Source organism: Aeromicrobium sp. Leaf291, assembly GCF_001423365.1.
Lineage (GTDB): Bacteria > Actinomycetota > Actinomycetes > Propionibacteriales > Nocardioidaceae > Aeromicrobium.
The window spans coordinates 567,443-624,573 of the sequence record NZ_LMNM01000002.1 but is presented as its reverse complement, the minus strand read 5'-3'; the positions used below and the strand labels follow the sequence as shown (position 1 = coordinate 624,573).

Genomic DNA, 57,131 nt, shown 5'->3' with positions numbered 1-57,131 from the left:
GATGCCCTGGGCGCGACGGTAGACGCCGGCCGAGCACGAGCGCATGGGGAAGACCCGCAGCAGCGTGTCGACCGTGTCGCGGATGGCCCACGCGTGGCCGTAGGGACCGAAGTAGCGCACGCCCTTGCGCTGTGCACCGCGCATCACCTGGACTCGCGGCACCTCCTCGCCGACCGTGACCGCGAGCCAGGGGTAGCTCTTGTCGTCCCGGTACTTGACGTTGAAGCGTGGGTCGAACTCCTTGATCCACGTGTACTCGAGCTGGAGCGCCTCGACCTCGGTGGTGACCACCGTCCAGTCGACCGACGCGGCCGTGGTGACCATGCGCGCCGTGCGCTCGTGCAGCCCCGCGACGTCCTGGAAGTAGCTGTTGAGCCGCGCCCGCAACGACTTGGCCTTGCCGACGTAGATGACCCGACCCTGCGCGTCGCGGAAGCGGTAGACCCCCGGCTCGACCGGTATCTCCCCCGGCGCCGGCCGGTAGGTCGCTGGATCCGCCACGCCCCCACCCTACGAGCCCCCACCGACACACCCGTCCCGGAGATTCCCAGGTCGACCTGGGAATCTGCCGGACTGCACGGTTTCCCTGCGTCTGCACGGGTTGCAACCCGTGCAGACGTAGGGAAGCCGTGCATCTGTCGGCGTCGTCCACATGCCTCCGGAGGCCGCGTCGCGTCGTCCACAGAATGTGTCGCACCCCTCCCGCCCCTGTCTCGAGCGCATCACCGTGGAGGGATGGACGATCTGGAGCTGGCAATCGCGGCCCGCGGCGGCTTCGTGTTCAGAAGCGACCTGCTGGCCCTGGGGTGGACGGATCGCGCCATCGGTCAGGCTCGTCGGGCGAAGATGCTCGTCCGACTCCGCGTGGGCACCTACACGACCCCGGCCGTCCTGGCCTCGTCGAGTCCCGAGGACAGGCACCTCCTGCTCGCACGGTCGGTCCTGGCCAAGTTCCCCGAAGGAAGCGTCGCTCTGTCGCACCACAGCGCAGCGATCGCCCACGGACTTGCGACCTGGGCGGTCGATCTGACGACGGTGCACGTCGTTCGTCTCGATCCAGGGTCGGGGCGCGCAGAGTCGGCTGTTCACCACCACCGGAACATCGCCGGGCTCGGTTTCGTCGAGACGCCCTCAGGCCTGTTGGCGGTCGAACCGGCTCACGCGACGTTCCAGGTGGCGTGTGCCGGTGATGTCCGAGGCGCCCTCGTGGTGCTGGACTCGGCGCTGAACCGGGAGCTCGCCGTGCGCGAGGAGCTGGCGGACATCTCAGGCAGGTTCAGAGGTTGGACCGGGTCGCGGCAGGCGCGGTTCGTGCTGCGTCGTGCCGACCCCGGCGCACAGACTGCGGCAGAGTCGTTGCTGCGCCAGGCGTGCTTCGAGGCATCCATGCCGGTCCCGGTCACGCAGTTCCCGATCGTCGAGGACGGCGAGGTGTTCGCGTGGACCGACGTGGCCTGGCCCGAGCATCGGCACATCGGAGAAGTGGACGGTCAGAGGAAGTACTGGCGCGACCTGCGACCGGGTGAGGACGCCAGCGACGTCGTGGTGCGTGAGAAGCACCGCGAGGACCGGATCCGCGGACTGAGCTTCGGAGTGTCCAGGGCGACAGCCCACGAGGTGCGACCAGGCCAGTCGCACGACACCGGTCTCCGGTGGTCGTACGAGCTCGCTCGGTCGCGTCAGCTCCATGAGCGGGCACGGCGGCACCTGGTGTGAGCAATGCCCGTTTTCCCTGCAGGAGCACGGGAAGCAACCCGTGCTCCTGCGCGGTTCTCGTGCAAACCGGAAGAATCCCAGGTCGACCTGGGAATCGGTGTTACTGCAGGAGGGGGGCGAGGAACTGGCCGGTGTGGCTGGCCTTCACCGTAGCGACGTGCTCGGGGGTGCCCTCGGCGATGAGGGTGCCGCCGCCGGAGCCGCCCTCGGGACCCATGTCGACGAGCCAGTCGGCCGTCTTGATGACGTCGAGGTTGTGCTCGATGACGACGACGGAGTTGCCGGCGTCGACGAGGCGGCCGAGGACCAGGAGCAGCTTGCGGATGTCCTCGAAGTGCAGGCCGGTGGTGGGCTCGTCGAGGACGTACATGGTGCGGCCGGTGGACCGCTTCTGCAGCTCCGAGGCCAGCTTGACGCGCTGGGCCTCGCCGCCCGACAGGGTCGGGGCGCTCTGACCGAGTCGCACGTAGCCCAGTCCGACGTCGACGAGCGTCCGCAGGTGGCGGGCGATCGCAGGGATGGCCTCGAAGAACTCGACGGCCACCTCGATCGGCATGTCGAGGACCTCGGCGATGGTGCTGCCCTTGTAGCGGACCTCGAGCGTCTCGCGGTTGTACCGCGCTCCGTGGCAGACCTCGCACGGGACGTAGACGTCGGGCAGGAAGTTCATCTCGATCTTGATCGTGCCGTCGCCGGAGCACGCCTCGCAGCGACCACCCTTGATGTTGAACGAGAAGCGACCCTGCTGGTAGCCGCGCATCTTGGCCTCGGGCGTCTGCGCGAACAGCTTGCGCACGTGGTCGAACACGCCGGTGTACGTGGCGGGGTTCGATCGCGGTGTGCGACCGATGGGCGACTGGTCGACGTGGATGATCTTGTCGATCTGCTCGGCGCCGCTGATGGAGCGGTGACGGCCCGGGATGGTGCGCGCGCCGTAGATCTGGCGAGCAAGCGAGGTGTAGAGGATGTCGTTGACGAGCGTCGACTTGCCCGAGCCCGAGACGCCCGTGACCGCGACGAGCTGGCCGAGCGGGAACGTGACGTCGATGTCCTTGAGGTTGTGCTCGCGAGCACCGTGGATCGTGATCTCGCGATCCTTCTGACGCGGCCGACGGACCTCGGGGAGCGGGATCTTCTCCCGTCCGGAGAGGTACTTGCCGGTGATCGAGTCCTTGCTCTTGTAGAGGTCCTTGACGGGCCCGGACACGATGACCTGACCGCCGTGCTCGCCCGCGCCCGGTCCGATGTCGACGGCCCAGTCGGCGGCCCGGATGGTGTCCTCGTCGTGCTCGACGACGATGAGCGTGTTGCCCATGTCGCGCAGGCGCACGAGCGTCTCGATGAGCCGGTGGTTGTCGCGCTGGTGCAGGCCGATGGACGGCTCGTCGAGGACGTACAGGACGCCGACCAGGCCCGCACCGATCTGCGTGGCGAGGCGGATGCGCTGGGCCTCGCCGCCGGACAGCGATCCGGCGGCGCGGTCGAGGCTGAGGTAGTCGAGGCCGACGTCGAGCAGGAAGCGAAGGCGCTCGTGGATCTCCTTGAGCACCCGTTCGCCGATCTGCCGCTCGCGGTCGGTCATCTCGAGGCCGGAGAGGTACTCGGCGGCCTCGGCGATGGACAGGTTGCTGACCTCGGCGATGTTCTTGGGCCCGAGCTCGGGGTGGTTGACCAGCACGGCCCGGATGACGGGCTTGAGCCGGCTGCCGCCGCACTCGCCGCACGCCACCTCGCGCATGAAGCCCTCGAGCCGCTCGCGGTTGGTCTCGGACTCGGTCTCGGCGTAGCGACGCTCGATGAACGCGATCGCGCCCTCGAAGGCCGTGTAGTAGGACCGCTGACGTCCGTAGCGGTTCTTGTAGGTGACGTGCACCTTGTCGGGGTGGCCGTGCATCAGCACGTCCTGGACCTTCTGCGGCAGGTCACCGTAGGGGGTGGAGGTGGAGAACCCCATCTCCTCGGCCAGCGCCTGGGTGATCCGCAGGAAGTACTCGGAGACCTGGTTGTAGCTCCACGGTGCGATGGCGCCGTCGGCCACGGACGCCGACGGGTCGGGGACGACGAGCTCGGGGTCGACCTCCATGCGGGTGCCCAGGCCGTGGCACTCGGGGCACGCGCCGAACGGGGCGTTGAACGAGAACGACCGCGGCTCGAGCTCGTCGACCGCGAGAGGGTGGTCGTTGGGGCACGCCAGCTTCTCGGAGAAACGGCGGATGCGGTGCGGATCGTCCTCGGGCAGGTCCACGAAGTCGGCCAGGACCAGCCCGTCGGCGATGCCGAGGGCGGTCTCGACGGACTCGGTGAGCCGCTGCTTCATCGAGTCCTTGACCTGCAGGCGGTCGACGACGACGTCGATCGTGTGCTTCTTCTGCTTGGCAAGCTTGGGCGGCTCGTCGGCGAGGTTGTGCACCTCGCCGTCGACGAGCGCGCGGCTGAAGCCCTGCTGCTGCAGCTGCTTGAACAGCTCGAGGTACTCGCCCTTCCGGCCCCGGATGACGGGGGCCAGCACCTGGAACCGGCTGCCTTCCTCGAGGGCGAGGATGCGGTCGACGATCTGCTGCGGCGTCTGGCGCGAGATGGGCTCGCCGCAGTCGGGGCAGTGCGCGCGCCCGGCGCGGGCGTAGAGCAGGCGCAGGTAGTCGTAGACCTCGGTGATGGTGCCGACCGTGGACCGCGGGTTCTTCGACGTGGACTTCTGGTCGATCGAGACGGCCGGGCTCAGGCCCTCGATGAAGTCGACGTCGGGCTTGTCCATCTGGCCGAGGAACTGGCGCGCGTAGGCCGACAGCGACTCCACGTACCGTCGCTGGCCCTCGGCGAAGATCGTGTCGAAGGCGAGCGACGACTTGCCCGACCCCGACAGGCCGGTGAAGACGATGAGCGAGTCACGTGGAAGGTCGAGCGAGACGTCCTTGAGGTTGTTCTCGCGCGCGCCGCGCACGACGATGCGGTCCGACGTCACGGACATCCCTCCGAGGTTCCGGCAGCAGGTGTAGGCATACGTGTCGAGCCTAGTGGCGACCGCCGACAGAAACACCTCGAGCGACGGTGACCTCACCCACGGGGGTCAGACCTGGTTCACCTGACCGGCCTGCGCGAGCACTCCCAGCACCACGAGCACCAGCAGGACGACGCCCGCGACGAGCAGCTTGCCGCCCTTCTGCCCGGCCGAGGCCGTCTTGCGACGTCGCGCGACGACGATCATCGCGATCGGGATGGTCAGGACGAGCACGAGCCCGATCAGTCGCCCTGCCAGCTCTGCGCCGTCCACGTGTCCCCCTCGTGCCGCGGGCGGGCGAGCCCCGTCCGCCTAGGATCACAGCATGACGTACACGGGTGAGGTCGAGGTCGGCGGTCCGGCCGACGTCCAGCACGCAGGTGACCTGCGGATCACGAAGCTCGCGGTGGGCGAGATGAGCAACAACGCCTACCTCCTGCGGTGCGAGCTGACCGGCGAGCAGGTGCTCGTCGACGCCGCCGCCGAGCCGGATCGGCTCCTCGAGCTGGTCGGTGAGGACGGCCTGGCCCGCATCGTGACGACCCACCGCCACGGCGACCACTGGCAGGCGCTCGCCGCCGTCGTCGAGGCCACCGGAGCCGAGACCGTGGCGGGCGAGAACGACGCCGAGGGCATCGACGTGCCCACCGACCGGCTGGTCTCGACCGGCGCGCGCGTCCGCGTCGGCTCGTGCGAGCTGGAGGTCACCGAGGTCAAGGGCCACACGCCCGGGTCGATCGTGCTGGCCTACGACGACCCCGACGGGGTCGTGCACCTCTTCGTCGGCGACGACCTCTTCCCCGGTGGTGTGGGCAAGACCTGGTCGCCCGAGGACTTCACCACGCTGATCGACGAGGTGGAGACCAAGATCTTCGGCCGCCACCCCGACGACACGCACGTCTACCCCGGCCACGGGAACGACACGACCCTCGGCGTGGAGCGCCCCCACCTGCCGGAGTGGCGCGAGCGCGGCTGGTAGCCGTCCGACGACACGACGCGGGCCACCGACTCGCTCGACGCCACGAGGCGCACGACCGACCCGGTCGCCCCGGCTCCCCTGCGGGAACGCGCCCGGCTGCCTACGCTCGTCCGATGAGGTCGATCGCCGCCGCGTCCATGGTCCTGGTGCTCGCGAGCGCGTGCTCGATCGGTGGTGGGTCCGACGAGCCCGACGCCTCCCAGCAGGCCTTCGACCGGACGTGCTCGCTCGTGCGCTCGGGCGTGGCGGCGTTCAACGAGAACGACTACGCCGAGACGGTCGAACGGTTCGAGGCGGCGCTGGAGCCCGCCCGGGACCTCGCAGAGGTCAGTGACGACGAACGTGCCGACGAGCTGCTCGAGGCCGTCGAGTACTACGCGACACTGCCGGCGAAGGACTACCGCAAGGCGTTCGAGAGCTCCCCGGAGTTCAAGCGCCACCAGGCGACGACGCTCGGCCAGTGCGGCGACGCGCAGCCGGAGGACTCCCCCGGACAGGAGTCCGAGGCCTGACGTCGGACCGGAGGTCGCTCAGAAGGTGACCGGCAGCTCGTCGACGCCGTAGACGAACGACAGCTGCCGGAACGACAGGTCCGACTCCGGCACCGCGAGGGCGAGGTCGGGGAAGCGACGCAGCAGACGAGGGAACACCGTCCGCAGCTCGATGCGCGCCAGCTCGGCGCCGATGCAGCGGTGGATGCCGTGCCCGAAGGCGAGATGAGCGCTGCGCGGCACGCGGAAGGGGTCGAACTCCTCCGGTTCGTCACCGGCGCCGGCCGGGTCGCGGTTCGCCGCACTGAGCGACGCGAGCAGCACGTCGCCCTTGCGGATCCGCCGACCGAAGAGCGTCATGTCCTCCTTGGCGAAGCGCGGGAACGCGACCTGCACGACGGCGAGGTAGCGCAGCAGCTCCTCCACCACCTTCTCGACGTCCTGCGACGTGCCGTTGCGCACCAGAGCCGCGTGCTTCTCGTCGCGCATCAGCACGATGGTGCCGAGCGCGATCATGCCGGCGGTGGTCTCGAAGCCACCGGTGAACACGCCGTCGGCGAGCCCGGCGAGATCGACGTCGCTGATCGCGTCGCCCTCGGAGCGGATGATCTGGCCGATCAGGCCGGGGCCGGGCTCCAGCCGCTGTCGGGCGACGGCCTCGAAGAGGAACTCCCGCTGCGCCGACACCGCGCCGAAGGCGGCAGCCGCTCCGTTCGTCGCGTCGAAGCGCGCGCTGCCCAGCGCGGCGAAGGCCTCGCGGTCCTCGTAGTCGAGACCGAGCAGGGCACAGATCGTCTGGAAGGGCACCGGGAAGGCGAGGTGCTTCGCCAGGTCGCCGGGTGAGCCGGAGGCCTCGAAGGAGTCGAGCGCGTCGTCGACGATGTTCTCGATGACCGGACCCAGCCGGGAGAGCCGACGCATCGTGAACTCGGGCGTGACGATCTTGCGCAACCGGGTGTGCAGCGGCGGATCGGTGAAGCCCAGCCCGCCGATGTCGTCGGACGTGGCCGGGCCGTCGCCGTGGAACAGGTGCCGGATGTCGTTGGAGTAGGCCCCGCGGTCGGTGAGCACGGTGCGCGTCTCGTCGTACCCCGACACGAGGTAGGCGTTGAAGGAGAACGGCAGGGCCAGCTTGTGCAGGCGCTCCTGGCCGCGGATCTCGGCCAGCCGCGGCAGCGGGTCCGTGCCGTCGCGCTGGAGGGGGACCTTGGTCTCCTCGGGGATGAAGGACATGCGTGAGAGGTCGATGCCCTTGCGCCGGATGCGGCGGACGACGACGCTCCCCAACCACGAGCTGAGCCGTGCGCGTACGTCCATCACCCCACAGAACCTACTACTGGTGTTGCGCTGGAGGCGGAGCCGGAGGAAGGTGTCCTCCAAACTCTGCTTCGGGGCGCAGTGCTCCGGGGGTGACGACGCGAGGAGCCACATGAGCACCGACACCGCTGGGGTCCAGGAACCGACCGAGCTCCGCCGGGTCATGGGACCCAAGCTGCTGCTGCTCTTCATCGTCGGCGACATCCTGGGTGCGGGCATCTACGCGGTGACCGGACAGATGGCCGGCAAGGTCGGCGGCCTCGTCTGGCTGCCGTTCCTCCTGGCCTTCGTCGTGGCCTCCATGACGGCCCTCTCCTACCTCGAGCTGGTCACGAAGTACCCACAGGCCGCGGGCGCCGCGCTGTACGCGCACAAGGCCTTCGGGATCCACTTCGTGACGTTCCTCATCGCCTTCGCGGTCGTCTGCTCGGGCATCACCAGCGCCTCGACGTCGGCGAAGACACTGGCCGACAACTTCACCGGCGGCCTCGAGGTCAACGGCTGGATCGACGGCACGCCCAGCAGCGGGGTCATCGTCGCGATCGCCATGGGCTTCATGATCCTCCTGGCGATCATCAACCTGCGTGGCGTGGGCGAGAGCGTGAAGTTCAACGTCGTCCTCACCATCGTCGAGCTCGCCGCGCTCTCGATCGTCATCGGCGTGGGCTTCTACGCCATGACCCGCAACGGCGCCGACCTGAGCGAGATCGTGACCTTCCGCGACTACGAGGATCGTGGGCTCTTCCTCGCGGTGACCGCCGCCACCTCCATCGCGTTCTTCGCCATGGTCGGCTTCGAGGACGCGGTCAACATGGTCGAGGAGGTCAAGGAGCCGAACAAGATCTTCCCCCGCACCATGCTCACCGGTCTGGGCATCGCCGTCATCCTCTACATGCTGGTCGCCGTCTCGGTCGTGGCGGTGCTCACCGCCCCCGAGCTGAAGAACATCGCCGACTCCGAGGGGCGCGCACTGCTCGAGGTGGTGTCGAAGGGTGCACCCGACTTCCCGATCGACCGGGTGTTCCCGTTCCTGGCCGTGTTCGCCGTGGCCAACACCGCGCTCATCAACATGCTCATGGCGAGCCGGCTCCTCTACGGCATGGCCAAGCAAGGGGTGCTCCCCCGCCAGCTCGGAGCGGTGCTGCCCGGACGACGCACCCCGTGGGTCGCCGTCGGGTTCTCCACGGTCCTGGCGCTGGGCCTGATCTTCTACGTCACCCGCGACGCCGACAGCAACGTGGTCGCCAACCTCTCGAACGTGACCGCGTTCCTGCTCCTGTGCGTGTTCGCGATCGTCAACGTCGCGTGCCTCATCCTGCGACGCGACACCACCGGCGCCGAGCGGAACCACTTCATGTCGCCAGGGGTCCTGCCCGCCGTGGCCGCCTTCCTGTGCCTCTTCCTCGCCGGACCGTGGGTCGATCGCGACCCCGAGGTCTACAAGATCGCCGGGGCGCTCATGCTCATCGGCGTCGCCCTGTGGGTCGTCACGTACTTCATCAACAAGGCCACCGGCACGGCCGACAGCTCGTTCGAGGACGTCGAGGGCCTGGGTGGCTGACGGCTCCACCACCCTCGTCGTCGCCGGCTGGCTCCGTGTCGACGCCGCCCACCGCGACGCGTACGTGGACGCGTGCCGTCACGCCGTCGAGCTCGCCCGGCGTGCACCCGGGTGCGTGGCCTTCGCCGTCGCGGCCGACAGCGTCGACCCCGGTCTCGTCGTGGTGCTCGAGCAGTGGACCGACGAGTCCTCGCTGATGGCGTTCCGCGCGCTCCCCGACGACCGCGGGACCGCCCTCCCCGACGTGCTGGACGCCCACGTGCGGCGCTACCACGTGAGCGGGGAGGGCCCGGCCTAGCCGGACCCTCCCCGCGACGTGCTGCGTGCCGCTACTGGTCGCCGCGCCGGGCGTCCTTCTCCGGCGTCTCGTCGACGTCGGGCGTGGCCTGCTCGTGCGCCTCGTGGCCGTCGGCCTTGGGAGCCGCGTGGTCCTTGACGCGCTCCGGGTACTTGTTGGCGTACCAGAGGCTGGCCACCGCGGTGGTGCCGAGGATGACGATGATCGCACCGAGGCTCGCGAGCGTCGGGATCTCCGGGACGGGGACGTGCTCGCCGCCGTTGATGAAGGGCAGCTCGTTCTCGTGCAGGGCGTGCAGCAGCAGCTTCACGCCGATGAAGGCCAGCAGCACCGACAGGCCCTGCGACAGGAACACGAGACGCTTGAGCAGGTCGCCCAGCAGGAAGTAGAGCTGGCGCAGGCCCATCAGGGCGAAGACGTTGGCCGTGAACACGAGGTACGGCTCACGGGTCAGGCCGTAGATCGCCGGGATCGAGTCCAGGGCGAACAGCAGGTCCGTGGTGCCGAGGGCGATGATCACGAGGGCCATCGGCGTGAGGGCGCGCCGGCCGTTCTCCTTCACGACCAGCTTGAGGCCGTCCCAGCGGTCCGTCAGGTTGAAGCGGCGGCGGGCCAGCCGGACGACGGCGTTCTCGGCGTCGTCGTCGTGGTCGGTGTCGCGGATCAGCTGGATGGCCGTGTAGATGAGGAACGCGCCGAACAGGTAGAAGACCCACGAGAAGTTGTTGATCGCCACGGCACCGACGGCGATGAAGATCGCCCGGAAGACCAGGGCGATGATGATGCCCACCATCAGCGCTTCCTGCTGGTACTTCCGCGGCACGTTGAAGCTCGCCATGATGATGATGAAGATGAACAGGTTGTCGATCGACAGGCTGTACTCGGTCAACCAGCCCGCGAAGAACTCCACGCCGTACTGGGACCCGTGGTACGTGAACGTCCAGATGCCGAAGGCGACCGCCAGGCCGACGTAGATGCTCAGGTAGGTGGCGCACTCCTTCATCGACGGCTCGTGCGGCTTGCGCGCCACGACGAACACGTCGAAGAGGATGATGGCGATGGTCACACCGACGGTGATGGACCACTCCATGGTCGAGACGTTCACTCAGGTTCCTCCGGTCGACAGACGTGTACCGGAGGTCTCTTCCACCCCGGGATCGGTCCCCCGGAGCCCACAGCACCGGACGGTCGGAAGACCACCGTGATGACGACACTGCAGCGAAGGAATACTCCCCTCCGCCGGACATTCTTGCAGGAGCGCGCGACGGGGCGCACGTCGAGGCGGTGTGACGTGGTGCGGTCCTGTCAGCTCACGCTCGTGCAGGTCGCGTCGCCGAACCCGGAGTAGTCCGACCGGCTCCCCCGTTGCACGGCGGCCCCCCACTGGCTCAGCGCGGTCGGGACACCGGCTGTGGCGTCATCGATGGCCCCGGTGAACGCCACGTAGGTCGCCCACGGGTCCTCACCGTCCGCGGACGTCGCTCGCAGCACCTCGCCGGCTGCGTGGTCGGGCGTGCCACCACCGCCGGCGGCCATGGTGCCCGCGATGCGGTCGACCAGGGCGGGCTGGGCCTGATCCATCCATGCCTTCACGTCGTCGGCCTCCGCGAGACCCTTCAGCCGCAGGACGTCACGCGCGAAGCGTCGGCCGTCGCCGTCGGTGTTGAACCAGTCGGCAGCGACGACGAGGGCGTCGGACCGGATGGTCGCGAGGTCCTCGGCGTCGAGGCCGAGCACGAGGTTGACCGAGCCCGAGACCTCGGCCGGGCGGCCGGCGAAGGACTGGTTGTACGTCGAGGCGACGGCCGAGCTCACGTCGCGCACGCGAATGGCGGCCTCGATGCCGCGGGCCCGCCCGTCGGCTCCGAACACCTCGCCGAAGCGGAGCCGTCCCTGGCGGGAGTCGGTCGAGCGGGTGAGGGTGACTGCGCCGTCACCGTCCTCGCGAACCGTCCGCTCGACCCCCGCGGCGAAGAACGAGGGTGGGACGTCGAGGCGGCCGGAGTCGAGCGTCCGTGCGCGCGCGGTGGCGGGCGCACCACCGGTGACCAGCGACGTCGCGCGCACGGCCTTCGACGCCTCGGCCGGCAGCTCGCCGTCGAGCAGCGCCGCGTACGCCTCCCGCCCGGGGTCGCCGGCGAGGTCGAGGACGACCTGGCGCAGGGCGAACGTGGGCAGGTCCTCGTCGGGCGCGACCTCGGCGTGCGCATCGGTGACAGCAGGCCACAGCACGGTGGTCCGCTCGACGGCGGCCGCGGTCCCGATCGTCACGACGACGTCGTCGGAGCCGATCGGCGTGATCGCTGCGGCCACCTCGTCGCCCCCGCCGCCCGGCAGGTCCTCGGCGAGCCCGCGCAGGGCCGCCTCGTCGCCGGCCGCCTCGAACGCGTCGGCCTCGAGGACCAGCGAGCCGCCCGGCGGGATCTGCGCCGGGTCCTCGGCCCCCGGCAGGCCGGAGGACGGCGGGTCGTCGTCCACGTAGCCGGCCGGCACGACCAGTCGAAGGTTCTTCGTGAGTCCCGCCGTGCCGTCGACCAGGTCGTAGCTCAGGGAGGTCCAGGCCACGCCGCGGGAGTCCTTGGCGGCGGCACCGACGTCCACCGACGTGGCCTCGCCCGAGTCGTCGGGCGTGCTCCGGTCCCATCGCCAGCGACCGTCCACCCGCTGCGGCCAGCCGGAGAAGAGGTCGTCCCCGGCGGTCGGGAACGCCTGGACGACCGCCGCCTCGAGCGGTGTGCTCAGGCCGATCTCCTGCGGGTCGACCCGCAGGCAGACGGGCGAGCGTTCCTTCGTCTCGACGACCGGCTCGGCTGCGGCGGACACCGACGACCGCTCCCCGACCGTGCCCGTCCCCACCAGGGTCGCGCCGACCAGACCCCCCAGGACGATGCCGCCGGCGATCATGCGGCTCACGGACTCGAACGTCAGCGCGTCGAGCTCGTCACGCCACCTCATGGGCACATCCTGCCCCCTGCCACCGCGGCGCGCGCGGGGACCCGAGAAAGACGTTCAGGACCGGTCGCCCAGCTCGACCGCGACACGGCGTCGGAACTCGTCGGCGTCGACCGTGTTCCCGGGGTCCCACTTGCCGGCGGTGCTGGTCTCGGAGTGGTAGCGCACGTGGTCGGCGCCGGTGCCGAACCGGGCCACGATCACCGCCGCGGCGCGCACCGCCGCCTCACCCTGCCGGGCCGTGGGTCGCTGGCCGTACGGCTCCTGGGGCGCGTAGTCGATCTCGATGCCGACGTAGGACGCGTTGCCGTCCCCGGCGGGCATGGGGCCGCTGGAGCGCGCCTCGCCCGCGTGGTTGGCCCGCCCTGCTGCGATCACGTGGCACACGGCGTCGCGGTCGATGAGCAGGTGGCACAGGGGGCCGCGCAGTCCGGTCCTGCCGTCGACCACGGTGTCCAGCGCGGGGTGCGGGTCGCCGGTGGTGGCACGGAACGCCGTGTGGTGCACGAGCACGCCCGACGGGTCGAACGCCCACGGGCGGCCGCGGTCCGCCCAGCCCTGGGTGGCCTCGACCTGCAGCCCGGCGTCACGCAGTGCGGTGGGCAGCCACGTGAGCTGGACCTTGCGGCGGCCGGGGATCGGCAGGTCGCGGACGTAGGGCATGCGGTCCAGGAGGGCGAGACCCCCGATGGTGGCGGTCGCCGCCAGCGCGCCACCGAGCAGCACCCGCCGACTGGTGCCCCCCGAGCCGGGCTCGAGCCGGGGCCGGGGCGTGTCGTCCGTCTGCTGCATGGCGGCTCCCTGGGCTCGTGTCCCTCGCCCGGGACCATCCGACGCCTCGACGCTACGGGGCTGCGGCAACACCTGCAGGACGACCCGCCGCGCCGTGCTGCTCGACGTCGAGGGTGAAGGTGATCGACGTCGCGTCCAGCCACCGGTGCCACGACGGGTGGGCGAAGGCGTCGGGCGGGGCGGTCTGCGGCTCGATGCAGACGGCGTGCTCGGGTCGGGTGTAGACGACCCACCACGGTGCGTCGCTGCTGAGCCGCAGGGTGAGCGTGTCGCCCCAGCGGATCGACGGCGGCCGCTGCAGCGCGAAGCAGTCGTCCCACGGCTCGGCCACCGGCTCGACGAACCGGCCCGTGGGGAGCATCGCGTCGCCGCGTTCGACCATGCGCTCGGGAGCGACGTCGTGGACCGCCTCGGAGCCGTCGGCGAGCCTGCGGCGGAACCAGGGGTGGAACCCGAGCGAGGCCCCGGGGCCCGCGCCGTCCCACCCGAGGGTGCAGGTGAGTCGCGAGGCGGTGAGGGCGTAGCGGAGGGTCGCCGTGCCCGCGGCCGGCCACGGATCACCGAGCTCGGCCTCGAAGGCGAGGTCGTCGACCTGCGTCCAGACGGCGTCGCGTCCGAGACCGTGCAGCGCGTTGCCGTCGTCGGCCGTCGGCAACCGGTGCCGGACGCCCCCGTGCTCCACGACGCCGTGGCCGATCCGGCCCGCCCACGGGACCATGGGATAGCTGCCCCGGGTGATGGTGTCGGGCACTCCGGGCACCGGCTGCGTCGCGATGAGCTCCAGCCCGGCCACCGTGAACGAGACGAGCCGCGCCCCGTGGTCGGGATCGATCTCGACCGCGAGCGGCCCCTCGACGGCCCGCACCGTCACGCGTGCGCCTCGAGCATGCCGCGCAGCTCCTTCTTGAGCTCGCCGATCTCGTCGCGCAGACGGGCCGCGACCTCGAACTGCAGGTCGGCCGCGGCGGCGTGCATCTGCTCGCTGAGCTGCTCGATGAGGGCGGCGAGGTCGGCCGACGGCAGGTCCGCCAGCCCGGCGGTGTGCTGTCCGAGCGGCACGGGCGCACCGCGTCGCTTGTGGTCACCCGTGGCCGCGAGCAGGGTGGCGGTGTCCGCGTCCTCGCGCGCGAGCATGTCGGTGATGTCGCCGATCTTCTTGCGCAGCGGCTGCGGATCGACCCCGCGCTCGAGGTTGTAGGCGACCTGCTTCTCACGACGTCGGTTGGTCTCGTCGATCGCCAGCGCCATGGAGTCCGTGATCCGGTCGGCGTACATGATGACCTGGCCGGAGACGTTGCGCGCGGCTCGACCGATCGTCTGGATCAGGGACCGCCCCGACCGCAGGAAGCCCTCCTTGTCCGCGTCGAGGATGGCCACCAGGCTCACCTCGGGCAGGTCGAGTCCCTCGCGCAGGAGGTTGATCCCCACCAGCACGTCGTACTCCCCCATGCGCAGCTCGCGGAGCAGCTCGACGCGACGCAGCGTGTCGACCTCGCTGTGCAGGTAGCGGGTGCGGATGCCGGCCTCGAGGAGGTAGTCGGTGAGGTCCTCGGACATCTTCTTGGTGAGCGTGGTGACGAGGACGCGCTCGTTCTTCTCGACCCGGTCGCGGATCTGCGCGATGAGGTCGTCGATCTGGCCCCGGGTCGGCTTGACGATCACCTCGGGATCCACCAGGCCCGTGGGACGGATGATCTGCTCGACGACCTCGCCGCCGGTCTTCTCCATCTCGTAGGTGCCGGGCGTGGCCGAGAGGTAGACGGTCTGCCCGATGCGCTCCAGGAACTCGCCCCACGTGAGGGGCCGGTTGTCCATGGCACTGGGCAGGCGGAACCCGTGCTCGACGAGCGTGCGCTTGCGCGACATGTCGCCCTCGTACATCGCGCCGATCTGCGGCACGGTCACGTGGGACTCGTCCAGGACCAGGAGGAAGTCCTCGGGGAAGTAGTCGAGCAGGCAGTTCGGCGCCGTACCCGGAGCACGCCCGTCCATGTGGCGCGAGTAGTTCTCGATGCCGGCACACGTACCGACCTGCTGCATCATCTCGATGTCGTAGGTGGTGCGCATGCGCAGCCGCTGCGCCTCCAGCAGGCTGCCCTGGCCCTCGAGCTCGGCCAGCCGCTCGGCCAGCTCGACCTCGATGCTCTCGATCGCCCGCGTCATGACGTCGGGGCCCACGGTGTAGTGCGTCGCGGCCCCGACGTAGAGCTCGGTGTCCTCGCTGAGGACCTCGCCCGTGAGCGGGTGCAGCGTCATGAGCCGCTCGATCTCGTCGCCGAAGAACTCGATCCGGACCGCCATCTCCTGGTAGACGGGGAAGATCTCGAGGGTGTCGCCCTTGACCCGGAACGTGCCGCGCGTGGGTGCGACGTCGTTGCGCACGTACTGCGCCTGGACCAAGGATCGGAGCAGCTCCTCGCGCGGCTTCTCCTCGCCGACCTTGAAGCCGATCATGCGCTCGGTGTACTCCTGCGCCGAGCCGAGGCCGTAGATGCAGGACACCGTGGCGACCACGATGACGTCGCGTCGGGTGAGCAGCGACCAGGTCGCGGAGTGGCGAAGGCGCTCCACCTCCTCGTTGATCGAGGAGTCCTTCTCGATGTAGGTGTCGGTCTGCGGGACGTAGGCTTCGGGCTGGTAGTAGTCGTAGTAGGAGACGAAGTACTCGACCGCGTTGTGGGGCAGCAGCTCGCGCAGCTCGGTGGCGAACTGGGCGGCGAGCGTCTTGTTGGGGAGCATCACGAGCACCGGACGCTGCAGGCGCTCGGTGAGCCATGCGGTGGTGGCGGTCTTGCCGGTGCCGGTGGCGCCCATGAGCACGACGTCCTGCGTGCCCGACTCGATGCGCTCCTGCAGGGCCTGGATCGCGGCCGGCTGGTCGCCGGCGGGCTCGTACTCGGACACGACGGAGAACGGCGCGACCTGACGGCGCAGCGCGGACTTGGGCCTCATGACCTCCACCGTACGACCCGCCACCGACACCGGCGTCGCTCCTGCCGCGGGGCCGTGATCGGCCACACCTAGGATGCATGCATGTCTGCAGCGGAGACGAGCACGGGCGAGACCCACGACGAGGGTGGGACGACCGCCGCCCCCACGGTGGGTGCCCCGCGCGGGCCCCGGTCCCGCACCGAGCAGCGACGTGCCGCGCGCTCGGCGGAGATCGTCGCCGCCACCCGGGCACTCTTCGACGAGCGCGGCGTGCGCGAGGCGCAGATCGAGGACATCGCCAAGGCCGTCGGCATCAACCGGGCGATCATCTACCGGCACTTCTCCAGCAAGGAGGAGCTGTTCGCGGTGACCCTCCTGGGCTACCTGACCGAGCTCGACGAGGCCCTGACGCCGGGTGACGACCCCGACCGCACGGGCCCCCAGCGCCTCGACGCACTCGTGCGGGCGTTCTTCGGCTACGGACTCGAGCACCCGGCCTTCGTCGACTGTGCGCAGACGCTGCTGCGTCGGCGCGGCGTCGAGCTGATGGAAGAGGTCAGCGAGGACGTGATGATCCGGCTCGGCACCGCCATGAGCGCCTGCCTCGGCCACGTGGTACGGGTCCTCGAGACCGGGGACGCCGAGGGCGAGTTCGCCGTGGCCGACCCGAACCTCCTCGCCAACATCCTCTACACGCAGGGCCTCGGTGCCCTGAACCTGGCGCACCTGCAGATCTCCGTCCGCGAGCACATCTCCGGGCTCCCCGTCGTGGACCCGGTCGTGACCGACGACCTCCTCGACCACCTGCTGCGCGGAGCCCTCGCGATGGCGCGAGGCCGCTGACCTGCCTCGTCCCCGCAGGACGCACGCCCGACGCGGAGGACCCCCCACGACAGGACCCCCACGGCTGGGCCGTGGGGGTCCTGTCGTCAGTGCCGGAGGGGTCAGGCGCCCTCGAGGATGGCGACGACGCCCTGGCCACCGGCCGCACAGATCGAGATGAGGCCACGGCTGCCCGGGCCCTTCTCGTGCAGCAGCTTGGCCAGGTTGGCGACGATCCGCGCACCGGTGGCCGCGAAGGGGTGCGCTGCGGCGAGCGAGGATCCCTTCACGTTCAGCCTGCTGCGGTCGATCGAGCCGAGCGGGACGTCCAGGCCCAGACGCTGCTTGCAGAAGTCGGGGTCCTCCCACGCGGCGAGGGTCGAGAGCACCTGGCCGGCGAAGGCCTCGTGGATCTCGTAGTAGTCGAAGTCCTGCAGGGTGAGCCCGTTGCGTGCGAGCATGCGCGGCACGGCGTACGCCGGGGCCATGAGCAGGCCCTCGGCACCGCTCACGTAGTCGACGGCCGCCGTCTCGTAGTCCACGAAGTACGCACGGGGCGTCCAGCCGCGGCGCTGCGCCTCCTCCTCCGAGGCGAGCAGTGCCACGGAGGCACCGTCGGACAGGGGGGTGGAGTTGCCGGCGGTCATGGTCGCCTCGTCGCCGAGCTGCTTGCCGAAGACCGGCTTGAGCTTGGCGAGCTTCTCGACCGTCGAGTCCGGGCGCAGGTGGTTGTCCTTGGTGACGCCGTTGAACGGCGTGACCAGGTCGTCCTGCCAGCCGGCGTCCCACGAGGCGGCGAGGTTCTGGTGCGAGGCCGCCGCGAGCTCGTCCTGCGCCTCGCGGGTGATGCCCCAGGCGTGGGTCGTGATGGCCTGGTGGTCACCCATCGACAGCCCGGTGCGGGGCTCGGCGTTGCGGGGCTGGTCGGGGGCGAGGTAGCCGGGACGGATCTTCGCGATGGCGGCGAGACGGCCCTTGTTGTCCTTGGCGTTGTTGGCCTCGATGAGGATCTTGCGCAGCTTGTCCCCCACGGCCAGCGGGGCGTCGGACGTGGTGTCCGTGCCGCCGGCGATGCCGGACTCGATCTTGCCGAGCGAGATCTTCGCGGCGACCTGGAACGCGGCCTGCAGACCGGTGCCGCACGCCTGCTGGATGTCCTCGGCGGGCGTCTCGGGCGAGAGCTTGGACCCGAGGACCGTCTCGCGCGCCAGGTTGAAGTCTCGGCTGTGCTTGAGCACGGCGCCGGCGACGACCTCGCCGACCTTCTCGCCCTCGAGGTCGTAGCGCTCGACGAGACCGTCGAGGGCTGCCGTGAGCATGTCCTGGTTGGAGACGTTCTGGTAGACCGTGTTCGACCGGGCGAACGGGATCCGGTTGCCGCCGACGACGACGACCTTGCGGACGGTCTGCTCGCTGCCGGAGGCGCCGGCCGCAGCCGTGCTCGTCGCGGCCTTCGTGCCGGCGGCCTTGGTCGCAGCGTTCTTGGCAGCGGGGGCCTTCTTGGCCGGTGACTTCTTCGCGGCCGTCTTCTTCGCGGGGGTGTTCTCCGCCATGGCGCGTGCTCCTTGCGCTTCGGGGTGGGCGAGGTGGTGGTGCGGGTCGTGCGACACCGGGCAGGTGCGTGCGGGACGATGGTGCCACGCGGCAGGGTGAGCCGGCAGCCCGCGAGGGTCCCGGCCAGGGCCGAGACCGTGCGGTGTGCGCCTCACCACGCCCGGTGGACGCGGTTGTCACTCCAAGTTACAGTTCACGTGCGATTCCAGATACCGATGGTATGCGAGAGATAGGACACACACCCTGATGAGCGATCGTTACCAGGACCTGGCCCACAACCCGATCGGCAAGTTCCTCGTGAAGAACCTGGGACTGCCGAACCCTCCGTACCTGGAGCGCTACGACGGCGGCCCGTTGGTCGACGGCACCGTCCTCACCGGCACGGCAAAGGCCGGGACGGTCTCCAAGGCGATCACCGCGGCGCTCAAGGCCGACAAGATCGAGGCCACGGGCGTGCCCGCGCAGGGCAAGCGCTACAAGGGCCTCGTGTTCGACGCGACGGGCATCTCCGACGCCGCCGGGCTGGTCGCGCTCCAGGAGTTCTTCACCCCGGTGCTCCGTCAGCTGCAGGGCTGTGGCCGGATCGTCGTCGTCGGCTCCGTCCCCGAGGACGCCGCCACCGAGGGTGCGCGGGTCGCCCAGCGCGCCCTCGAGGGCTTCACCCGCTCGCTCGCCAAGGAGGTCGGGGCCGGCAGCACCGCGAACCTCGTCTACCTCGCGAAGGGCGCCGAGAAGTCCGTCGCCTCGACGCTCGGCTTCCTGCTCTCCGCCAAGTCCGCCTACGTGTCGGGCCAGGTCGTCCGCATCGGCTCCACCGGCATCACGAAGGTGACCGAGCCGGCCGACCTCCAGAAGCCGCTCGCCGGCAAGGTCGCGCTCGTCACGGGCGCCTCGCGCGGCCTCGGCGAGGCCGACATGCGCACCCTCGCCCGCGACGGAGCCACCGTCATCGGCCTCGACGTCCCGCCGCTCGAGGGTGACCTCAAGGCCCTCGCCGAGGAGCTGGGCGGCGGCTACATCGTGGGTGACATCACCTCGCCCGACGCCCCGGCGACGATCGCCGCCTACGTCAAGGAGAACTACGGCGCGGTCGACGTCGTGGTGCACAACGCCGGCATCACGCGCGACAAGCGCCTGCGCAACATGAAGGCCGAGAACTGGCAGCTGGTGGTCGACATCTCGGTGGGCGCGCCCCAGCGGATCACCGACGAGCTGCTGGCCCAGGGCCTCGTCAACACCGGCGGCACGATCATCGGCATCGCATCGATCGCGGGCATCGCGGGCAACAACGGCCAGACGAACTACGCGTCGGCCAAGGCCGGCGTGATCGGCTGGATCCAGTCGCTCGCCGAGCGGGTCGCCGCCGACGGCATCACGGCCAACGTCGTCGCCCCGGGCTTCATGGAGACCGAGATGGTCAAGACCATCCCGCTCGGCATCCGCGAGGCCGGGCGCCGCATGAACTCGATGTCCCAGGGCGGGCTGCCGGTCGACGTGGCCGAGGCGATCGCCTGGTTCGCCAACCCGGGTTCGGGTGCCGTGAGCGGGAACGTCCTCGGCGTGAACGGCCAGATGCTGCTGGGGGCCTCGTGACCACCAGGCGCTTCGAGGACGCACCGTCCACGCTGCCCCTCATGCTGAAGGCCGCCCTGCCGGCCCTGCCCCTCGTGGGCTCGCTGCCGGGGGTCAAGCACGCGTCGGGCGCGGTGCCCGACCTCGTGCTGGAGCGCTCCGGCGTCGGCACGGACCCGGCGCACCTCGAGCGCTACCTCGACGTGTGCGGCTTCCCGCACGTCGAGCACCTGCCCGCCACGTACCCGCACATGGCGGCGTTCGGCCTGCACATGGCACTCATGACGGACACCGCGTTCCCCTTCGCCCCCATGGGTCTGGTGCACCTGCGGAACCGCATCACGCAGCACCGTCCCATCGGCGCCGACGAGGTGTTCGACGTGTCCGTGCGGGCCGCCGACCTGCGACCGCACCCGAAGGGACGACTCGTCGACCTCCTCACGGCCGTCACGATCGACGGCGAGCTCGTGTGGGACGAGGTCACGACGCTCTTCTCGCGTGGTCGTGGCGGAGCGCCGGAGACGTCGCCCGCGCCCCTGGAGGGCGTGGAGGCACCCCGGGGCGTCGTCCACTGGCGGCTCGCCGGTGACCTGGGCCGGCGCTACGGCGCGGTGTCCGGCGACCGCAACCCCATCCACCTGTACCCCGTCACCGCGAAGGCGTTCGGCTTCCCGAGCAACATCGCGCACGGCATGTGGACGAAGGCCCGCAGCCTGGCGGCCCTGCAGAACCGGCTCCCCGACGCGTTCAGCGTCGACGTGGAGTTCAAGAAGCCGGTGCTCCTGCCCACGACCGTGGTGTTCGGGTCGACGACCGGCGACGACGGCACCGACTTCGGGGTCCGTGCGCAGAAGAAGGACTCGACGCACCTGGTCGGACGCATCACCCCGTCCTGAGCGACGGACCGGGCAGTGACGTGACGGGCGTCTCCTCGTTGGACCTCCTGGACCCCAGGAGGAGCCCACCATGACCCGTCGCACCACACGTCGTCCCCTCGCCGTCGTCGCGGCCGCCCTGGCCGCGACGACGGCGGTCGCGCTCGCGAGCGTCCCTGCCTCCGCGGCGGCACCCTCGCCCGCCTCCGGTGCACCTGCCTGGTCGGTGGCCGCGGCAGCGGGACCCGCACAGGCCGCGGGTGCGTGGTCGCCACGTCCCGAGCAGTACCCGACGACCACCACCGAGCGTGACCTGGCGATCCCGATGTCCGACGGGACCGTCCTGAGGGGCAACCTCATGCGGCCGGTCGACGCAGCCGGACGCGTCGAGACCCGTCGACTGCCGGTGGTCGTCACCATCACCGCGTACAACAAGAACGTGCAGGACCAGGCCGGCGGGCTGGGGGGCGGCGACGGCTCCTACCTGGTCAAGCGCGGGTACCTGCAGCTGACCGTCGACGCCCGCGGGACGGGCAGCTCGGCCGGGACCTGGTGCGCCTTCTGCTCGCGGGAGGGCAAGGACTTCGGCGAGGTCATGACCTGGGCCGCGAAGCAGTCCTGGTCGAACGGCAGCACCGCCATGCGAGGGCCCTCCTACATGGGCATCGCGCAGATGTTCGCGGCCGCCGACCGACCGGCCGGCCTCAAGGCGATCTTCCCGCAGGTCCCGGGCGCCGACGTGTACCGCGACGTGGTCGCCTCAGGCGGCGCGCTCGACGTCGGGTTCATCCCGCTGTGGATCGGTCTCGTCAACGGCACCGCGATCATCCCGCCCTACCTCTCCGCCACCGACCCGGCCGGAGGCCTCGGGACCCTCGTCACCCACCTGCTCGGCAACGGCGCCTTCAGCCTCGACCTCCTCGTCAGTGCCCTCGGCGGCGGTGAGCCCGCCTACGACGGCGCGTTCTACACGCAGCGCTCCCCCATCGAGGTGGTCTCGAGGATCACCACGCCCACGTTCCTGGTGGCCGGTGAGTACGACCTCTTCCAGCGTGGGACTCCCCTGCTCTACGAGAACCTCCAGCGTCGAGGCGTGCCCACCAAGATGATCGTCGGCCCGTGGGACCACCTCCAGGCCTCCGGCGGCCAGGGCCTCGAGTCGGCCGGCTACGGCAACCTCGGCGAGCTCCAGCTCCGGTGGTTCGACCACTACGTCAAGAAGCTGCCGAACCAGCGGCTCTCCGACATCGCCGGGCTCAGCTACTTCGAGCAGGGCAGCGGACGCTGGGTCCGTGGCACGGAGTGGATGCCGTCGAGCCTCACGCCGCGCACGTTCCGCCTCAGCGGGACCGCCCGGACCGCCGGGTCGGCCGGAGGCCTGACCACGGGGACGCCGACCGCCGGCCGGACGACCGTGCCCGCCATCCCCGTCCAGGGGCTGTGCAGCCGGTCCACCAACCAGTGGACGGCCGGCGTCGTCGGACTGGTGATGCCCGACCTGCCCTGCTTCACGAACAACCAGTTCAACGACACCCTCGGGCCGGTCTTCGAGACCGCACCGCTGACCTCCGACGTCGTCGTGCACGGCCCGCTCAACGCCCGGCTGTACACGTCGACGCCGACGGGCGACGGGATGCTCTCGGTCACGGTCTCCGACGTGGCGCCCGACGGGACCGTCTCACGGCTCACCGGCGGCTGGCAGGTCGTGTCCCACCGGGCCCTCGACACGACGCGTTCCCGCTACGTCCGCGGCACCCTGGTCCAGCCTCACCACCCGTTCACGAAGCAGGCCCAGGCGCCCCTGGCCGCCGGCACCGTCGCCCCGGTCGACGTGGAGGTGTTCCCCACGCGCGCCCGACTGGCCAAGGGGCACCGCCTGCGGGTCTCGGTGCAGGGGTTCGACGTGCCGCACCTGCTGCCGACACTGGGCTCCCTGCTGCCCTCGCTGGCCCCGATGACCGTCCACACGGGCCCGCAGCACCCGTCGGCGCTGACCTTCGGGACCCCCTGAGCGGCGGTCCGCTCAGGAGCGACGGCGACGGATCAGGCCCTCCTGGGCCACGGTGGCCACCAGCGTGCCGTCCTCGGTGAACACGCGGGCCGTGCTGAGCCCGCGCGCGCCGGAGGCGGACGGCGACGTCTGGTCGTACAGCAGCCACTGGTCGGCACGGATGGGCCGGTGGAACCAGATGGTGTGGTCGAGCGAGGCCGGGACGACCTCCGGGGATCCGATGAACTGTCCATGCGGGATCAGCGCGACGCCGAGGAGGCTGAAGTCGCTGATGTAGACGAAGGCCGCCGTGTTGACGATGCGCGAGTCCGGGAGCGTGCCGTCGGCGCGGAACCAGAGTCGTTGGACCGCGGGGACGCTCTGCCGGGTCGGGTCGTCCTCCGGTCGGTTGTCGCCGATGTAGCGCAGGTCGAAGGACGACCACTCCCGCTTCCAGGTGTCGACCTCGTCCGGACGGACGGCACGGATCACCTCGAGCAGCGGTGTGGAGTCCGCCGGCGCGGGGACCGTGGGCATGACGTCCTGGTGGTCCCAGCCCTCCTCGGCCTTCTGGAACGAGGCGGTCATGTAGAAGATGGTCTCGCCGTGCTGGCGTGCGGCCACCCGGCGCGTGGTGAAGGAGCCTCCGTCGCGGACGTTCTCGACGTCGTACACGATCGGGATCGACGGGTCGCCGCCGAGCAGGAAGTAGGCGTGCAGGGAGTGGATGTAGCGGTCCTCGGGGACCGTCAGCTGCGCGGCCGTGACCGCCTGCGCGGCCACCTGACCACCGAAGACGCGGGTGAGGCTCGATCCTTCCGGCTGCCCGCCCCGATAGAGGCCGACCTCCAGGGGTTCGAGGTCCAGGAGGGTCACGAGCTGGTCCAGTGAGGCGGGCACGCCGAGATCGTATCGACTCGAGGCCTCACCGACGCCACGACCCGACGCGACGGCCTCGCCGCAGCGGCGACCCGGCGTCCAGGCACATCACCTAGAGTTCACACAGATGTCCGTCGCTCCCGCTCCCGCGCGCCACCCCGTCCCGCAGCTCGTCCGCACCCTGGACCTCGTCGCGAAGGCTGCCCTCGTGCTGCTCCTGGCGCTGGCCATGTCCGCGCCGGACCTCGGCAACATGGCCGACAAGGCGGCCGGTCTTCGAGCCGTCGCCTACCCGCTGCTCTCGTTCACCGTCCCGGTGGTCTGGTGGATCTTCTGGCGCGAGCGTCGTCCGTTCCCCTGGGCGGCCGACCTCATGGTCACCATCACCTGCTTCACCGACGTCCTCGGCAACCGGCTCGACCTCTACGACCGCATCGTCTGGTTCGACGACTGGATGCACTTCATGAACACCGGCCTCCTCGCGGCTGCGTTCATCCTGCTCACGCTGCCCCGCACGGCCACCTTCGGCGCCACCTTCGAGCGGTCGCTCGCCTTCGGGGTGCCGGCTGCGGTGTTCTGGGAGATCGCGGAGTACTTCGCCTTCATCAGTCGGTCCAGCGAGCGCCGGAGCGCCTACGGGGACACGCTCGCGGACCTCGCGCTGGGCTCCGTCGGCTGCGTCGTCGCCGCGATCGTCGTCCACGGACTCCGGGGGCGCGGTCGGCGCTCGGGGCCCACCGGCCTCCTGAGCACGCATCCCGTGCCGGCAGCCGACGCAGGCGGCACCTGAGCCGGAGCCGGAGCCGGGCCGACCCTCGTGGTCGGCCTATCCCTCGTCGTTCTTGCGCTGCCGCGCCAGGAACTGCTCGAACTGGTCGGCCAGCTCCTCGCCGCTCGGGATCGAGTCGTCGTCGGCGAGCAGCGACTGGGCCGCTCCACGGGTGAAGGCGTCGTACTGCTCCTCCAGCCCCGAGAGCACCTCGGCGCCGCCCTGCTCGGCGATCTGCCGCTCGATGTCGGCCACCGTGGCGCCCTGCACCGCGCGGATCGGGTCGAGGTCGAGGTCGAGCCCGGTGCGGTCGACGACCGCCTCGAGCAGCGCCAGCGCGGCCGGCGGGTAGTCGACCTGGGTGAGGTAGTGCGGGACGTGGACCACGTAGCCGGCGCTGTCGATGTCGCGCTGCGTCAGCCGGTACTCCAGGAGCGACTGGGCGGACGACGGCACGCGCACCTCGGCCTGCCACAGGTTCTTGCGGTCGACGAGCTCCGGTCGCGAGCCGTGGGCCGTGATCATGGGCGGCCGCGTGTGCGGGACGCCCATCGGCACGGCACCCAGGCCCAGGGTCAGGCTGACGTCGAGGTCCTCGACGACCTCCTGCACGCCGTCGACGAAGGACTCCCAGCGGAAGTCCGGCTCGGGACCGGCGAGCACCAGGTACGGCGTGCCGGAGCGGTCGTGCTCGCGCACGATGTCGAGGCGCGGCTCGTCGTAGTCGACGTAGTGGTCCTGCCGGAACGTGATCATGGGCCGACGGGCACGGTAGTCGTAGAGCTCGTCGACGTCGAAGCTGCGCACCACCTCGCCCCGCCCGCTCACGAGGTGCTCGGCCGCGATCCGCGAGGCCCCACCCGCCGTCAGGAAGCCGTCGAGGGCATGGATGAGGACCGGTCCGTCGCCACGCGGCGTCGGGTCCTGGGATTCGGGGTCACGTCGAGAGGGCCACTTCATGGTCAAGGCCTCACGGCTCGAGATTGTTCCCGACGACCCGCTGCCAGGCGGCACGGGTGTCGGCGGCCACGGCATCGGGCGTGAGCCCGAGGCGCTCGAGGATCACCGGGCGCTTGGCGTGGTCGAGGAACTCCTGCGCGACACCGTGCACGCGGACCGGCACGTCGCTCTCGACGTCGCGCAGCGCCTGCGTGAACGCGGCACCCACACCGCCGATGCGACCGTTGTCCTCGATGGTGACCACGAGGCGGTGGGACGCCGCGAGCGCGACGACGGCCGGGTCGAACGGCTTGACCCAGCGGGGGTCGACGACCGTGACGCCGAGTCCTTCGGCGGACAGCCTCTCGGCGGCTCCGAGGCCCACGGGCACCATGGATCCCGCAGCGAGGACGAGCACGTCGTCGGACTCCCCGCGCGCGAGGACGTCGGCGGTGCCGACCGTGTCGATCGCGTCGACGTCGGCGGGCACGGCGCCCTTGGCGAAGCGGACCACCGTGGGGGCGTCGTCGACGGCCACGGCCTCGCGCAGCAGCTCGCGCAGCCGCGTGCCGTCGCGGGGCGCGGCGAGCCGCAGGCCCGGGACGATCTGCAGCATCGACATGTCCCACATGCCGTTGTGGCTGGCGCCGTCGTCACCGGTGACCCCGGCCCGGTCGAGCACGAAGGTCACGCCGCAGCGGTGCAGGGCGACGTCGAGGAGCACCTGGTCGAAGGCGCGGTTGAGGAACGTGGCGTAGACGGCCACCACCGGGTGGAGGCCCGCCATGGCCATGCCGGCCGCGCTGGTGGCGGCGTGCTGCTCGGCGATGCCGACGTCGAACACCCGGTCGGGGAACTTGTCGGCGAAGGCGTCGAGGCCGACGGGGTAGAGCATGGCCGCCGTGATGCCGACGACGTCGGGGCGTTCGTCGGCGATCCGCACGACCTCGTCCCGGAACACCGAGGTCCAGCCCGCGGGGGCGACGGAGACCGCGTCGCCGGTCTCACGGTCGAAGGGCGGGGCCTGGTGCATCTGGTCGTTCTCGTTGGCCACCGCGATGTCGTAGCCCTGCCCCTTGGTCGTGAGCACGTGCACGAGGACCGGCCCGCCGAACCGCTTGGCCAGCGTGAGGGCCTGCTCGAGCGCCGCGCGGTCGTGACCGTCGACCGGACCGACGTACTTGAGGCCGAGATCCTCGAACATGCCCTGGGGCGCGAGGGCGTCCTTGACGCCCTTCTTGATGGCGTGCAGGGCGCCGTACGCCGCAGGTCCGACCGGTCCGCCGCGGTTGAGCCGGTCGCGGATGGCGCTGAGGGCAGGCTCGTAGCGCGGGTTGGTCCGGATGTCGGTGAGCCGGTTGGCGAGGCCGCCGACCGTGGGCTGGTACGACCGGCCGTTGTCGTTGACCACGATGACGAGGCGCCGGTCCTGAGAGGCGGCGATGTTGTTGATCGCCTCCCAGGCCATGCCGCCGGTCATGGCGCCGTCGCCGATGACGGCCACCACGTGGTCGTCGCGGCCGAGGACCTGGTTGGCCCGCGCCATGCCCTCGGCGTAGGAGAGGCTCGTGGACGCGTGCGAGTTCTCGACCCAGTCGTGCTCGGACTCGCCGCGGCAGGGGTAGCCCGACAGGCCACCCTCCTGGCGCAGCGTGTCGAAGTCGCCGGCGCGCCCCGTGACCATCTTGTGCACGTAGGCCTGGTGCCCGGTGTCCCAGACGACACGGTCGCGCGGGGACTCGAAGACGCGATGGATGGCGAGGGTCAGCTCGACCACGCCGAGGTTGGGTCCGAGGTGACCGGCGTGCGCGGCGACCGCGTCGATCGTCCGCTCGCGGATCTCGTGCGCGAGGGTCTCCAGCTCGGCGTCGGACAGGGCCCGCAGGTCCGCGGGGCCGGTGATCTGGTCGAGCAACGCCATTCGGTCAGTCTAGCGATCCCGTCCCACCCCCGCCGTCTGCCTCCGCTCAGGTCCGGTAGCGACCCCGCACGTGCGTCAGGGCCTCCCCGTCCCGCAGGTCGACGTGCTCGACGGTGCCGGCGAGCAGCAGCCCCCAGCCCTCGCGACGCGGCTCGGTCGCGTCCAGGCGCACCCCCACCCAGCCGACGGCGTCGGCGAGCCGCGGGCCCCAGGGGCCGTCGTCCCAGGCCCCGAGGGTGAACGGTCCTCCCGGGGCCGGTGCGGTCCCTGCGAACGCGTCGGCGAGGAAGGCGTGGTCGGGCCCGAGCACGTTCACGACCACCGTGGTCGGCCGCGCGTCCCAGAGCGTCGACTCCTCGTCCACGAGGGCCAGGACCCTGGGCGGATCGCCGGCGGCGAGCAGCAGCGAGGAGACGGTGAGGCCGACGCGCGCCCGCCCCTCCCCTGCCGCCCACACCGTCACGGCGGCGGGCAGGCGTCCGCGCAGACGACGGAATCCGTCCCGGTCACCCTCGGGGGACGCGAAGGGGTGCTCGTCGTGGATCGTCACCTCGCCAGCCTAGGCCCGCCACCTCGTCCCCCACCGCGTGAGCCGTCGCCTCAGTCCGGCCGGTCCGTCTCCCGCTCGATCGTCTCGCGCGTGTCCTGCTCGGCCGACCTCCCGGCGAACGTCCGGGCTCCGGGCACACCGCGGTCCTGCACGAGGTTCAGCCCGGGGACCCGGTCCTCGACCACGAAGGTCGCCCTGGTGAAGGCCTCGGCCCCCGGCGCCCGGACCTGGGCGAGGCAGCGGAACTCCGCCGTCATGTCCTCGGGCGTGATCCTGGTCCTGACGTACCCGCGGAGGTTGTTCTGGAGGCGCAGGTGCGGGTTCCACCGCAGCCAGGCGTGCCCGTCCACGGGGCCGTCCGCCCCGTTGCCGCCCGAGGTGACCGACGAGCACACCAGCTCGGTCCCGACGCTGCGCGTGGTGGGGTCGTCGTAGTCGAGCTTGAGCTCGCCGGCCCAGTGCGCGTGCACGTCCCCGGTGAGCACGACCGGGTTGCGCACGCCGGCGTCGACCCAGCCGCGGGTGATCCGGTCGCGTGAGGCCCTGTAGCCGTCCCACGCGTCCATCGAGACGGTCTTGACCGGCCCGTCGGTGCTGTCGCGCTGGGCGAAGAAGACCTGCTGGCCGATCACGTCCCACCGGGCCCGCGACCTGCGGAAGCCGTCGAGGAGCCACCGTTCCTGGGCCGGGCCCACGATCGTGCGGTTCGGGTCGACCGCGGCCGGGCAGTCGGCCCGGCAGCCGTCGCCGCACCCCTGGTCGTCGCGGAACTGCCGGGTGTCGAGCATGTGGAACGACGCGAGCCTGCCCCAGTGCAGACGCCGGAAGAGCTGCAGGTGGTCCCCGCGCGGGATCGAGGAGCGTCGCAGCGGCATGTTCTCGTAGTAGGCACGGAACGCGGCTGCACGCCGGGCGGCGAACCCGGGCGTCTCGAGCGGGTCCTCCGGGGTCCCACCCGCCCAGTTGTTGTCGACCTCGTGGTCGTCCCACACGACGAGCCAGGGTGCGGCGGCGTGCGCGGCCTGCAGGTCGGCGTCGGCCTTGTACTGCGCGTGGCGCTGGCGGTAGGAGGCGAGGTCGACCGTCTCGGGCCCCTCGTGGTTGCGCACGTTCCCACCCGGGGCCACGTAGTCGTTCGCGGTGTACTCGTAGAGGTAGTCGCCGAGGTGCAGGACCAGGTCGGGCCGGTCCTCGGCCAGACGTCGGTACGCGGTGAAGAACCCGTGCTCGTACTGGGCGCACGACGCGAACGCCATGCTGAGCGACGTCGGCATGCTGCCGGCTGCGGGCGACGTCGTGGTCCGTCCGACGGTCGAGACGTGGCGCCCCGCACGGAACCGGTACCAGTGCTCACGGCCGGGGTCGAGGCCGTCGACCTCGACGTGCACGCTGTGCGCGTCACGCGGCAGGGCCGTCACGCTGCCCCTGCGCAGCACGCGGCGGAACCCCTCGTCGGCGGCGACCTGCCATGTCACCTCGACCGGACGCGGGGGCATCCCGCCGAGCCCGTCGGCTGCCGTCGGGTCGAGCGCGAGGCGGGTCCAGAGCACGAACCCGTCGGGAACCGGGTCGCCCGACGCGACGCCGAGCGTGAACGGGGTGCGACGCAGCGCGACGGCGTGGGCTCGGCGGTCGACGGCGGCCCCCGAGGCCGTCGTCGGTCGCACGGCGACGGCGGCGGCGCCGAGCGCCAGGCCACTGCCCAGGAGCCGACGCCGGGAGGCGGCGGCGGTGGGACCGGTCGGGTCGGTCGGAGGGCCGGCCTCCGAGACAGGAACGGATGGACGAGAGGTGGAGAGGGTCACGCCGCTCATCGCAACGGCACCGGGTGAACGCCGTTCGACACGGAGGGAAGCGTCGGTGGTCGGAACGGCGTCGTGACCTGGGACACGTCCGCGCTTGACTTTGTTCGGACACTGAACGAATAATCGGGACATGCCCCTCGTGCTTGGCGTCGACTCCTCGACGCAGTCCACCAAGGCGCTGCTCGTCGACGCCGACGACGGCACCGTCGTCGAGTCGCGCACCGCCCGGCACCCCGAGGGCTCGAGCGTCGATCCCCGCGCCTGGCTGGCGGCCTTCGACGAGGCCGCCGGGCCCCTGCTGCCGCGGGCGGCAGCGCTGGCCGTCGGTGGACAGCAGCACGGCATGGTGGCGCTCGACGCCGACGACCTCCCGGTGCACGACGCCCTGCTCTGGAACGACACCCGCTCCGCCGGCGCCGCGGCGGACCTCGTCGAGGAGATGGGCGGCCCCGCCGCGTGCGCGGAGGCCGTGGGCAGCGTGCTCGTGGCCTCCTTCACCATCACCAAGCTGCGCTGGCTCCGCGACCACCGGCCCGACGCCGCACGGCGGACCGTCCGCGTGATGCTGCCGCACGACTACGTGACCTGGCACGCCTCGGGTCAGCGGGCCGAGCCCGTGACCGATCGCGGCGACGCCTCCGGCACGGGCTACTACTCCGCCGTCGACGACGCGTACCGGGCCGACCTGCTGGAGCTGGCGCTCGGCCGCGTCCCGCACGTGCCGCGGGTCGCCCAGCCGGCGGAGCAGGTGACGACGACCGCCGACGGGTGCGTCGTCGCCGCAGGCACCGGGGACAACATGGCCGCGGCCCTCGGTCTCGGACTGGTGGCCGGCGACGTGTCGCTGTCGATCGGCACCTCCGGGGTCGCCTCGGCGGTCAGCGAGAAGCCCGTCGCCGACGCGACCGGCGTCGTCACCGGCTTCGCCGACGCGACCGGCCGGTACCTCCCCATGGCCACCACCATGAACGCCGCGCGCATCCTCGACCTGCACGCGAGGCTTCTCGGGGTCGACCACGACGGCCTCGCGGACCTGGCCCTCGCCGCACCGGCCGGCGCCCACGGGCTCACGGTCAGCCCCTACTACGCCGGCGAGCGCAGTCCGAACCGTCCGGACGCCACCGGCACCTGGGCCGGACTGACCCCCTCGACGAGCCGCGAGGACGTCGCACGGGCAGCGGTCGAGGCCCTGCTCTGCTCGCTCGCCGACGCCCTCGAGGCGGTCGCCCAGGGCTTCGACAGCCCCGGCACCGTCGAGCGGGTGCTGATGATCGGTGGTGGCGCGCGGAACCGCGCCGTCCAGGCCCTGGCGCCGGCCGTGCTCGGCCGAGCGGTCACGCTCCCGGGCGACGCGGAGTACGTCGCCCTCGGCGCGGCCCGACAGGCCGCCTGGTCGCTCTCCGGTTCCGCCGAGCCGCCGGTGTGGGCGCTGCCCGAGAGCCGCGTGCTCGAGGCCGCCCCCCTCCCCCACGTCCGTGACGCCTACGCCTCGTTGCGCGAGCTCACGGCGCCCTGGACCACCTGACCTCCCCTTACACGACCGACCACCCGAACCCCTCGAAAGGCCTGACATGACCGTCCCCACCCCCGTCCCCACCGACAAGTTCTCCTTCGGCATCTGGACGGTGCAGTACGCCGGCCGCGACCCCTTCGGCGAGCCCACCCGCGCGGCGATGGACCCGGTCCACGCGCTGGAGAAGCTGGCCGAGCTCGGCGCCTACGGCGTCAACTTCCACGACGACGACGTGGTGCCCTTCGGCTCCTCGGAGTCCGAGCGCGACGCGATCCTCGACCGGTTCCGCAAGGGCCTGGCCGAGACCGGGCTCGCCGTCACGACCGCGACCACCAATCTCTTCGGCCACCCCGTCTTCAAGGACGGCGGCTTCACCTCCAACGACCGCGCCGTTCGCCGGTTCGCCCTGCGCAAGGTCATGCGCAACATCGACCTGGCCGCCGAGCTGGGCGCCCAGGTGTACGTCTGCTGGGGCGGGCGCGAGGGCGCCGAGAGCGGTGCCGCCAAGGACGTGCAGGCGGCACTCTCGCGCTACAAGGAGGGCTTCGACCTGCTGGGCCAGTACGTCGTGGACCAGGGCTACGACCTGAAGTTCGCCATCGAGCCCAAGCCCAACGAGCCCCGCGGCGACATCCTGCTCCCCACCATCGGGCACGCGCTCGCCTTCATCGACAGCCTCGAGCGCCCCGAGATGGTCGGCGTCAACCCCGAGATCGGGCACGAGGAGATGGCCGGGCTCAACGCGGCCCACGGCTACGCCCAGGCGCTGTGGCACGGGAAGCTGTTCCACATCGACCTCAACGGCCAGTCGGGTCCGCGCTACGACCAGGACTTCCGCTTCGGCGCCGGCAACGCGCGTGGCGCGTTCTGGATCGTCGACACCCTCCTGCAGGGCGGGTACGACGGGCCGGTGCACTTCGACTTCAAGACCCCGCGCACGGAGGACGAGGACGGCGTGTGGACGGCGGCTGCCGCCTGCATGACCAACTACCTCGTGCTGCGCGAGAAGGCCCTGGCCTTCCGTGCCGACCCCGAGGTCCAGGAGGCGCTCGGCGCAGCGCGCGTGCCCGAGCTCTCCGAGCCGACGCTGGCCGCCGGCGAGACCTGGGCCGACCTGCAGGCCGAGACCGGCGAGGACCCCGAGGTCCTCGGCGCCCGCGGCATGGCCTTCGAGCACCTCGACCAGCTCGCGCTCGAGCACCTGTACGGGGTGCGCTGAGCATGCCCCCGGCCGCCCCCGACCAGCTGCGCCGGGCCAACACGGCGCTCGTCGTCCGCACGCTGCGCGACGCCGGCCCGAGCAGCCGCACGTCGCTGGCCCGACGCACCGGTCTGGCCAAGGCCACGGTCGGGGCGATCGTCGGGGAGCTGTCGGAGCGGGCGGTGGTCGTCGAGGGAGACGCGTCGTCGCAGGGCCGGGGCCGACCGTCCCGCCCGGTGGAGCTCGCGGCGGGCTCCGTGCTCGGCCTGGGCCTCGAGGTCAACGTCGACTACGTGGCCGCCGCACTCGTCGACCTCGCTGCCACGCGGGTCCTCACCACGACGCGCCAGGTGTCCGACGGTGCCGACGCGCTCGAGACACTGGTCGAGCTCGCCCTCGAGGTCGCCGACCAGGCCCCCGGGCGCATCGTCGGCGCACACCTCGCCGTGCCGGGGCTGGTGGAGCGCGACCACGCCACGGTCGCGCTCGCGCCGAACCTCGGCTGGACGGGCACCCGGCCCGGTGACGTGCTCGCCGAGGCGCTGGGCGTCACCGTCCTGGTGGACAACGACGCCAACCTCGCCGCGGTGGCCGAGTCGACGCACGGTGCCGCCCAGCAGTCCGTCTCGACGCTGTACATCACCGGGACCGTCGGCATCGGCGCCGGCATCGTGCAGGACGGCCGCCTGGTGAGGGGGTCGGGATTCGCCGGTGAGGTGGGCCACATGCCGATCGGCGACCTCGGCCGCCGCTGCGCCTGCGGTCGGCAGGGGTGCTGGGAGACCACCGTGGGACTGCGTGCCGCGCTCGCCGCCGTCGGGATGCGAGCCTCGGGCACTCCGATGGAACGTGCGGCGAAGGTGGCGGCGAGGGCCGAGACCGACGCCGACGTGGCGACCGCGCTGGACGTGCTCGGCGCGCAGCTCGGTCACGGACTGGCCACCCTGTGCACGGTCCTGGACCCCGAGGTGATCGTCCTCGGTGGCTACTTCCAGCCGCTGGCCCCGTGGATTCTGCGCAGCGCGCAGGACGTGGTGCACCGACGGCTGCCCGCAGCCCACCACCAGCGCCCGGACGTCCGGGTCGGCACGCTCGGGATCGAGGCCGCCGCCCTGGGCGCGGCCGAGCAGGCCCTCACCGACGTGCTCGAGGGCTCCGTTGCGCTCTGAGGACCCGCCGGTCGTGTCGTGCTCAGGCGACGCTGAGCGCTGACTCGACGTCGACCTGCGCTGCCGCCAGGCAGGTGACGGGGTCCGCGAGCAGCCGCTCGAAGGCCGTCTCGGCCGCACCGACGAGCACGGCGTCGGCGCCGAGTCCCGGCAGCTCGATCCGCACCAGCTCGCGCGGCGCCACGAGGGCGGTGTCGTGCAGCGTGCGGTCGACCTCGTCCTGCACGTGCGGGTACAGCGAGCGCAGGAAGCCGCCGAGGACGACGACCCGCGGGTTGAGCAGGTTGACGGCGTTCGCGAGCCCACGGCCGAGGAGCCGACCGACCTCCCGCAGGTCGTCGTCGACCTCCTGCAGCCCGTCGAGCATCTCCCCCAGGGACCCGACCCGGTCCGGCGGGCAGCCGATCGCCTCGGCGATCGCGTGCGCGCCGACCTGGGTCTCCCAGCACCCTCGGTTGCCGCAGTGGCACTCCCGGCCGGCGGGGTCGAGGGACATGTGCCCGATCTCCCCGGCGTACCCACCCGCACCCACCAGTCGATGGCCGTCGACGATGACGCCCGCACCGACGCCGACCTCGCCGGACAGGTAGACGAGGTCGGCCACGTCGACCCCGGCACCCCGCAGGTGCTCGGAGAACGCACCGAGGTCGGCGTCGTTGCCGAGCTCCACCGGAGCGATGTCGCCCAGACGGTCCGACATGATCGCGCTGAAGGGCACGTCCCTCCAGCCGAGGTTGGGGGCCAGCCGGACGAGACCGTCCGAGCGTCGCACGACGCCCGGCACGGCCATCCCGACGCCGACCAGCGCACTGCCCGGTGAGGCGTCGCGCACGACCAGCCGCAGCATGGCCATGACCGCGTCGGCCACCGCGTGCGGGTCGCGCGACGCGGGGATCGGACCCGTGGCCCTGGCCAGGATCGCGCCGCCCAGGCCGACCCGCGCGACGGTGAGTCCGTCGACGCGGACGTCGACCGCGAGCACGTGCGCGCCGTCCTGGGTCGGCACGACGTCCGGCGACGGGCGCCCGGCGCTGCTGCGCACCGCCTCCGACCTGACCTGCTCGGCCAGTCCGAGCCCCTGGAGCTCGGTGACCAGCCCGGCGATGGTGCTCCGGTTGAGCCCCATCGCGGACGTCAGGTCGGACCGGGAGACCCGGCCCAGCAGGTGCACGTGGCCCAGGAGCGTGCCCAGGTTGTGGCGCCGGACGGCCTCCTGGTTGGTGCCCGCCCCGGACCGCGCGCTCGTCTGCACGACCGGCTCAGCTCACGCCGGACGCCGAGCGGCGCCGGCGGGACACCGCGTCGACCGCTGCGGCGAGCAGGAGCACCGCGCCGGTGACGACGTAGTTGATCCAGCTGGCCTGGTTGAGCAGGCCCAGTCCGTTGATGATCGTCGCGATGACCACGCCGCCGATGACCCCGTCGCGGGCCTTGCCCTTGCCGCCGAACAGGCTGGTGCCACCGATGACGGCCGCACCCACGGCGTAGAGCAGCGTGTTGCCCGCACCGGAGGAGGGCGACACCTTGCCGGCGTAGGACGCGGCGAGGATGCCGCTGATCACGGCGGTCGACGTGCAGAGGACGAAGACGGAGATGCGGATCTTGTCGACGTCGATGCCGGCCCGTCGGGCCGCCTCGCGGTTGCCGCCCACCGCGTAGACGTGGCGCCCGTAGCGCGTGCGGCTCAGCACGAAGGTGAAGATCACCAGCAGCACGCCGACGAGCAGCAGCACGTAGGGCACGCCCTGGATCGGGAAGTTGGGGTTGCGGCTGCGGTTCAGGCTCAGCAGCGCTGTGAGACCGAGCACCACGACGCCCATGCCGGCGATCTTGACGAGCAGCAGGCTCAGCGGCTGGTGCGCGAGACCGCGGCTCACCTGGGTGCGGTAGCGCAGCAGCGTGAGCGCGGCGAAGGCGAGGACCGCGATGACCGCGATCGTCCACCCGGCGACCACCGGCATGTTCTTGATGGTCAGGCCGCGCAGGACGGGGTCGGCGACGCGCACCGACCCGCCCTGGCCGATGAGCTTGAGGGTCAGGCCCTGCAGCGCCAGGAAGAACGCCAGGGTCACGACGAAGCTGGGGATGCCCAGCTTGGCCACGAGGGCGCCGATCAGGGTGCCGAGCACGGCACCGAAGACCAGTCCGCCGACGACCGCCAGGTACCACGGGAGCCCGTGGTCGACGATGGCGAGCGCCGCGATCGCGGCACCGGCGCCGCCGGCGACACCGGCGGACAGGTCGATGTCGCCGAGCAGCAGCACGGGCACCAGCCCCATCGCGAGCACGCAGATGGCACCCGACTGGGTGATGAGGTTGGCGATGTTCAGGGCCGTCAGGAAGGTGTCGCTGGCGGCGCTGAAGACGATGAACAGGATGATGAGCCCGAGGGCCGCCGGCAGGGCGCCCATCTCGCCGCCGCGCAGGCGGTTGAGGTAGGCCTGCCAGGCGTCGCCGAGCGTGGCCGCCTGGCGGGCGTCGATCGCGAAGTCGGTCTCGGCCAGACCGCTGCCGCCCTTCGAGGACGGATCGGTGGGGGTGGTGGTCATGATGCCTCTCCGACGGACGTGAGACCGAGGTCGCCCGAGCGACCTGCGGTGATGAGCTCGACGACCTGGGTGTTGGTGACGTCCTTCGTGGCCACGTCGGCGGCCACACGGCCCAGGTACAGGGCGGTGATGCGGTCGGCGACCTCGAAGACGTCGACCATGTTGTGCGAGATGAGGACGACGCCGAGGCCCTGGTCGGCCAGGCGGCGCACGAGGTCGAGGACCTGACGGGTCTGCGCGACGCCGAGGGCGGCCGTCGGCTCGTCGAGCAGCACGACCTTGGAGTTCCAGAGCACCGACTTCGCGATGGCGACGGTCTGGCGCTGGCCGCCCGAGAGGCTGGCGACGCTCTGGCGCACCGACTTGACGGTGCGCACCGAGAGCGACGCGAGGGTCTCGCGGGCCCGAGCCTCCATGGTCGCCTCGTCGAGGGCCGGACCCTTCATGAGCTCGCGGCCGAGGAAGAGGTTCTCGACGATGTCGAGGTTGTCGCAGAGGGCGAGGTCCTGGTAGACGACCTCGATGCCGAGGGCCGAGGCGTCGCGGGGGCCGTGGATGTCGACGGGCTCGCCCTCGAAGTAGCGCTGGCCCGAGTCGGCGGAGTAGATGCCGGCGATGGTCTTGACGAGCGTGGACTTGCCGGCGCCGTTGTCGCCGACGAGGGCGGTGACCTGCCCGGGGTGGACGGCGAGGTCGACGTCGTGGAGGACGTGGACGGCGCCGAAGCTCTTGTTGATGCCGCGCAGCTCCAGCAGCGGGGTGGTGCTCATGTGGTCTCCAGGTGCGTGCGAGGAGGTGGTCGGTCGGTCTCGGGACAGCGAGGGTGTGCCCCGTGGGGGCGGTCCGGCAGGACCGCCCCCACGGGACGACGCGTGGACGTCAGCTGATGCCGGCGTCCGTGCAGAGCTCCGCGAAGTCGTTCGCGCAGAGGTCGTCCTTCGTGACGCCGCCGTCGTCGACGACGTCCTTCACGTTGTCCTTCGTGATGGACTGAGGCGTGAGGAGGATCGACGGGACCTCGCGGCCACCCTCGCTGTCCTCCGTCGTGCCGTTCGTCTCGGCCTTCTCGCCCTTGGCCAGCGCGATGGCGGCCTTGGCGAGCTCGCCCGCCTCCTGCTTGGCCGACTTGTAGACCGACATGCACTGCTCACCCTTGAGGATGTTCTGCAGGCCCTCGACCGTGGCGTCCTGGCCGGTGACCGGGACGTCGCCCGCCTTGCCGTTCTTCTGCAGGATCGAGATGACCGAACCGGCCAGACCGTCGTTGGCCGCGTAGACGCCCTGGACGTCGCCGTCGACCTTCGTGTAGAGCTGCTCGAAGATCGTCACGGCCTGCTCGTTGTCCCAGTCCGGGACGGCCTGCTCGCCGACGTTCTTGTACGACGTGGTCTTGTCGAGCACGCTGTGCGCGCCCTTCGAGAACAGCGTCGCGTTGTTGTCGGTGGGCGAGCCGTTGAGGTAGATGACGTTGGCGTCCTCGTCGCCGAGGCACGTGGCGAGGCCCTCGCCCTGCAGCTCGCCGACCTTGGTGTTGTCGAACGAGACGTAGTAGTCGGCCGAGCCACCGAGGGTCAGACGGTCGTAGTCGATCGTCTTGACGCCCTGCTGCGCGGCCTTCTCCTGGATCGAGGCTCCGGAGTCGGAGTCGAGGTTGACGATCGCGAGGACGGTCACGCCGTCGGCGATCATGCCGTCGGCGATGGTGGCCATCTTGTCGGCGTCACCCTCGGCGTTCTGGATCTCGTACTCCACGCCGGCGTCCTTGAACGCCGCCTCCAGCGCAGGACGGTCGGCGCTCTCCCAGCGGACCGACGACTTCGTGTCGGGCAGGATCACCCCGATCTTCCCCGCGTCGTCGGAGCTGTCTCCGCCGTCGTTCCCCGAGTCGCTGCCACAGGCGCTGAGCATGAGCGTGGCACCCATGAGGCCGGCAAGCACCAGATTGCGCGTTCGCTTCATACGAACCGCCTCCTTGTTGGTCTCTGGCGACACGGGAACGACATAAAGCCGTCACCGGGACGCAATTGTTGTTTGCGTGAACCTATCGCGTGATGGGGGTCACGTCCAGCACCTGGCGACAATTTCGTGTCGCGAACAACGAATCGGGACGAAGGTCCCCTGCCACCGTCCCCGCACAGCGAGACGCCGCCCCCGAGGGGACGGCGTCTCGTGGGTCGGGCGGTCGGGCTCAGTCGAGCAGGCTGCGCAGCACGTACGGCATGATGCCGCCGTTGCGGTAGTAGTTCGCCTCGCCGGGGGTGTCGATGCGGACGACCGCGTCGAACTCCACGTCCCCCGCCTTGACGTGCACCGTGCGCGGCGTCTCGCCGTCGTTGAGCTTCGTGATGCCGGTGAAGTCGAACGTCTCCTCCCCCGTCAGCCCGAGCGACTCGGCGTTCTCGCCCTCCGGGTACTGCAGCGGGAGCACGCCCATGCCGATCAGGTTCGAGCGGTGGATGCGCTCGTAGGACTCGGCGATGACGACCTTGACGCCCAGCAGCGCCGTGCCCTTGGCGGCCCAGTCGCGCGACGAGCCCGAGCCGTACTCCTTGCCCGCCAGGACGACCAGCGGGACGCCGGCCTCCTGGTAGGCCTCGGACGCCTCGAACACGCTGGTGACCTCACCGTCGGCGATCAGGTTGCGCGTGTAGCCGCCCTCGGTGCCCGGCGCCATCTGGTTGCGCAGGCGGATGTTCGCGAACGTGCCGCGGATCATGACCTCGTGGTTGCCGCGACGCGAGCCGTAGGAGTTGAAGTCGCGCGGCTCGATGCCGTGCTCCGACAGGTACGCACCGGCCGGGCTGTCCTTCTTGATCGCACCGGCAGGGCTGATGTGGTCCGTGGTCACGGAGTCGCCCAGCTTGAGCAGCACACGTGCACCGCTGACCTCCTCCACCGGCGAGGGCTCACGGTCCATGCCGTCGAAGTACGGCGCCTTGCGGACGTAGGTCGACTCGGGGTCCCACTCGAACACGTCGCCGTCGGGCGTCGGCAGGTTCTGCCAGCGCTCGTCGCCGGCGAACACGTCGGCGTACTCCTTGCTGAACGTGTCGGACGAGATCGACGACGCGATGACGTCCTCGACCTCGCTCGCCGACGGCCAGATGTCCTTCATGAACACGTCGTTGCCGTCGGCGTCGGTGCCCAGCGGCTCGTTGAACAGGTCGACGTCCATCGAGCCGGCCAGCGCGTAGGCGATGACCAGCGGCGGCGACGCCAGGTAGTTCATCTTGATGTCGGGGTTGATCCGCCCCTCGAAGTTGCGGTTGCCCGACAGCACGGCGGTGACCGCGAGGTCGCCCTCGTTCACCGCGGCGCTGACCTCGGGGATCAGCGGTCCGGAGTTGCCGATGCACGTCGTGCAGCCGTAGCCGACCAGGTTGAAGCCCAGCTTGTCGAGGTACACGTCGAGACCGGACTTGGCGTAGTAGTCGGTGACGACCTTCGAGCCGGGCGCCAGCGTCGTCTTGACCCACGGCTTGCGCTGCAGACCCTTCTCGACCGCCTTCTTGGCCAGAAGGCCGGCGCCGATCATGACCGACGGGTTCGACGTGTTGGTGCACGACGTGATCGCGGCGATCGTCACCGCGCCGTGGTCGAGCTCGAACTCGGTGCCGTCCTCGAGCCGCACGTGCTGCGGGTTGCTCGGACGACCCGCGCCCGAGGGCGCCGGTGCGTTCGGCTTGTCGCCGTTGGTGCCGTCGTCGCTGCTGCTCGGCGCGTCGGACGCCGGGAAGGACTCGGCAACGGCCTCGTCGTACCCGTTGACGTCCTGCTCGGTGTAGTCGGCGAGCGCGGTGCGGAACGAACCCTTGCTCTCGGTGAGCGAGACACGGTCCTGCGGACGCTTGGGACCGGCGATCGACGGGACGACGTCGCCGAGGTCGAGCTCCAGGTACTCGGAGAAGCGCGGCTCGTGGTCCGGGTCGTGCCACAGACCCTGGGCCTTGGCGTAGGCCTCGACGAGCGCGATCTGCTCCTCGTCGCGACCCGTCAGGCGCAGGTACTTGGTGGTCTCGTCGTCGATCGGGAAGACCGCGATGGTCGAGCCGTACTCGGGGCTCATGTTGCCGATCGTGGCGCGGTTGGCCAGCGGCACCGCGCCGACGCCCGAGCCGTAGAACTCGACGAACTTGCCGACGACGCCGTGCTTGCGCAGCATCTCGGTGATGACGAGCACCAGGTCGGTCGCGGTGGCGCCCTGCGGCAGCTCACCCGAGAGCTTGAAGCCGACGACCCGCGGGATCAGCATGCTGATCGGCTGGCCCAGCATCGCGGCCTCGGCCTCGATGCCGCCGACGCCCCAGCCCACGACACCGAGGCCGTTGACCATGGTGGTGTGCGAGTCGGTGCCGACGCAGGAGTCGGGGTAGACGACGCCGTTCTTGTCGAACACGACGCGCGCGAGCTTCTCGATGTTGACCTGGTGCACGATGCCGGTGCCCGGGGGGACGACCTTGAAGTCGTCGAAGGCGCCCTGGCCCCAGCGGAGGAACTGGTAGCGCTCACGGTTGCGCTCGTACTCGATCTCGACGTTGCGCTCGAAGGCCTCGGGGGTGCCGAAGACGTCGGCGATGACGGAGTGGTCGATGACCATCTCGGCCGGCGCGAGCGGGTTGATCTTCGTGGCGTCGCCGCCCAGGTCGGCCATGGCCTCGCGCATCGTGGCGAGGTCGACGACGCAGGGGACGCCGGTGAAGTCCTGCATGATCACGCGGGCGGGCGTGAACTGGATCTCCTTGCTGGGATCGGCGTTCGCGTCCCAGCCGGCGAGGGCCTCGATGTCGGCCTTCGTGATGTCGGCGCCGTCCTCGGTGCGCAGCAGCGCCTCGAGCAGCACCTTCAGGCTGAACGGCAACGACGCGACGTCGAGGCCGTCGCCCTTGACCGCGTCGAGCTTGAAGTACGTGTAGCTGGCGTCGCCCACCTCGAGCGTCTGCTCGGCATTGAAGCTGTCGACCATGAGTGTCTCCTTCGCGTCGTGTTCCATCCTGCCGACCACACGGCGTGCTCGCCATGTCAGGTGGGCCTAAGTCGATCCGGAGTGGGAGTGCGACGGGCGGCCCGGCGGTCGGATAAGTCTCTTGATGTCAAGATACATGATGTCAAGAGGAAATCGAGCGAACCCCGCTCGGGCGGTTCAGAGCAGGCCCGGCCAGCGCCAGATCAGCGGCCACACGAAGGACAGGTGAGCGGCGCAGACGGCCAGCACGCCGGCGAGTCCGACCAGGTCGAGCACCACGAGCGCACGTCGACGAGGGTCGGAGGTGACGGCGTCGGCGCCCACGGCCCTGACGACCTCGGTGCCGGCCACCCGGTCGAGGACGCCTCGACGCAGTCCCACCAGGAGCGGCACGAGCAGCAGCAGGACCGCGACGTAGGCGGCGGCACCGACGTGCCACGCCTCGGGCGTGAACCGGCGCAGCACGGTCGGCAGCCCGATCGGGATCGCGGCGACCGCCAGGTCCAGCAGGAGTGCTGCGGTCAGGCCGCGCAGGAGGCCGCGGGGCGCACCGGTGGGCCGTGCGGTCCCGGGGCGGACCACGAGCAGTCCTTCGCGGTGCTTGCCGATGCTGTGCCCCCGCACGCCCTGGCGCCAGCCGTTGTTCCAGACGAGGAAGAGCTCCCCCGCCACCAGCCCGCCGAGGAGCAGGTCGTCGGACCGCCCGACGGTCCAGAGGTCGGGATCGGCCGCACCGCCGAGCAGCCTGGCGAGCAGCACGACCGACGCGCCCGCCGTGAACGCCACGCAGAACAGCAGGGCGTCCTGCGCGAGCGCCGAGCGCCGCAGGTCCGCGACCGACCGGTGCTCGGACCCGTCCTGACGGTCGTCCCCGAGGGCGTCGCCGTCGGGCGCGTGGGGCTCGTGGGTGTCCGGCCCGCTCATCGTGGGGCTCGCCCCGGTCGCTCGAACCCACGTCCGGGTCCGAGACGTGGGCCCGCCGGGGACGCCGCGCACCGCAGACCGAGTGTCATGCGCCCCACCCTGCCCGTGCAGGACCCCGCACACAAGCAAGCGCGCCGCGGGCCACCCCGACCGGTCGGTCGAGATGGCCCGCGGAGCTCACCGGACGTCGTGGACCGACCTCACGGCACCTGGATGGCGATGTCGCCCACGGAGCGGGGGAAGTTGCCCACGCGGGTGGCGGCGCCGCTCTGCAGCTCGATCTCGTAGAGGACCGAGGAGGTGTTCGAGCGCGCAGGACGCAGGACGGCGAAGCCGACGTTGTCGACCGCCACGCCGTCGTCCAGCACGGTCACGATGTCGAAGCCGGCCACGCCGACGGCGTTGGTGCCCAGCGGGCCGGCCAGCGCGAGGGTGCCCGCGTTCGCCGGGACCTGGACCGCCAGCTGGTCGAGCGACGTGTCGATGTCGTAGAGGAACGTGCCGGTCTTCGCGCTCGTGTCGTTGTTCGTGTACGCGACGGCGGTGACGCCCTGGGCGGCACCGTCGCCGTAGGAGAGCGGCGTGTCGACGGCGGTGGTCGGCGTCGGCTGGTTCACGTCGTGGCGCAGGTTCTGGCCCGTGTCGCTCACGATGCGCAGGCGATCGGCCGCCGGGTTGAAGTCGACGCCGAAGTCGCGGCCCTCGAGGGCCACGCTGAGCTGTGAGACCTTGACCGCCTGGCCGTTGCCCGAGTTCACGGTGTAGATGCCGCCGGCGTTGCCCACGCCGTAGTAGCGGCCGTTCTGGACCCGGAAGTCGATGCCGACCAGTCGCTCGTCCTCGCCGGTCAGGCCCTTCACGGGACCGAGGGTGGTGAGGCGGGAGGGCTGGTCGAGGTTCAGCCGGTGCAGCACCTTGCCGTCGCCGGCGAGGCCGAGGGCCTTGCCCGACGGCTCCACCACGGCGGCGTCGGCGGAGACGACGAGGCCGGCGGTGGCGACGAGCGCGACGGCGGCAGCAGCAGCGGCAGCGGCGCGGCGGCGGGAGCGGGGCTGGACGTGGGACGTTCTCATGGCGATCCTCCTGGTCACGTGACCACCGATCGGTGGTCACCAGGGGTTACGCCGGTCGGGTGCGCCGCGTTCTCAGTCGACGTCGGGAATCCGGTCGAGCACCGCGACGCACTCCACGTGGTGGGTCATGGGGAACAGGGCGAACGCCCGCAAGTCCCCCAGCCGGTAGCCGTGCTCGGCGAACGTCGCGACGTCACGGGCCAGGGCCGCGGGGTCGCACGCCACGTAGACGACGCGACGGGCACCGAGCCGCGCCACGTCGGGAACGGCGCGTCGGGCCCCGGTCCGTGGCGGGTCGAGGACCACCAGGTCGACGCCCCGACGGAGGTCGGCGTCGTGACGGAGCGCCTGCTCGGTGGTGGCGGAGACCAGGCGGACCTGGGCGTGCCGGTGCAGCGACCGGCGGGCGTCGCGCGCGGCCTGGGTGTCGGCCTCCACGCTGACCACCGTGCCCTGGGGCCCCACGCGGTCGGCGAGGAACGCGGTGAACAGCCCGACCCCGGCGTAGAGGTCGGCGACCCGATCCCCGGGTCGGGCCTCGGCGGCCTCGAGGACGGCGTCGACCAGGGTGCGCGCTGCTTCCGGGTGCACCTGCCAGAAGCCGGAGCCGGTCACGGTGAAGTCGTGGCCCTCGACGCGCTCGGTGAGCCGCGTGCGACCTGCGCGCCGCGTGCCGTCGGTGCCTGCGACTCCGTCGATGTGGAGGTCCTTGGGCACCGTCGCGTCGGTGACGAGGAGCTGCTGGTCCGTGGAGGAGACGATCGCCTCGACCTGGGGGGCGTCCCAGCGGTGCGACAGGACGTCGGGCAGGCCGGGGTGGGCGATCGGACAGTGCCCGACCGGGACGACGTCGTGGGAGCGGTGGCGGCGCAGTCCTGCGCGTCCGTCGGGGGTGGTCGACCACGTCACGCGGGTGCGCCAGCCGAGGGAGGGACCGACGGCCTCGACCCGCACCTCCCGCTCGATGCCGGCGAGGCGCTGCAGCTGCTCGGACACGACCGACCCGAGCAGCCGCAGCTGGGCCTCGGGGGCGACGTGCTGGAAGTCGCAGCCTCCGCAGACCCCCGCGAGGTCGCACGGCGGGGCCACCCGGTCGGGGGACGCCTCGAGCACCTCCACGGCGTCGGCGCGCAGGTACCGCTTGGTGCGGTCGGTGACGCGAATGCTGACCCGCTCCCCCGGCAGCGCGTGCCTCACGAACACGACCTGCCCGTCCAGCCGCGCCACGCAGGAGCCCCCGTGGGCGACGGGCCCCACCTCGACCACGGGAAGAGCCTCGGACGTCACGCGAACCCACCTCCCCGGGGCTCCGAGCACACCGAACCAGCACCGTGGGCGACGGGCCACACCTGGACGATCGGGAGGACCGCGCTCATGCGGGTCCGTCCGGGCCGGGCCGGTCCCCGATGCCGCGGCGCACGTCGCCGGGTGCGCTGCCGATGGTGCTGCGGGGGTCGACGCGGGAGGCGGAGCTCAGCTGGTACGGGACGCTGGTCACCATGACGCCGGGCATGAAGAGCAGGCGTCCCTTGAGGCGCAGCGCGGTCTGGTTGTGCAGCAGCTGCTCCCACCAGTGCCCGACGACGTACTCGGGGATGTAGACGCTGACGATGTCGCGGGGGCTCGCCCGGCGCACCTCCTTGACGTACTTGACCACGGGGCGCACGAGCTCGCGGTAGGGCGACGACACGACGGTGAGCGGGACGGGGATCTGCAGGTCGTCCCACCGCTGGCGCAGCACCTGGGTGTCGTGCGGGTCGAGCTCCACGTAGAGACCCTCGAGGCTGCTCGGCCGCGCCACTCGGGCGTAGGCGATGGCCCGCAGGGTCGGCTTGTGGAGCCGGCCCACGAGGACGACGGCGTGGACGCGCGAGGGAAGGGCGACGTCGGTCTCGTCGATCTCGAGCTCCGCGTTGACCCGCTGGTAGTGCCGGTTGATGCCCACCATGAGGAAGAAGACGATGGTCATGGCGAGGATCGCGATCCAGGCTCCGGCGAGGAACTTGGTGATGAGGACGATCACGAGCACGGTGGCCGTCATGGCCAGGCCGAACCCGTTGACGAGCCGCGAGCGCTTCATCCGGCGCCGCTCGGCGGGGTCCGTCTCGGCGGCGAGGTGCCGGGTCCAGTGCCGGATCATGCCCAGCTGGCTGAGGTTGAACGAGACGAAGACGCCCACGATGTAGAGCTGGATGAGCTTCGTGACCTCGGCGTCGAAGGCGACGATCAGCGCGATCGCGGCGACGGCGAGCAGGACGATGCCGTTGCTGAAGGCCAGCCGGTCGCCGCGGGTGTCGAGCTGGCGCGGCAGGTGTCCGTCGCGCGCGAGGATGGAACCGAGGACGGGGAAGCCGTTGAAGGCGGTGTTCGCCGCCAGCACGAGGATGATGCCGGTGCAGGCGATCGTGAAGTAGAACAGCGGCGCCGCGTCGCTGTAGAGCGCCTTGGCGAGCTGCGCGATGACGGTGTCCTGCTCGAAGCCGTCACCCACCGGTCGGCCGTCGAGCAGCAGCTGGCGGGCCGGGTCCTCGACGTAGCGGATGTGCATGGCGTCGGCCAGCACGATGATGCTCATGAGCATCGTGATCGAGATGGTGCCGAGCAGCAGGAGCGTGGTGGCGGCGTTGGCGCTCTTGGGCTTGCGGAAGGCGGGCACGCCGTTGCTGATCGCCTCCACGCCGGTGAGGGCGGCGCATCCGGACGAGAACGCCCGGGCGAGCAGGAACGCCATGGCCAGGCCGGTGAGCGCGGAGTCGTAGGGCGCCTCGGCGGCGATCTCGTACCGGGCGCTCTCGGCCTGGGGCAGGTCACCCAGGAGGTAGCGGACCAGTCCCCAGCAGGCCATCAGGGCGATCGCCAGCATGAACAGGTACGTCGGCACGGCGAACGCGCGGCCGGACTCCTTGGCGCCGCGCAGGTTGAGCGTCATGAGCAGGAGGACGAGCGCCGACGCGGCCAGGGCCTCGTGGCCGACGAGCCACGGCACCGCGGACGTCGCGTTCTGCACCCCCGAGGAGATCGAGACCGCGACGGTGAGCACGTAGTCGACGAGCAGCGCGCTGGCCACCGTGACGCCCGACTTGGGCCCCAGGTTCGTGGTGGCGACCTCGTAGTCACCTCCACCGCTGGGGTAGGCGCGCACGTTCTGGCGGTAGGACGCGACGACGGTGAGCATCACGACGACGACGGCGAGGCCGATCTTCCAGTTGAACGCGTAGGCCGTGATGCCGCCCATCGACAGGGTCAGGAAGATCTCGTCGGGCGCGTACGCCACCGACGACAGGGCGTCGCTGGCGAAGACGGGCAGCGCGATGCGCTTCGGCAGCAGCGTCTCCCCGAGCTGGGTGCTGCGAAGCTTGCGTCCGACGAGCGTCCGCTTGACGGACTCGACCATGCCCACGAGCGACGATCGTAGACCTGTCGGGATCGCTGCGCCGGTCGCCCTGGATGCGGGCTCCGGGCCGGTCCCGACGGGTGTAGCGTCGCCTCGTGCACATCGTCATCATGGGCTGCGGACGCGTCGGCTCGACGCTGACGCGCAGCCTCGAGGAGCGCGGCCACTCCACGGCCGTCATCGACTCCAACCCCGACGCCTTCCGCCGCCTGGGGCCCGACTTCACCGGCACCACCGTGACCGGCATGGGCTTCGACCGCGAGGTCCTGCGTGCGGCCGGCATCGAGCACGCCGACGGCTTCGCCGCGGTCTCGAGCGGCGACAACTCCAACATCATCTCGGCACGGGTCGCGCGTGAGCAGTTCGGCGTCGACAACGTCGTGGCCCGCATCTACGACCCGGGCCGTGCCGAGGTGTACGAGCGCCTCGGCGTCCCCACGGTCGCCACGGTGCCGTGGGCGGCCGACCAGGTCCTGCGTCGTCTCGTCCCGGCGGGGTCGGAGCCCGCGTGGCGCGACCCGTCCGGCCAGCTGCGACTCGACACCCTCTACGCCCCGTTCCCGTGGATCGGTCACGAGGTCTCGAGCCTCGAGGACGCCGCGGGGGTCCGCGTGGCCTACCTGACGCGCCTCGGGTCCGGCCTGGTCGCGAGCGGACGCACGGTGCTGCAGGAGGGCGACCTGCTCGCCGTCTTCATGCGCGAGGGCGACGCCGACCAGGCCCACCGCGTGCTCGAGTCCGGACCTGAGGAGGCCTGATGCGCGTCGCCATCGCGGGAGCCGGTGCCGTCGGCCGTTCCGTCGCGCTCGAGCTCACCGAGAACGGGCACCAGGTGCTCCTGATCGACAAGTCCCCCGGGTCCATCCGGTCCGACCTCGTGCCGAAGGCGCAGTGGCTTCTGGCCGATGCGTGCGAGATGTCCTCCCTCGAGGAGGCCGGGCTGCAGACGTGCGACGTGGTCATCGCCGCGACGGGCGACGACAAGGTCAACCTGGTCGTCTCGCTGCTGGCCAAGACGGAGTTCTCGGTCCCCCGGACCGTCGGTCGCGTCAACCACCCGAGCAACGAGTGGCTGTTCGGCGAGACCTGGGGCGTCGACGTGGCGGTCTCGACCCCGCGGCTCATGTCGGCCCTGGTGGAGGAGGCGGTGTCGGTCGGCGACCTCGTGCGCCTGTTCACCTTCCGCCAGAGCAACACCAGCCTGGTCGAGCTGACGATGCCCGAGGACTCCCCCTTCGCCGGGCGCCTGGTGCGCGACGTCCCGTGGCCACGCGACGTGGTCCTCGTGGCCATCCTGCGCGACAACGCGATCGAGACGCCCGACCCGGAGCGCTCGCTCGAGGCGGGCGACGAGCTCTTGTTCGTCACCGCACCGGACGCGGAGGACGAGATCGGCGCCCTGCTCTCCCCCAAGTCGTGAGTCGCTGCTCGTCCTGAGGCGTCGTGGCTGCGTCGGCGCCTGGGCGTTCGCTCGCTGCTGCGTCGGCCGGCTGGGCGTTCGCTCGCGCCTACGTTGCCCGGCCGGGCGTTCACGCACTGCTGCGTCGCAGCCGCTGGGCTTTCACCTGTTGCTGCGTCGCTGTGGCTGCGCGTCGGTGTGGTCTCCGAAAGGGCCTCGACCGGATCGGGGGGTCTCGGGTCGACTGGGTCTGCGGGGCGCGGCCACGATTCTCCATCTGCGCGGGATCCACGCACGATTCTTCCTTCGCGTGGACCGTGCCACGCGAAGGAAGCACCGTGGCGACGAGAAAGGCCCCGTACGGGCAGTGATTCTCCCTTCCCGTGGACCGTCCCACGCAAAGGAAGAATCCCTGCCCACTCGACGCACGAGAGGCCCCCGGCGGACGCAAGATTCTGCCTTCGCGTGCAGAACCCCGAACGATGCTGCGTTCACGACGGGATCCGACCACGAACGCAGCATCCTTCGACCCCTCACGCNCGCGGACGCAAGATTCTGCCTTCGCGTGCAGAACCCCGAACGATGCTGCGTTCACGACGGGATCCGACCACGAACGCAGCATCCTTCGACCCCTCACGCACGAACGTAGAACCTTGCGTCCCCCGAGCCACGCTCCGGGAACCCGACCGGGCCCAGACCCCTCCGCCGGTCGAGGCCCTTTCGGAGCGCAGGTCGACGACGAGCCACAGCGACGCAGCCGCAGGTCGAGACCCAGCCGCATCGACGCAGCCGCAGGTCGAGACCCAGCCACGTCGACGCAGCCGCAGGTCGAGACCCACCCGGAGCAGCGCAGCCGCAGGTCGAGGCCCCGCCGCAGCGAACAGCGCGTCACCGAGTAGCAGGCGGCTCCGGCTCGGCCTCGGCCTCGATCGGGGTGGAGTTGCGCGAGAGCACCCACGCCATCGCCGCGAACGCCGCGACCTGCAGGGGCCAGCCGAGCACGACCTTGGAGGTGCCGAGCAGCGCCACGTGGTCGCCGGCCCACAACGGGTACTGCACCACGACCCGCAGGATGCAGGGTGCGGCGAAGAGCCAGGTCAGCAGCGAGCACAGACGGACGAGCTGTCGGTCCTCGTGCCACTCGGTGGGCTCGCCGGTGAGGCTGCCGATGAGGAACCCGATGAGCGGCCACCCCACGAGGATCGAGACGATGAACACCGCCGCGTAGGCGCCGTTGTAGAGGATCCCGGGCAGGAACACGTCACGAGCCTCGCCGCTGCGCGACGCGAACACGGCGGCGATGGCGATGCCGATGAGGGCGTTCAGCACGAACTGCACGGTGGAGCGCTGGGCGAGCCGCACCACGAGCAGCAGGACCGCCGCGCCGACGCTCGCGACGAGCGAGGTCCGCAGGTCCTGCGTGCTGATCCAGCAGATCGTGAACACGATCGTGGGCACGGCACTCTCGACGATGCCGCGCCCGCCGCCGAGCGCCTCGGAGAGCTTGGACCGCACCAGCTCCTCGACGGTGGCGACGCTCGCGCCGGCCTCGCTCATGCGTCCAGCTCGTAGCGCGGGTTGTAGAGCACGAAGGCGTCGCCGCGGCGACCGATGCGGCCGTGCACGGTCAGTCGTCGCCCGGGCTCGATGCCCTCGATCCGGCGTCGGCCCAGCCACACGAGGGTGACCTGCCCGGACCCGTCGTAGAGCTGCGCCTCGAGGGCGCTCGCACCGTCGGCGACCGGGCGGGTGGTGACGGACCGCAGCTCACCGTGCAGCGAGCAGACCGACCTCTCGGCCTGGGCGGTGAGCAACCGGCAGCCCGCGGCGTCGGCGCTGCGCTGCAGCTCCTGGTCCTCGAGCTGCTCGAGGGTCGCGCGGCGCATCGGGCGGCGCAGTCGGGATGCCATGTCTCGATCCTAGGCCGCGAACCTCAGGCCTGGGTGCCGTGGCCGGGCGGCTCCTCGGCCACCGCACCCTCGGGCACCTCGATGAGCAGGGCCTCACGCACCAGGCGCGGCTCGTCACCTCGGGCGACGACGACCTCACGGAACGCACGCTCGAGCAGCCCGTCCTCGTCGGGCTCGAGCGCAGCCGACCCGAGGAAGGTCGCACGAAGCATCCAGCGCGGCCCCTCGACCGCGAGGATCCGTGACGGCTGGAAGCCGTCCTGGCCGTCGGGGAGCTTCACGGGGACCTGGACGCGGAGCTCGGGACCGAACGGTCCGTCGACCTGCTCGGCCGTGCCCTCGAGCCGCTCGACCTCGGCCAGCAGCTCGCCACGGACCTCGTCCCACAGCCCACCGCTGCGCGGCGCGGCGAAGACCCGCAGCTCGAGCCCCGACTCCTCCGTGACCAGCACGACGGACCCGGTGCTTCCGCCGTCGTCCTGGGGCACCTGGAGCTGGAAGCCGATGCGTCCGCGGATGCGCAGCGGTCCGAGGTCGATGTAGCCCGTGCCGTCCCCGGTGAAGTCTCGCGAGTCCCAGGGGCCGGACGGCTCCTCGGTGGGCGTCGTGGACACGACGTCGGGCTCCGTGCCCGTCTCGTCGGTCTGCACTGCCTGGTCGTCACGCTCTCGGCGTCGACGGATCATGCGTCCTCCCCCATGGATCGGTGGCCCCCGGTGGAGCCGTAGCCCCCGGCGCCTCGGCTGGTGTCCTCGAGTGACTCGACCTCGCGGAAGGTCACGTGCTCGACCCGCTGCACCACGAGCTGCGCGATGCGGTCGCCGCGGGCGATCCGGACGGTCTCGTGCAGGTCGTGGTTGACCAGCAGGACCTTGATCTCGCCCCGGTAGCCGGCATCGATGGTGCCGGGCGTGTTCACCACGGAGAGTCCGTGGCGCAGGGCCAGCCCGGACCGTGGGTGGACGAAGGCCGCGAAGCCGTCGGGCAGGGCCAGGGCGATGCCCGTGGGCACGAGCACGCGCTCGCCCGGCGCGAGGGTCGCATCCTCGGCGGCGTGCAGGTCGGCACCCGCGTCACCCGGGTGCGCATAGGTCGGGGCCGGGAGCCGCGGGTCGAGGCGACGCACCGCGATCTCGAGCATGCTCGCGACCCTACTCGGGCCGACCACGCCCGGATGCGGCAGGCTGGGAGCGTGCAGACCCGTCGTGAGCGACTCCTCGCTCCCCCCGCGTGGTGGATCGCCGTCGCGGCCTTCGCGATCGCGTGGGGCTGGGTGGCGTTCGTCGTCGCAGGACCGCCGACCGCGGTCGCCGTGGCCGTGGCGGTGGCCGTCGTGACGGGTGCCCTGCTGTGGTCGTACGGGTCGACGGTGCTCGAGGCCGGACCCGACGGCCTCCGTGTGGGGCGCGCCCACCTGACGCACGAGCACGTGGGCGCGGTCACGGCGCTCGACGCGGCCGGTGCACGGACCCTGCTCGGTCCCGGCGCCGACGCCCGCGCCTGGCTGCACGTCCGGCCGTACATCGCCACCGCCGTGCAGGTGGAGGTCCGCGATCCGGCCGACCCCGCGCCCTACTGGGTGGTCTCGACCCGCGATCCGTCCGCGATCGCCCAGGCCCTCGGCCGTCCTGCCGGGCCGATCCGACCCGAGGCCGGCACCCAGGGCACCCACCAGCCCAGCACCGACCAAGCCAGCACCGACCAACCCCGCACCGACCCGAGGTGACGACCATGCCCCGCAAGCGCCGACGCCGCACGTCCGCTCCCACGCTCGAGTCGGCCACGCCCGCGAGGCGACCGTCGCGCTCGAGCCGCAGCACGTGGAAGCTGCTCGACCGCGGCTCCACCGTCGCGGCGGGTCTGCTGGCACGTCAGGTCTCGACGCTGGCCTGGCGGGCCGCGACCGGCAAGAAGCCCCCGACCGCGGGGCGACACCCCGAGGTCGAGACCCGCGAGGCCGTCGCCTGGGCCGTCATCGGAGGTGCGCTCGTCGAGGTCGTGAGGCTGCTCGTGCGCCGCGGGGCGGCCGGGTACTGGGTCCGCTCGACGGGCGACCTGCCTCCGGGCATGAAGCCCCTGAAGGGCGCCGCCAAGGGTGGCGTCGCCGGAGCAGCGCAGGCGGCGGCACGGACGGTTGGAGGAACGGCGAAGCCGGCCTCCTCACGGAAGCCGGCTCCTGGTCGTCGGCGCTCGCGCTGAGCGAGCTCGGACGGTGCGTCAGTAGGCGCAGTCCCGGCAGATGAGCCGGTCGCCCTTCTCCTCGGCGAGCTGGGAACGGTGGTGCACCAGGAAGCACGACGAGCACGTGAACTCGTCGGACTTGCGCGGGACCACCTGGACGGCCAGCTCCTCGTGGGAGAGGTCGGCACCCGGCAGCTCGAACGACTCGGCCGCTTCGACCTCGTCCTCGTCCACCTTGCCCGAGTTCTTCTCGTGGCGACGCGCCTTGAGCTCCTCGATGCTGTCCTCGGACTGCTCTTCGTCAGTCTTGCGAGGCGCGTCGTAGTCGGTAGCCATGTACCCCTCCGTCGTGTGCGTTCAACCGACGGGATTGTTCCACACCGCTGCAAGCGGCCGTCGGTCAGAACCCACAAGTCCGGACGAGGTCGAAGTATTCCCCTGCAAGCGCAGGATGCGCCGCCATCACGAGGCGCAGATCCGGCGGGCCGTCGAGGCCCTCGACGAGCACACCGGCCTCGCGAGCCACCAGTCCTCCCGCAGCGAGGTCCCACGGGTGCAGCCCCTGCTCGACGTAGGCGTCCAACCGGCCGTCGGCGAGCGCGCACAGGTCGAGTGCGGCCGAACCGATCCGACGGATGTCCCTGACGTGCGGCAGCAGGCGGGCCGCGGCCGCAGCCTGGTGCTCGCGGACCTCGCGCACGTAGTTGAAGCCCGTCCCGACGAGGGCCTGGGAGAGCGGCGGCGGTTCCGGAGCACGCAGCGGCACCCGACGGTCGCCGTCCCAGCGCCAGGCGCCGCCGTCGAGCACGGCACCCCACCGCTCCGCCGACGCGACGTTCACCACGAAGCCCGCGACGACCCGCTCGCCGGTCGCGTCGGTGACCCGCGCGGCGATGGACACGGCGTACGCGGGGATCCCGTAGACGAAGTTCACCGTTCCGTCGATGGGGTCGACCACCCAGTCGACCCCGCTCGTGCCGGCCACGTCGGCACCTTCCTCACCGACGAACCCGTCGTCGGGCCGTGCAGCGAGGATGCGGTCACGGATCAGGTCCTCGCTGGCCCGGTCGACCTCGGTGACCACGTCGATGGGGCTCGACTTGGTCGCCGCGACCGCCACGCGGCCCTCCGGCCGCTCGCGCCGCACCAGGGCGGCCGCCTCGAGCCCGACGTCGTGCGCCAGGGTCAGGAGCTGCTCACGGTCCGGCAGCACGGACGAGCTCACGGGTGGGCGGGCCGGTCGCCGCGCAGGTTCGCGCAGCAGCCCGGCACGCACACGACCGGGTTGGCAGCACACCGGCCGAGCGTGGCCGGCGTCGGCGTCTCGCCGCGGTCGACGGCGGCCCTCTCCTGCAGCAGGTCGGTGATCATCGCGACGAAGCCGGGGTGCGTCCCCGGCGTGGGCACGCGGACGAACCTCATGCCGAGCTTCTCGGCGGTCTCTGCCGCCTCGGTGTCGAGGTCGTACACGACCTCCATGTGGTCGGACACGAAGCCGATCGGGACGACCACGACGGACGTGACACCGTCGGCGGCCAGCTGCTCGAGGTGGTCGTTGACGTCGGGCTCCAGCCACGGGGTCCGCGGCGAGCCGGACCGGGAGCAGTACACGAGGTCCCACGGCACGTCACGGTGCTGCGGCGCGAGACCCTCCATGACCAGCCGACCCGCCTCGAGGTGCTGGGACCGGTACGCGCCCACGCCCGGCCCGCCGCTCGCGTCGTTCATGGCGTCAGGGATCGAGTGGGTCACGAACACCACCCGCGTGCCGTCGGGAGCCTCGTCCAGGGCGGCGTCCGTGTGCTCCACGAAGGGGCCGATGAATCCCGGGTGGTTGAACGGCAGCCGGAGCCGGCTGAGCTCGATGTCGAGGCCCTCGGTCGCGTCGGCGAGGTTCTCGCGGTACTGGCGGCAGCCCGAGTACGACGAGTACGCGCTCGTCAGGAAGTAGGCGGCGTGGCGGACCCCGTCGGCGACCATCGCCTCGAGCGCCTCGCGCAGGTACGGGGTCCAGTTGCGGTTGCCCCAGTAGACCGGCAGGTCGACGTCGCGATCGGCCAGCTCGCCCTCGAGCGCCGCGATCACGTCGCGGTTCAGGTCGTTGATCGGGCTGCGACCACCGAACAGGAAGTAGTGCTCGCCCACCTCCTCCAGGCGCTCGCGCGGGATGCCCTTGCCGGCGGTCACGTTCTCCAGGAACGGGACGACGTCGTCGGGCTTCTCCGGCCCGCCGAAGGAGACGTAGAGCAGGGCGTCGAAGGGGCGTACATCCATGAGGTCATCGTCCCATGCAGGCCCCCGGCCCGCCGGGGGTAGCCTGCCTGCGCCGAGAATGACGGGGCGTCGGCACCCGCCGGCGGCGACGAGGAGGTGACACGGTGCGGTCGACCTACGGGCACGTCCTCGCACTGCCCGGCGCGGCTCTGTTCAGCCTGACCGGACTGGTGTCGCGCCTCCCGCTCTCGATGGCCTCGCTCGGACTCGTCCTGCTCGTCCGCGAGCACGGGGGCAGCTACGGCGCCGCCGGGCTGGTCGCCGCCGCCTACGTGGCAGCCGCCGCCGTCGTCGCGCCGATGCACGGACGGCTCAGCGACCGGTGGGGTCAGCGGCGCGTCCTGGTGCTCGCGGGTGCCGGCTACGCCGCCGGCATGATCGCCGTGATCCTCGCCGTGACCCGCGAGGCGGACGCACCCTGGCCGCACCTGGCCGCCGCGGTGGGCGGGATCTTCACGCCGCAGACCGGGTCGCTCGTCCGCGCACGGTGGACCCACCTGCTGCGCGACGACCGTCCGCGGCTCACGACCGCGTTCGCGATCGAGGCCGTCATCGACGAGGTCGTCTTCATCGTCGGCCCGGTGCTCGTGACCTTCCTGACCCTGCAGGTCGCCGACGTCGCGGGCCTCGCGACAGCCACGGCAGCCGCGGTCGTGGGCAGCTGGTTCCTCGCCGCCCAGACGTCCACCGAGCCTCCGACGGGTCGGCACGGGGACGGACCCCGCCCGCCGCTCGGCTGGGCCGTCCTGGGCCCCGTGCTGGTGGCCGCGGTGGGGATCGGCGTGCTCTTCGGCTCGACCGAGGTGCTGGTCGTCGCGTTCACCGAGGCCGAGGGGTCGGCGGGCGCGGCCGGGGTGGTGCTGGCCATCTGGGCGGCCGGGAGCCTCCTGGCCGGCGTGGCGGTCGGACTGCTGCCCTCGCCCTCCGACTCGGTGGCGCGGCTGCGCTGGACCGTCCTGGTCCTCGGCCTGCTGTTCGCGCCGCTGCTCCTGGCGCCGAGCATCGCCTGGCTCGCCGTCGGCATGTTCGTGACCGGCTTCATGATCTCCCCGACCATGATCGCCGCCACCAGCGTGGTCGAGGAGTACGTGCCGCCGACGCGGCTCACGGAGGCCCTCACGTGGACGAGCACCGGCCTGGCCATCGGTGTCGCCCCGGGTGCCGCGGTCGCCGGCGCCGTCGTGGACCGGTTCGGCGCCTCGGCGGGCTTCGCCGTCCCCCTCGTGGCCGGTGTCCTCGCCGCGGTCGTGGCCTGGTCCTTCCGGCCACCGCCGCGACCGGACCGCTCCACCGGCCCGCAGGCATCCGCCGCCCCGAGCCCGGCACCCCCGCCAGGGCCCTCGGCGCACTAGGCTGTCGACCGAGATGAGCCCTACCGCCGAGACGCCGCCCGACGCCCCCCTCGAGGAGCGCGCGGTCGCGCTCGTCCGGCACTGGGTGACCGCCCAGCAGGGACGTGGCCGACGGACCGACCCGGCCGCCCGCCGCCTCGCGACGCTGCTCAAGGACCCGGCCGGACTCGACTTCACGATCGGCTTCGTCGACCGCGTCGTCCGCCCCGAGGACTCCGACGTCGCGGCCCGCAACCTGCGGGACCTGACCCGCTCTCTTCCGGCCTTCCTGCCCTGGACCCAGCGGGTCCTGCTGCGCACCGGCGCCTTCTTCTCGCTGCTCTTCCCGGCACTGGTCGTCGCCACCGCTCGACGCACGCTGCGCCGCATGGTGGGGCACCTCATCGCCGACGCACGGCCCGAGAAGCTCGGCGGCACGATCGCGACCCTGCGCAAGAACGGCGACCGGCTCAACCTCAACCTGCTCGGCGAGGCCGTGCTCGGCGAGGGCGAGGCCGTGCGCCGACGCGACCGCACCCTCGAGCTCCTGCGGCGCGACGACGTCGACTACGTCTCCGTGAAGGTCTCCGCCGTCGCCAGCCAGCTGTCCATGTGGGCGTTCGACGAGACCGTGGAGCGCGTGGTCGAGCGCCTCGCCCCGCTGTACGAGGTCGCCGCGGAACGCGGCTCGTTCATCAATCTCGACATGGAGGAGTACCGCGACCTCGACCTCACGATCGCGGTCTTCACACGCGTCCTGGAGGAGCACCCCGACCTCGAGGCCGGCATCGTCCTGCAGGCCTACCTCCCCGACGCCCTCGCGGCGATGCAGCGCATCCAGGCGTGGGCCCGCGCCCGCCGGGAGGCCGGCGGCGCGTCCGTGAAGGTGCGCCTCGTCAAGGGCGCCAACCTCGCCATGGAGCGGGTCGACGCCACCGTCCACGGCTGGCCGCTCGCGACGTGGTCCTCCAAGCAGGAGACCGACACGCACTACAAGCGCGTCCTGCGGTGGGCCCTCACCCCCGAGCGGATCGACGCCGTGCGGATCGGCGTGGCCGGGCAGAACCTCTTCGACGTCGCCTACGCCTGGCTGCTCGCCGGCGAGCGGTCCGTGCGCGACGGCGTCGACTTCGAGATGCTGCTGGGCATGGACTCCGGTCCCGTCGCGTCGGTGCGCGCCGACGTCGGCGCACTCCTGCTCTACACGCCCGTGGTGCACCCCGACGAGTTCGACGTCGCCATCTCCTACCTGGTCCGCCGGCTCGAGGAGAACGCCAGCTCGGAGAACTTCATGTCGGCCGCGTTCGACCTGGCCGACGACCCCTCGGCCTTCGATCGCGAGGCAGGGCGCTTCCTCGCCTCCGTGAAGGCGCTCGACGAGACCGTGCCCCCTCCGCACCGGGTCCAGGACCGTCGCACCGACGCCACCGACCACCACGTGCACGCGCACACCGACGGCTTCTCCAACACCCCCGACACGGACCCGTCCACGGCCGGGAACCGGGTGTGGGGCCGTCAGGCGCTGTCCCGGTCGACGTA

50 protein-coding genes (2 of these 50 running past the window's edge) are annotated in these 57,131 nt (G+C 71.4%); 19 read left to right on the top strand and 31 right to left on the bottom strand.

Annotation, left to right across the window (positions count from 1 at the left end; translation table 11 throughout):
• A protein-coding gene (gene uvrC, locus ASF35_RS12600; RefSeq protein ID WP_055967986.1) for an excinuclease ABC subunit UvrC crosses the window boundary here: on the bottom strand, window positions 1-501 show its beginning. 1,440 nt of this gene lie to the left of the window's left edge; only the first 501 of its 1,941 coding nucleotides appear in the window; the start codon lies at window positions 499-501; the stop codon falls past the left edge of the window.
• 234 nt (window positions 502-735) lie between these two features.
• Between uvrC and ASF35_RS12595 the strand changes: the two genes are divergently transcribed.
• Complete coding sequence (locus tag ASF35_RS12595; RefSeq protein WP_055967983.1) at window positions 736-1,716, top strand: type IV toxin-antitoxin system AbiEi family antitoxin domain-containing protein; 981 nt, start codon at window positions 736-738, stop codon at window positions 1,714-1,716.
• Window positions 1,717-1,816: 100 nt separating this feature from the next.
• Here the strand turns inward: ASF35_RS12595 and uvrA are convergent, their stop codons facing one another.
• A complete protein-coding gene (uvrA, locus tag ASF35_RS12590; RefSeq protein WP_055967980.1) occupies window positions 1,817-4,684 on the bottom strand; it encodes an excinuclease ABC subunit UvrA in 2,868 nt (955 codons plus the stop codon).
• Window positions 4,685-4,783: 99 nt separating this feature from the next.
• Window positions 4,784-4,987: a hypothetical protein gene (locus ASF35_RS12585; RefSeq protein ID WP_055967976.1), complete on the bottom strand. Its 204-nt coding sequence runs from the start codon at window positions 4,985-4,987 to the stop codon at window positions 4,784-4,786.
• Between the two features lie 52 nt (window positions 4,988-5,039).
• Here ASF35_RS12585 and ASF35_RS12580 point away from each other — a divergent pair, with 52 nt between their 5' ends.
• Entirely contained in the window at window positions 5,040-5,693 is a 654-nt protein-coding gene (locus tag ASF35_RS12580; protein WP_055967973.1) for an MBL fold metallo-hydrolase, read from the top strand.
• Between the two features lie 113 nt (window positions 5,694-5,806).
• Window positions 5,807-6,205 carry a hypothetical protein gene (locus ASF35_RS12575; protein ID WP_055967970.1) on the top strand — a complete coding sequence of 133 codons (399 nt, stop codon included), beginning with the start codon at window positions 5,807-5,809 and terminating at the stop codon, window positions 6,203-6,205.
• Window positions 6,206-6,223: 18 nt separating this feature from the next.
• Here ASF35_RS12575 and ASF35_RS12570 read toward each other — a convergent pair whose 3' ends face one another.
• The gene (locus tag ASF35_RS12570) at window positions 6,224-7,501 is read right to left on the bottom strand and encodes a cytochrome P450 (RefSeq protein WP_055967966.1); all 1,278 of its coding nucleotides are present in this window, start codon (window positions 7,499-7,501) and stop codon (window positions 6,224-6,226) included.
• A gap of 112 nt (window positions 7,502-7,613) precedes the next feature.
• Between ASF35_RS12570 and ASF35_RS12565 the strand changes: the two genes are divergently transcribed.
• Together ASF35_RS12565 and ASF35_RS12560 are read left to right on the top strand one after the other, a co-directional pair.
• Window positions 7,614-9,062, top strand: a complete 1,449-nt coding sequence (locus ASF35_RS12565) for an APC family permease (protein WP_055967963.1) — start codon at window positions 7,614-7,616, stop codon at window positions 9,060-9,062.
• Complete coding sequence (locus ASF35_RS12560; RefSeq protein WP_055967959.1) at window positions 9,055-9,360, top strand: putative quinol monooxygenase; 306 nt, start codon at window positions 9,055-9,057, stop codon at window positions 9,358-9,360. The genes ASF35_RS12565 and ASF35_RS12560 overlap by 8 nt, the downstream gene beginning before the upstream one ends.
• 31 nt (window positions 9,361-9,391) lie before the next feature.
• Here ASF35_RS12560 and ASF35_RS12555 read toward each other — a convergent pair whose 3' ends face one another.
• From ASF35_RS12555 to uvrB, 5 genes are all read right to left on the bottom strand, one after another.
• Window positions 9,392-10,465 carry a TerC family protein gene (locus tag ASF35_RS12555; protein WP_082480823.1) on the bottom strand — a complete coding sequence of 358 codons (1,074 nt, stop codon included), beginning with the start codon at window positions 10,463-10,465 and terminating at the stop codon, window positions 9,392-9,394.
• A 200-nt stretch (window positions 10,466-10,665) separates the two neighbouring features.
• Window positions 10,666-12,315 carry a hypothetical protein gene (locus tag ASF35_RS12550; RefSeq protein ID WP_055967956.1) on the bottom strand — a complete coding sequence of 550 codons (1,650 nt, stop codon included), beginning with the start codon at window positions 12,313-12,315 and terminating at the stop codon, window positions 10,666-10,668.
• Between the two features lie 54 nt (window positions 12,316-12,369).
• On the bottom strand, window positions 12,370-13,104 hold the full coding sequence (locus ASF35_RS12545; protein WP_055967953.1) for an N-acetylmuramoyl-L-alanine amidase: 735 nt from the start codon (window positions 13,102-13,104) through the stop codon (window positions 12,370-12,372).
• Between the two features lie 52 nt (window positions 13,105-13,156).
• Window positions 13,157-13,975 (bottom strand): aldose 1-epimerase, encoded by an 819-nt coding sequence (locus ASF35_RS12540; RefSeq protein WP_055967950.1) that lies wholly within the window; start codon window positions 13,973-13,975, stop codon window positions 13,157-13,159.
• A complete protein-coding gene (uvrB, locus tag ASF35_RS12535; RefSeq protein ID WP_055968588.1) occupies window positions 13,972-16,056 on the bottom strand; it encodes an excinuclease ABC subunit UvrB in 2,085 nt (694 codons plus the stop codon). The genes ASF35_RS12540 and uvrB overlap by 4 nt, the downstream gene beginning before the upstream one ends.
• Window positions 16,057-16,137: 81 nt before the next feature.
• Between uvrB and ASF35_RS12530 the strand changes: the two genes are divergently transcribed.
• The gene (locus tag ASF35_RS12530; RefSeq protein WP_082480822.1) at window positions 16,138-16,878 is read left to right on the top strand and encodes a TetR/AcrR family transcriptional regulator; all 741 of its coding nucleotides are present in this window, start codon (window positions 16,138-16,140) and stop codon (window positions 16,876-16,878) included.
• Window positions 16,879-16,979: 101 nt separating this feature from the next.
• Here the strand turns inward: ASF35_RS12530 and ASF35_RS12525 are convergent, their stop codons facing one another.
• Window positions 16,980-18,410 carry an acetyl-CoA C-acetyltransferase gene (locus ASF35_RS12525; protein WP_082495500.1) on the bottom strand — a complete coding sequence of 477 codons (1,431 nt, stop codon included), beginning with the start codon at window positions 18,408-18,410 and terminating at the stop codon, window positions 16,980-16,982.
• 247 nt (window positions 18,411-18,657) lie between these two features.
• On the opposite strand from ASF35_RS12525, the gene ASF35_RS12520 reads away from it, so the two are divergent.
• From ASF35_RS12520 to ASF35_RS12510, 3 genes are all read left to right on the top strand, one after another.
• Window positions 18,658-20,004, top strand: a complete 1,347-nt coding sequence (locus ASF35_RS12520) for a 3-oxoacyl-ACP reductase (protein WP_055967947.1) — start codon at window positions 18,658-18,660, stop codon at window positions 20,002-20,004.
• On the top strand, window positions 20,001-20,879 hold the full coding sequence (locus tag ASF35_RS12515; protein ID WP_156368038.1) for a MaoC/PaaZ C-terminal domain-containing protein: 879 nt from the start codon (window positions 20,001-20,003) through the stop codon (window positions 20,877-20,879). Before ASF35_RS12520 ends, ASF35_RS12515 begins: the two co-directional genes overlap by 4 nt.
• Before the next feature lie 70 nt (window positions 20,880-20,949).
• A complete protein-coding gene (locus tag ASF35_RS12510; protein WP_055967945.1) occupies window positions 20,950-22,869 on the top strand; it encodes a CocE/NonD family hydrolase in 1,920 nt (639 codons plus the stop codon).
• Window positions 22,870-22,881: 12 nt separating this feature from the next.
• Here ASF35_RS12510 and ASF35_RS12505 read toward each other — a convergent pair whose 3' ends face one another.
• On the bottom strand, window positions 22,882-23,748 hold the full coding sequence (locus tag ASF35_RS12505) for an acyl-CoA thioesterase II (RefSeq protein ID WP_055967940.1): 867 nt from the start codon (window positions 23,746-23,748) through the stop codon (window positions 22,882-22,884).
• 106 nt (window positions 23,749-23,854) lie between these two features.
• Between ASF35_RS12505 and ASF35_RS12500 the strand changes: the two genes are divergently transcribed.
• Entirely contained in the window at window positions 23,855-24,517 is a 663-nt protein-coding gene (locus ASF35_RS12500; protein WP_055967937.1) for a hypothetical protein, read from the top strand.
• Between the two features lie 36 nt (window positions 24,518-24,553).
• On the opposite strand, the gene ASF35_RS12495 is transcribed toward ASF35_RS12500, so the two are convergent.
• The 4 genes from ASF35_RS12495 to ASF35_RS12480 are packed head-to-tail and all read right to left on the bottom strand — an operon-like array spanning window position 24,554 to window position 29,711.
• Entirely contained in the window at window positions 24,554-25,456 is a 903-nt protein-coding gene (locus ASF35_RS12495) for a PAC2 family protein (protein WP_055967934.1), read from the bottom strand.
• 10 nt (window positions 25,457-25,466) lie between these two features.
• Complete coding sequence (gene dxs, locus ASF35_RS12490) at window positions 25,467-27,356, bottom strand: 1-deoxy-D-xylulose-5-phosphate synthase (protein WP_055967931.1); 1,890 nt, start codon at window positions 27,354-27,356, stop codon at window positions 25,467-25,469.
• Between the two features lie 46 nt (window positions 27,357-27,402).
• Complete coding sequence (locus tag ASF35_RS12485) at window positions 27,403-27,906, bottom strand: flavin reductase family protein (RefSeq protein ID WP_055967926.1); 504 nt, start codon at window positions 27,904-27,906, stop codon at window positions 27,403-27,405.
• 50 nt (window positions 27,907-27,956) lie between these two features.
• The gene (locus ASF35_RS12480) at window positions 27,957-29,711 is read right to left on the bottom strand and encodes an alkaline phosphatase (protein WP_235499152.1); all 1,755 of its coding nucleotides are present in this window, start codon (window positions 29,709-29,711) and stop codon (window positions 27,957-27,959) included.
• A 130-nt stretch (window positions 29,712-29,841) separates the two neighbouring features.
• On the opposite strand from ASF35_RS12480, the gene xylB reads away from it, so the two are divergent.
• The 3 genes from xylB to ASF35_RS12465 are packed head-to-tail and all read left to right on the top strand — an operon-like array spanning window position 29,842 to window position 33,594.
• The gene (gene xylB, locus ASF35_RS12475) at window positions 29,842-31,236 is read left to right on the top strand and encodes a xylulokinase (protein WP_055967924.1); all 1,395 of its coding nucleotides are present in this window, start codon (window positions 29,842-29,844) and stop codon (window positions 31,234-31,236) included.
• 46 nt (window positions 31,237-31,282) lie between these two features.
• Window positions 31,283-32,443: a xylose isomerase gene (gene xylA, locus ASF35_RS12470; protein WP_055967922.1), complete on the top strand. Its 1,161-nt coding sequence runs from the start codon at window positions 31,283-31,285 to the stop codon at window positions 32,441-32,443.
• A 2-nt stretch (window positions 32,444-32,445) separates the two neighbouring features.
• A complete protein-coding gene (locus ASF35_RS12465; RefSeq protein ID WP_055967919.1) occupies window positions 32,446-33,594 on the top strand; it encodes an ROK family protein in 1,149 nt (382 codons plus the stop codon).
• A gap of 22 nt (window positions 33,595-33,616) precedes the next feature.
• Here ASF35_RS12465 and ASF35_RS12460 read toward each other — a convergent pair whose 3' ends face one another.
• The 9 genes from ASF35_RS12460 to ASF35_RS12420 form a co-directional block, all read right to left on the bottom strand.
• Window positions 33,617-34,846: an ROK family protein gene (locus tag ASF35_RS12460; RefSeq protein ID WP_055967916.1), complete on the bottom strand. Its 1,230-nt coding sequence runs from the start codon at window positions 34,844-34,846 to the stop codon at window positions 33,617-33,619.
• Between the two features lie 7 nt (window positions 34,847-34,853).
• Window positions 34,854-36,143: a sugar ABC transporter permease gene (locus ASF35_RS12455; protein WP_055967913.1), complete on the bottom strand. Its 1,290-nt coding sequence runs from the start codon at window positions 36,141-36,143 to the stop codon at window positions 34,854-34,856.
• Window positions 36,140-36,913 (bottom strand): ATP-binding cassette domain-containing protein, encoded by a 774-nt coding sequence (locus tag ASF35_RS12450; RefSeq protein WP_055967910.1) that lies wholly within the window; start codon window positions 36,911-36,913, stop codon window positions 36,140-36,142. Before ASF35_RS12450 ends, ASF35_RS12455 begins: the two co-directional genes overlap by 4 nt.
• A gap of 109 nt (window positions 36,914-37,022) precedes the next feature.
• Window positions 37,023-38,102: a sugar ABC transporter substrate-binding protein gene (locus ASF35_RS12445; protein WP_055967907.1), complete on the bottom strand. Its 1,080-nt coding sequence runs from the start codon at window positions 38,100-38,102 to the stop codon at window positions 37,023-37,025.
• A 229-nt stretch (window positions 38,103-38,331) separates the two neighbouring features.
• Complete coding sequence (locus tag ASF35_RS12440; RefSeq protein ID WP_156364784.1) at window positions 38,332-41,106, bottom strand: aconitate hydratase; 2,775 nt, start codon at window positions 41,104-41,106, stop codon at window positions 38,332-38,334.
• Between the two features lie 177 nt (window positions 41,107-41,283).
• Window positions 41,284-42,030, bottom strand: a complete 747-nt coding sequence (locus tag ASF35_RS12435; protein WP_055967901.1) for a hypothetical protein — start codon at window positions 42,028-42,030, stop codon at window positions 41,284-41,286.
• A gap of 200 nt (window positions 42,031-42,230) precedes the next feature.
• Window positions 42,231-43,103: a DUF4394 domain-containing protein gene (locus ASF35_RS12430; protein WP_055967898.1), complete on the bottom strand. Its 873-nt coding sequence runs from the start codon at window positions 43,101-43,103 to the stop codon at window positions 42,231-42,233.
• Between the two features lie 72 nt (window positions 43,104-43,175).
• Complete coding sequence (locus ASF35_RS12425) at window positions 43,176-44,390, bottom strand: class I SAM-dependent RNA methyltransferase (RefSeq protein WP_055967895.1); 1,215 nt, start codon at window positions 44,388-44,390, stop codon at window positions 43,176-43,178.
• 85 nt (window positions 44,391-44,475) lie between these two features.
• Window positions 44,476-46,497: an APC family permease gene (locus ASF35_RS12420; protein ID WP_055967892.1), complete on the bottom strand. Its 2,022-nt coding sequence runs from the start codon at window positions 46,495-46,497 to the stop codon at window positions 44,476-44,478.
• A 110-nt stretch (window positions 46,498-46,607) separates the two neighbouring features.
• Here ASF35_RS12420 and ASF35_RS12415 point away from each other — a divergent pair, with 110 nt between their 5' ends.
• Window positions 46,608-47,255: a TrkA family potassium uptake protein gene (locus ASF35_RS12415; protein ID WP_369797016.1), complete on the top strand. Its 648-nt coding sequence runs from the start codon at window positions 46,608-46,610 to the stop codon at window positions 47,253-47,255.
• Window positions 47,255-47,917, top strand: a complete 663-nt coding sequence (locus tag ASF35_RS12410) for a TrkA family potassium uptake protein (RefSeq protein WP_055967886.1) — start codon at window positions 47,255-47,257, stop codon at window positions 47,915-47,917. Before ASF35_RS12415 ends, ASF35_RS12410 begins: the two co-directional genes overlap by 1 nt.
• Before the next feature lie 867 nt (window positions 47,918-48,784).
• On the opposite strand, the gene ASF35_RS12405 is transcribed toward ASF35_RS12410, so the two are convergent.
• The 4 genes from ASF35_RS12405 to dut are packed head-to-tail and all read right to left on the bottom strand — an operon-like array spanning window position 48,785 to window position 50,947.
• The gene (locus ASF35_RS12405) at window positions 48,785-49,453 is read right to left on the bottom strand and encodes a DUF3159 domain-containing protein (protein WP_055967883.1); all 669 of its coding nucleotides are present in this window, start codon (window positions 49,451-49,453) and stop codon (window positions 48,785-48,787) included.
• Window positions 49,450-49,806 carry an OB-fold nucleic acid binding domain-containing protein gene (locus ASF35_RS12400; protein ID WP_055967880.1) on the bottom strand — a complete coding sequence of 119 codons (357 nt, stop codon included), beginning with the start codon at window positions 49,804-49,806 and terminating at the stop codon, window positions 49,450-49,452. The genes ASF35_RS12405 and ASF35_RS12400 overlap by 4 nt, the downstream gene beginning before the upstream one ends.
• Before the next feature lie 23 nt (window positions 49,807-49,829).
• The gene (locus tag ASF35_RS12395; protein ID WP_055967878.1) at window positions 49,830-50,492 is read right to left on the bottom strand and encodes a DUF3710 domain-containing protein; all 663 of its coding nucleotides are present in this window, start codon (window positions 50,490-50,492) and stop codon (window positions 49,830-49,832) included.
• A complete protein-coding gene (gene dut, locus ASF35_RS12390) occupies window positions 50,489-50,947 on the bottom strand; it encodes a dUTP diphosphatase (protein WP_055967875.1) in 459 nt (152 codons plus the stop codon). Before dut ends, ASF35_RS12395 begins: the two co-directional genes overlap by 4 nt.
• Before the next feature lie 51 nt (window positions 50,948-50,998).
• On the opposite strand from dut, the gene ASF35_RS12385 reads away from it, so the two are divergent.
• Together ASF35_RS12385 and ASF35_RS12380 are read left to right on the top strand one after the other, a co-directional pair.
• Entirely contained in the window at window positions 50,999-51,532 is a 534-nt protein-coding gene (locus ASF35_RS12385; RefSeq protein WP_200931763.1) for a DUF3093 domain-containing protein, read from the top strand.
• Between the two features lie 5 nt (window positions 51,533-51,537).
• Window positions 51,538-52,005: a DUF4235 domain-containing protein gene (locus ASF35_RS12380; RefSeq protein WP_156366956.1), complete on the top strand. Its 468-nt coding sequence runs from the start codon at window positions 51,538-51,540 to the stop codon at window positions 52,003-52,005.
• Window positions 52,006-52,023: 18 nt separating this feature from the next.
• On the opposite strand, the gene ASF35_RS12375 is transcribed toward ASF35_RS12380, so the two are convergent.
• From ASF35_RS12375 to ASF35_RS12365, 3 genes are all read right to left on the bottom strand, one after another.
• Window positions 52,024-52,323, bottom strand: coding sequence for a DUF4193 domain-containing protein (locus ASF35_RS12375; protein WP_055967866.1), 300 nt, complete (start codon window positions 52,321-52,323; stop codon window positions 52,024-52,026).
• A gap of 64 nt (window positions 52,324-52,387) precedes the next feature.
• Entirely contained in the window at window positions 52,388-53,212 is an 825-nt protein-coding gene (locus ASF35_RS12370; protein ID WP_082495519.1) for an inositol monophosphatase family protein, read from the bottom strand.
• Window positions 53,209-54,261, bottom strand: a complete 1,053-nt coding sequence (locus tag ASF35_RS12365) for a ferrochelatase (RefSeq protein WP_055967864.1) — start codon at window positions 54,259-54,261, stop codon at window positions 53,209-53,211. Before ASF35_RS12365 ends, ASF35_RS12370 begins: the two co-directional genes overlap by 4 nt.
• Before the next feature lie 104 nt (window positions 54,262-54,365).
• Between ASF35_RS12365 and ASF35_RS12360 the strand changes: the two genes are divergently transcribed.
• The gene (locus ASF35_RS12360; protein WP_055967861.1) at window positions 54,366-55,613 is read left to right on the top strand and encodes an MFS transporter; all 1,248 of its coding nucleotides are present in this window, start codon (window positions 54,366-54,368) and stop codon (window positions 55,611-55,613) included.
• A gap of 13 nt (window positions 55,614-55,626) precedes the next feature.
• Window positions 55,627-57,131, top strand: partial view of a bifunctional proline dehydrogenase/L-glutamate gamma-semialdehyde dehydrogenase gene (locus ASF35_RS12355; RefSeq protein WP_055967858.1) — the 5' portion only. The gene runs 1,918 nt beyond the window's last position; 1,505 of the gene's 3,423 nt are visible here — the first part of the coding sequence; the start codon lies at window positions 55,627-55,629; its stop codon lies off the right edge, out of view.

Coding starts and splice junctions, on each gene's coding strand:
- ASF35_RS12395 (WP_055967878.1), bottom strand. CDS start 50,492: ATGATCCGTCGACGCCGAGAGCGTGACGACCAGGCAGTGCAGACCGAC.
- ASF35_RS12550 (WP_055967956.1), bottom strand. CDS start 12,315: ATGAGGTGGCGTGACGAGCTCGACGCGCTGACGTTCGAGTCCGTGAGC.
- ASF35_RS12380 (WP_156366956.1), top strand. CDS start 51,538: ATGCCCCGCAAGCGCCGACGCCGCACGTCCGCTCCCACGCTCGAGTCG.
- ASF35_RS12450 (WP_055967910.1), bottom strand. CDS start 36,913: ATGAGCACCACCCCGCTGCTGGAGCTGCGCGGCATCAACAAGAGCTTC.
- ASF35_RS12580 (WP_055967973.1), top strand. CDS start 5,040: ATGACGTACACGGGTGAGGTCGAGGTCGGCGGTCCGGCCGACGTCCAG.
- ASF35_RS12570 (WP_055967966.1), bottom strand. CDS start 7,501: ATGGACGTACGCGCACGGCTCAGCTCGTGGTTGGGGAGCGTCGTCGTC.
- ASF35_RS12500 (WP_055967937.1), top strand. CDS start 23,855: ATGTCCGTCGCTCCCGCTCCCGCGCGCCACCCCGTCCCGCAGCTCGTC.
- ASF35_RS12520 (WP_055967947.1), top strand. CDS start 18,658: ATGAGCGATCGTTACCAGGACCTGGCCCACAACCCGATCGGCAAGTTC.
- ASF35_RS12575 (WP_055967970.1), top strand. CDS start 5,807: ATGAGGTCGATCGCCGCCGCGTCCATGGTCCTGGTGCTCGCGAGCGCG.
- ASF35_RS12435 (WP_055967901.1), bottom strand. CDS start 42,030: ATGAGCGGGCCGGACACCCACGAGCCCCACGCGCCCGACGGCGACGCC.
- uvrB (WP_055968588.1), bottom strand. CDS start 16,056: ATGAGGCCCAAGTCCGCGCTGCGCCGTCAGGTCGCGCCGTTCTCCGTC.
- ASF35_RS12410 (WP_055967886.1), top strand. CDS start 47,255: ATGCGCGTCGCCATCGCGGGAGCCGGTGCCGTCGGCCGTTCCGTCGCG.
- ASF35_RS12400 (WP_055967880.1), bottom strand. CDS start 49,806: ATGGCATCCCGACTGCGCCGCCCGATGCGCCGCGCGACCCTCGAGCAG.
- ASF35_RS12530 (WP_082480822.1), top strand. CDS start 16,138: ATGTCTGCAGCGGAGACGAGCACGGGCGAGACCCACGACGAGGGTGGG.
- ASF35_RS12440 (WP_156364784.1), bottom strand. CDS start 41,106: ATGGTCGACAGCTTCAATGCCGAGCAGACGCTCGAGGTGGGCGACGCC.
- ASF35_RS12405 (WP_055967883.1), bottom strand. CDS start 49,453: ATGAGCGAGGCCGGCGCGAGCGTCGCCACCGTCGAGGAGCTGGTGCGG.
- ASF35_RS12510 (WP_055967945.1), top strand. CDS start 20,950: ATGACCCGTCGCACCACACGTCGTCCCCTCGCCGTCGTCGCGGCCGCC.
- ASF35_RS12365 (WP_055967864.1), bottom strand. CDS start 54,261: ATGGATGTACGCCCCTTCGACGCCCTGCTCTACGTCTCCTTCGGCGGG.
- ASF35_RS12595 (WP_055967983.1), top strand. CDS start 736: ATGGACGATCTGGAGCTGGCAATCGCGGCCCGCGGCGGCTTCGTGTTC.
- uvrA (WP_055967980.1), bottom strand. CDS start 4,684: ATGTCCGTGACGTCGGACCGCATCGTCGTGCGCGGCGCGCGCGAGAAC.
- ASF35_RS12375 (WP_055967866.1), bottom strand. CDS start 52,323: ATGGCTACCGACTACGACGCGCCTCGCAAGACTGACGAAGAGCAGTCC.
- ASF35_RS12415 (WP_369797016.1), top strand. CDS start 46,608: ATGGGCTGCGGACGCGTCGGCTCGACGCTGACGCGCAGCCTCGAGGAG.
- ASF35_RS12465 (WP_055967919.1), top strand. CDS start 32,446: ATGCCCCCGGCCGCCCCCGACCAGCTGCGCCGGGCCAACACGGCGCTC.
- ASF35_RS12445 (WP_055967907.1), bottom strand. CDS start 38,102: ATGAAGCGAACGCGCAATCTGGTGCTTGCCGGCCTCATGGGTGCCACG.
- xylB (WP_055967924.1), top strand. CDS start 29,842: ATGCCCCTCGTGCTTGGCGTCGACTCCTCGACGCAGTCCACCAAGGCG.
- ASF35_RS12455 (WP_055967913.1), bottom strand. CDS start 36,143: ATGACCACCACCCCCACCGATCCGTCCTCGAAGGGCGGCAGCGGTCTG.
- dut (WP_055967875.1), bottom strand. CDS start 50,947: ATGCTCGAGATCGCGGTGCGTCGCCTCGACCCGCGGCTCCCGGCCCCG.
- ASF35_RS12495 (WP_055967934.1), bottom strand. CDS start 25,456: ATGAAGTGGCCCTCTCGACGTGACCCCGAATCCCAGGACCCGACGCCG.
- ASF35_RS12565 (WP_055967963.1), top strand. CDS start 7,614: ATGAGCACCGACACCGCTGGGGTCCAGGAACCGACCGAGCTCCGCCGG.
- ASF35_RS12525 (WP_082495500.1), bottom strand. CDS start 18,410: ATGGCGGAGAACACCCCCGCGAAGAAGACGGCCGCGAAGAAGTCACCG.
- dxs (WP_055967931.1), bottom strand. CDS start 27,356: ATGGCGTTGCTCGACCAGATCACCGGCCCCGCGGACCTGCGGGCCCTG.
- ASF35_RS12545 (WP_055967953.1), bottom strand. CDS start 13,104: ATGCAGCAGACGGACGACACGCCCCGGCCCCGGCTCGAGCCCGGCTCG.
- xylA (WP_055967922.1), top strand. CDS start 31,283: ATGACCGTCCCCACCCCCGTCCCCACCGACAAGTTCTCCTTCGGCATC.
- ASF35_RS12420 (WP_055967892.1), bottom strand. CDS start 46,497: ATGGTCGAGTCCGTCAAGCGGACGCTCGTCGGACGCAAGCTTCGCAGC.
- ASF35_RS12430 (WP_055967898.1), bottom strand. CDS start 43,103: ATGAGAACGTCCCACGTCCAGCCCCGCTCCCGCCGCCGCGCCGCTGCC.